Annotated in this window: 57 protein-coding genes (2 of these 57 cut by a window edge); 9 read left to right on the top strand and 48 right to left on the bottom strand. The window is 59.0% G+C overall.

Annotation, left to right across the window (positions count from 1 at the left end):
• The 11 genes from traD to M2497_RS21025 form a co-directional block, all read right to left on the bottom strand.
• Nucleotides 1-1,995 carry the 5' portion of a type IV conjugative transfer system coupling protein TraD gene (gene traD / locus M2497_RS21075; protein WP_248482915.1) on the bottom strand. 111 nt of this gene lie to the left of the window's left edge, so 1,995 of the gene's 2,106 nt are visible here — the first part of the coding sequence; the start codon lies at nucleotides 1,993-1,995; the stop codon falls past the left edge of the window.
• A 9-nt stretch (nucleotides 1,996-2,004) separates the two neighbouring features.
• A complete protein-coding gene (locus M2497_RS21070) occupies nucleotides 2,005-2,520 on the bottom strand; it encodes an integrating conjugative element protein (protein ID WP_248482913.1) in 516 nt (171 codons plus the stop codon).
• Nucleotides 2,517-3,065 carry a lytic transglycosylase gene (locus M2497_RS21065; RefSeq protein ID WP_248482911.1) on the bottom strand — a complete coding sequence of 183 codons (549 nt, stop codon included), beginning with the start codon at nucleotides 3,063-3,065 and terminating at the stop codon, nucleotides 2,517-2,519. Before M2497_RS21065 ends, M2497_RS21070 begins: the two co-directional genes overlap by 4 nt.
• A complete protein-coding gene (locus M2497_RS21060; RefSeq protein ID WP_248482910.1) occupies nucleotides 3,047-3,766 on the bottom strand; it encodes a TIGR03759 family integrating conjugative element protein in 720 nt (239 codons plus the stop codon). Before M2497_RS21060 ends, M2497_RS21065 begins: the two co-directional genes overlap by 19 nt.
• 9 nt (nucleotides 3,767-3,775) lie before the next feature.
• Complete coding sequence (locus M2497_RS21055; protein ID WP_248482908.1) at nucleotides 3,776-4,447, bottom strand: chemotaxis protein; 672 nt, start codon at nucleotides 4,445-4,447, stop codon at nucleotides 3,776-3,778.
• The gene (locus M2497_RS21050; protein WP_248482905.1) at nucleotides 4,444-4,986 is read right to left on the bottom strand and encodes a PilL N-terminal domain-containing protein; all 543 of its coding nucleotides are present in this window, start codon (nucleotides 4,984-4,986) and stop codon (nucleotides 4,444-4,446) included. The genes M2497_RS21055 and M2497_RS21050 overlap by 4 nt, the downstream gene beginning before the upstream one ends.
• A 106-nt stretch (nucleotides 4,987-5,092) precedes the next feature.
• Nucleotides 5,093-5,839 carry an ABC transporter substrate-binding protein gene (locus M2497_RS21045; RefSeq protein ID WP_248482903.1) on the bottom strand — a complete coding sequence of 249 codons (747 nt, stop codon included), beginning with the start codon at nucleotides 5,837-5,839 and terminating at the stop codon, nucleotides 5,093-5,095.
• 52 nt (nucleotides 5,840-5,891) lie between these two features.
• Entirely contained in the window at nucleotides 5,892-6,386 is a 495-nt protein-coding gene (gene radC / locus M2497_RS21040) for a DNA repair protein RadC (RefSeq protein WP_248482901.1), read from the bottom strand.
• Between the two features lie 100 nt (nucleotides 6,387-6,486).
• Nucleotides 6,487-6,744: a hypothetical protein gene (locus M2497_RS21035; protein ID WP_248482899.1), complete on the bottom strand. Its 258-nt coding sequence runs from the start codon at nucleotides 6,742-6,744 to the stop codon at nucleotides 6,487-6,489.
• Nucleotides 6,745-6,815: 71 nt separating this feature from the next.
• Nucleotides 6,816-7,397: an STY4534 family ICE replication protein gene (locus tag M2497_RS21030; RefSeq protein WP_248482897.1), complete on the bottom strand. Its 582-nt coding sequence runs from the start codon at nucleotides 7,395-7,397 to the stop codon at nucleotides 6,816-6,818.
• Nucleotides 7,398-8,300: 903 nt separating this feature from the next.
• The gene (locus tag M2497_RS21025; RefSeq protein WP_248482896.1) at nucleotides 8,301-8,642 is read right to left on the bottom strand and encodes a helix-turn-helix transcriptional regulator; all 342 of its coding nucleotides are present in this window, start codon (nucleotides 8,640-8,642) and stop codon (nucleotides 8,301-8,303) included.
• Between the two features lie 209 nt (nucleotides 8,643-8,851).
• Between M2497_RS21025 and M2497_RS21020 the strand changes: the two genes are divergently transcribed.
• On the top strand, nucleotides 8,852-9,109 hold the full coding sequence (locus M2497_RS21020; protein WP_248482894.1) for a hypothetical protein: 258 nt from the start codon (nucleotides 8,852-8,854) through the stop codon (nucleotides 9,107-9,109).
• Nucleotides 9,110-9,153: 44 nt separating this feature from the next.
• Here M2497_RS21020 and M2497_RS21015 read toward each other — a convergent pair whose 3' ends face one another.
• The 20 genes from M2497_RS21015 to M2497_RS20925 form a co-directional block, all read right to left on the bottom strand.
• Nucleotides 9,154-11,121, bottom strand: coding sequence for a DNA topoisomerase III (locus tag M2497_RS21015; RefSeq protein ID WP_248482892.1), 1,968 nt, complete (start codon nucleotides 11,119-11,121; stop codon nucleotides 9,154-9,156).
• Between the two features lie 224 nt (nucleotides 11,122-11,345).
• Entirely contained in the window at nucleotides 11,346-11,816 is a 471-nt protein-coding gene (locus tag M2497_RS21010) for a single-stranded DNA-binding protein (RefSeq protein WP_248482890.1), read from the bottom strand.
• The gene (locus M2497_RS21005) at nucleotides 11,813-12,340 is read right to left on the bottom strand and encodes a DUF3158 family protein (RefSeq protein ID WP_248482888.1); all 528 of its coding nucleotides are present in this window, start codon (nucleotides 12,338-12,340) and stop codon (nucleotides 11,813-11,815) included. The genes M2497_RS21010 and M2497_RS21005 overlap by 4 nt, the downstream gene beginning before the upstream one ends.
• Nucleotides 12,337-13,092: a PFL_4669 family integrating conjugative element protein gene (locus M2497_RS21000; protein WP_248482886.1), complete on the bottom strand. Its 756-nt coding sequence runs from the start codon at nucleotides 13,090-13,092 to the stop codon at nucleotides 12,337-12,339. The genes M2497_RS21005 and M2497_RS21000 overlap by 4 nt, the downstream gene beginning before the upstream one ends.
• 218 nt (nucleotides 13,093-13,310) lie before the next feature.
• The gene (locus M2497_RS20995; protein WP_248482884.1) at nucleotides 13,311-14,501 is read right to left on the bottom strand and encodes an STY4528 family pathogenicity island replication protein; all 1,191 of its coding nucleotides are present in this window, start codon (nucleotides 14,499-14,501) and stop codon (nucleotides 13,311-13,313) included.
• Entirely contained in the window at nucleotides 14,498-15,046 is a 549-nt protein-coding gene (locus M2497_RS20990; protein ID WP_248482882.1) for a DUF2857 domain-containing protein, read from the bottom strand. Before M2497_RS20990 ends, M2497_RS20995 begins: the two co-directional genes overlap by 4 nt.
• A complete protein-coding gene (locus M2497_RS20985) occupies nucleotides 15,043-16,629 on the bottom strand; it encodes a ParB family protein (RefSeq protein WP_248482880.1) in 1,587 nt (528 codons plus the stop codon). The genes M2497_RS20990 and M2497_RS20985 overlap by 4 nt, the downstream gene beginning before the upstream one ends.
• A 14-nt stretch (nucleotides 16,630-16,643) precedes the next feature.
• Nucleotides 16,644-16,853 carry a hypothetical protein gene (locus M2497_RS30730; RefSeq protein ID WP_348984764.1) on the bottom strand — a complete coding sequence of 70 codons (210 nt, stop codon included), beginning with the start codon at nucleotides 16,851-16,853 and terminating at the stop codon, nucleotides 16,644-16,646.
• 85 nt (nucleotides 16,854-16,938) lie between these two features.
• On the bottom strand, nucleotides 16,939-17,769 hold the full coding sequence (locus M2497_RS20980) for a ParA family protein (RefSeq protein ID WP_248482878.1): 831 nt from the start codon (nucleotides 17,767-17,769) through the stop codon (nucleotides 16,939-16,941).
• A 5-nt stretch (nucleotides 17,770-17,774) separates the two neighbouring features.
• On the bottom strand, nucleotides 17,775-18,005 hold the full coding sequence (locus M2497_RS20975; RefSeq protein ID WP_248482876.1) for an AlpA family phage regulatory protein: 231 nt from the start codon (nucleotides 18,003-18,005) through the stop codon (nucleotides 17,775-17,777).
• A 112-nt stretch (nucleotides 18,006-18,117) separates the two neighbouring features.
• Complete coding sequence (locus tag M2497_RS20970) at nucleotides 18,118-18,873, bottom strand: hypothetical protein (RefSeq protein WP_248482874.1); 756 nt, start codon at nucleotides 18,871-18,873, stop codon at nucleotides 18,118-18,120.
• Nucleotides 18,874-19,794: 921 nt separating this feature from the next.
• Complete coding sequence (locus M2497_RS20965) at nucleotides 19,795-20,034, bottom strand: hypothetical protein (RefSeq protein ID WP_248488238.1); 240 nt, start codon at nucleotides 20,032-20,034, stop codon at nucleotides 19,795-19,797.
• A 332-nt stretch (nucleotides 20,035-20,366) separates the two neighbouring features.
• Nucleotides 20,367-21,908 (bottom strand): bifunctional 3-(3-hydroxy-phenyl)propionate/3-hydroxycinnamic acid hydroxylase, encoded by a 1,542-nt coding sequence (locus tag M2497_RS20960; protein ID WP_248482872.1) that lies wholly within the window; start codon nucleotides 21,906-21,908, stop codon nucleotides 20,367-20,369.
• Nucleotides 21,905-22,729: an alpha/beta fold hydrolase gene (locus tag M2497_RS20955; RefSeq protein WP_248482870.1), complete on the bottom strand. Its 825-nt coding sequence runs from the start codon at nucleotides 22,727-22,729 to the stop codon at nucleotides 21,905-21,907. Before M2497_RS20955 ends, M2497_RS20960 begins: the two co-directional genes overlap by 4 nt.
• Entirely contained in the window at nucleotides 22,722-23,612 is an 891-nt protein-coding gene (locus M2497_RS20950) for a VOC family protein (protein ID WP_248482868.1), read from the bottom strand. Before M2497_RS20950 ends, M2497_RS20955 begins: the two co-directional genes overlap by 8 nt.
• A 50-nt stretch (nucleotides 23,613-23,662) precedes the next feature.
• Entirely contained in the window at nucleotides 23,663-24,598 is a 936-nt protein-coding gene (locus tag M2497_RS20945; RefSeq protein ID WP_248482866.1) for a transporter, read from the bottom strand.
• Between the two features lie 23 nt (nucleotides 24,599-24,621).
• On the bottom strand, nucleotides 24,622-25,698 hold the full coding sequence (dmpG, locus tag M2497_RS20940; protein WP_248482864.1) for a 4-hydroxy-2-oxovalerate aldolase: 1,077 nt from the start codon (nucleotides 25,696-25,698) through the stop codon (nucleotides 24,622-24,624).
• Nucleotides 25,699-25,718: 20 nt separating this feature from the next.
• Nucleotides 25,719-26,657: an acetaldehyde dehydrogenase (acetylating) gene (locus tag M2497_RS20935; protein ID WP_248482862.1), complete on the bottom strand. Its 939-nt coding sequence runs from the start codon at nucleotides 26,655-26,657 to the stop codon at nucleotides 25,719-25,721.
• Nucleotides 26,658-26,673: 16 nt separating this feature from the next.
• Nucleotides 26,674-27,471 carry a fumarylacetoacetate hydrolase family protein gene (locus M2497_RS20930; RefSeq protein WP_248482860.1) on the bottom strand — a complete coding sequence of 266 codons (798 nt, stop codon included), beginning with the start codon at nucleotides 27,469-27,471 and terminating at the stop codon, nucleotides 26,674-26,676.
• Between the two features lie 10 nt (nucleotides 27,472-27,481).
• A complete protein-coding gene (locus M2497_RS20925) occupies nucleotides 27,482-29,293 on the bottom strand; it encodes an FAD-dependent monooxygenase (RefSeq protein ID WP_248482858.1) in 1,812 nt (603 codons plus the stop codon).
• A gap of 411 nt (nucleotides 29,294-29,704) precedes the next feature.
• Here M2497_RS20925 and M2497_RS20920 point away from each other — a divergent pair, with 411 nt between their 5' ends.
• On the top strand, nucleotides 29,705-30,718 hold the full coding sequence (locus tag M2497_RS20920; protein ID WP_248482856.1) for an AraC family transcriptional regulator: 1,014 nt from the start codon (nucleotides 29,705-29,707) through the stop codon (nucleotides 30,716-30,718).
• Nucleotides 30,719-31,334: 616 nt separating this feature from the next.
• Here the strand turns inward: M2497_RS20920 and M2497_RS20915 are convergent.
• The 5 genes from M2497_RS20915 to M2497_RS20895 form a co-directional block, all read right to left on the bottom strand.
• Nucleotides 31,335-32,192: a fumarylacetoacetate hydrolase family protein gene (locus M2497_RS20915; protein WP_248482854.1), complete on the bottom strand. Its 858-nt coding sequence runs from the start codon at nucleotides 32,190-32,192 to the stop codon at nucleotides 31,335-31,337.
• Nucleotides 32,193-32,254: 62 nt separating this feature from the next.
• On the bottom strand, nucleotides 32,255-33,856 hold the full coding sequence (locus M2497_RS20910; protein ID WP_248482852.1) for a bifunctional 3-(3-hydroxy-phenyl)propionate/3-hydroxycinnamic acid hydroxylase: 1,602 nt from the start codon (nucleotides 33,854-33,856) through the stop codon (nucleotides 32,255-32,257).
• A 46-nt stretch (nucleotides 33,857-33,902) separates the two neighbouring features.
• Nucleotides 33,903-34,301 carry a cupin domain-containing protein gene (locus tag M2497_RS20905; protein ID WP_248482850.1) on the bottom strand — a complete coding sequence of 133 codons (399 nt, stop codon included), beginning with the start codon at nucleotides 34,299-34,301 and terminating at the stop codon, nucleotides 33,903-33,905.
• An 18-nt stretch (nucleotides 34,302-34,319) separates the two neighbouring features.
• Nucleotides 34,320-34,757, bottom strand: a complete 438-nt coding sequence (locus M2497_RS20900; RefSeq protein ID WP_248482848.1) for a nuclear transport factor 2 family protein — start codon at nucleotides 34,755-34,757, stop codon at nucleotides 34,320-34,322.
• A 1-nt stretch (nucleotide 34,758) separates the two neighbouring features.
• Nucleotides 34,759-35,700: a 3-carboxyethylcatechol 2,3-dioxygenase gene (locus M2497_RS20895; protein WP_248482846.1), complete on the bottom strand. Its 942-nt coding sequence runs from the start codon at nucleotides 35,698-35,700 to the stop codon at nucleotides 34,759-34,761.
• A 149-nt stretch (nucleotides 35,701-35,849) separates the two neighbouring features.
• Here M2497_RS20895 and M2497_RS20890 point away from each other — a divergent pair, with 149 nt between their 5' ends.
• A complete protein-coding gene (locus M2497_RS20890; RefSeq protein ID WP_248482844.1) occupies nucleotides 35,850-36,512 on the top strand; it encodes a GntR family transcriptional regulator in 663 nt (220 codons plus the stop codon).
• 151 nt (nucleotides 36,513-36,663) lie between these two features.
• Here M2497_RS20890 and M2497_RS20885 read toward each other — a convergent pair whose 3' ends face one another.
• The 4 genes from M2497_RS20885 to M2497_RS20870 are packed head-to-tail and all read right to left on the bottom strand — an operon-like array spanning nucleotide 36,664 to nucleotide 39,858.
• Nucleotides 36,664-37,725, bottom strand: a complete 1,062-nt coding sequence (locus M2497_RS20885) for a dihydroorotate dehydrogenase (protein WP_248482842.1) — start codon at nucleotides 37,723-37,725, stop codon at nucleotides 36,664-36,666.
• Between the two features lie 11 nt (nucleotides 37,726-37,736).
• A complete protein-coding gene (locus M2497_RS20880; protein WP_248482840.1) occupies nucleotides 37,737-38,669 on the bottom strand; it encodes a DUF6282 family protein in 933 nt (310 codons plus the stop codon).
• A gap of 29 nt (nucleotides 38,670-38,698) precedes the next feature.
• Nucleotides 38,699-39,466, bottom strand: a complete 768-nt coding sequence (locus M2497_RS20875; RefSeq protein WP_248482838.1) for an aldolase/citrate lyase family protein — start codon at nucleotides 39,464-39,466, stop codon at nucleotides 38,699-38,701.
• Nucleotides 39,463-39,858: a cupin domain-containing protein gene (locus tag M2497_RS20870; RefSeq protein ID WP_248482836.1), complete on the bottom strand. Its 396-nt coding sequence runs from the start codon at nucleotides 39,856-39,858 to the stop codon at nucleotides 39,463-39,465. Before M2497_RS20870 ends, M2497_RS20875 begins: the two co-directional genes overlap by 4 nt.
• Nucleotides 39,859-40,050: 192 nt before the next feature.
• Between M2497_RS20870 and M2497_RS20865 the strand changes: the two genes are divergently transcribed.
• The 4 genes from M2497_RS20865 (at nucleotide 40,051) to M2497_RS20850 (ending at nucleotide 45,369) form a co-directional block, all read left to right on the top strand.
• On the top strand, nucleotides 40,051-41,481 hold the full coding sequence (locus M2497_RS20865) for an NAD-dependent succinate-semialdehyde dehydrogenase (RefSeq protein WP_248482834.1): 1,431 nt from the start codon (nucleotides 40,051-40,053) through the stop codon (nucleotides 41,479-41,481).
• A 30-nt stretch (nucleotides 41,482-41,511) separates the two neighbouring features.
• Nucleotides 41,512-43,101, top strand: a complete 1,590-nt coding sequence (locus M2497_RS20860) for an FAD-dependent oxidoreductase (RefSeq protein WP_248482832.1) — start codon at nucleotides 41,512-41,514, stop codon at nucleotides 43,099-43,101.
• Nucleotides 43,102-43,154: 53 nt separating this feature from the next.
• Nucleotides 43,155-44,495, top strand: a complete 1,341-nt coding sequence (locus M2497_RS20855; RefSeq protein WP_248482830.1) for an MFS transporter — start codon at nucleotides 43,155-43,157, stop codon at nucleotides 44,493-44,495.
• Nucleotides 44,496-44,568: 73 nt separating this feature from the next.
• Nucleotides 44,569-45,369, top strand: a complete 801-nt coding sequence (locus M2497_RS20850; protein ID WP_248482829.1) for an IclR family transcriptional regulator — start codon at nucleotides 44,569-44,571, stop codon at nucleotides 45,367-45,369.
• A 167-nt stretch (nucleotides 45,370-45,536) separates the two neighbouring features.
• Here M2497_RS20850 and M2497_RS20845 read toward each other — a convergent pair whose 3' ends face one another.
• The 5 genes from M2497_RS20845 to M2497_RS20825 form a co-directional block, all read right to left on the bottom strand.
• Nucleotides 45,537-46,340 carry an ABC transporter permease gene (locus M2497_RS20845; RefSeq protein WP_248482827.1) on the bottom strand — a complete coding sequence of 268 codons (804 nt, stop codon included), beginning with the start codon at nucleotides 46,338-46,340 and terminating at the stop codon, nucleotides 45,537-45,539.
• Nucleotides 46,340-47,551, bottom strand: coding sequence for an ABC transporter permease (locus M2497_RS20840; protein ID WP_248482825.1), 1,212 nt, complete (start codon nucleotides 47,549-47,551; stop codon nucleotides 46,340-46,342). Before M2497_RS20840 ends, M2497_RS20845 begins: the two co-directional genes overlap by 1 nt.
• A gap of 19 nt (nucleotides 47,552-47,570) precedes the next feature.
• Nucleotides 47,571-48,620, bottom strand: coding sequence for an ABC transporter substrate-binding protein (locus M2497_RS20835; RefSeq protein WP_248482823.1), 1,050 nt, complete (start codon nucleotides 48,618-48,620; stop codon nucleotides 47,571-47,573).
• Nucleotides 48,621-48,704: 84 nt separating this feature from the next.
• The gene (locus M2497_RS20830) at nucleotides 48,705-49,817 is read right to left on the bottom strand and encodes an ABC transporter ATP-binding protein (protein ID WP_248482821.1); all 1,113 of its coding nucleotides are present in this window, start codon (nucleotides 49,815-49,817) and stop codon (nucleotides 48,705-48,707) included.
• Between the two features lie 35 nt (nucleotides 49,818-49,852).
• A complete protein-coding gene (locus M2497_RS20825) occupies nucleotides 49,853-51,223 on the bottom strand; it encodes an aminotransferase (protein WP_248482819.1) in 1,371 nt (456 codons plus the stop codon).
• A 369-nt stretch (nucleotides 51,224-51,592) separates the two neighbouring features.
• On the opposite strand from M2497_RS20825, the gene M2497_RS20820 reads away from it, so the two are divergent.
• The gene (locus tag M2497_RS20820) at nucleotides 51,593-52,369 is read left to right on the top strand and encodes an IclR family transcriptional regulator (RefSeq protein ID WP_248482817.1); all 777 of its coding nucleotides are present in this window, start codon (nucleotides 51,593-51,595) and stop codon (nucleotides 52,367-52,369) included.
• A 615-nt stretch (nucleotides 52,370-52,984) separates the two neighbouring features.
• Here the strand turns inward: M2497_RS20820 and M2497_RS20815 are convergent.
• The 3 genes from M2497_RS20815 to M2497_RS20805 all read right to left on the bottom strand — a co-directional run bounded on the left by M2497_RS20815 (nucleotide 52,985) and on the right by M2497_RS20805 (nucleotide 54,923).
• Nucleotides 52,985-53,407 carry a DUF4952 domain-containing protein gene (locus M2497_RS20815; protein WP_248482815.1) on the bottom strand — a complete coding sequence of 141 codons (423 nt, stop codon included), beginning with the start codon at nucleotides 53,405-53,407 and terminating at the stop codon, nucleotides 52,985-52,987.
• 132 nt (nucleotides 53,408-53,539) lie between these two features.
• Nucleotides 53,540-53,953 carry a hypothetical protein gene (locus M2497_RS20810; protein ID WP_248482813.1) on the bottom strand — a complete coding sequence of 138 codons (414 nt, stop codon included), beginning with the start codon at nucleotides 53,951-53,953 and terminating at the stop codon, nucleotides 53,540-53,542.
• A 64-nt stretch (nucleotides 53,954-54,017) separates the two neighbouring features.
• Nucleotides 54,018-54,923 carry a LysR substrate-binding domain-containing protein gene (locus tag M2497_RS20805; RefSeq protein ID WP_248482811.1) on the bottom strand — a complete coding sequence of 302 codons (906 nt, stop codon included), beginning with the start codon at nucleotides 54,921-54,923 and terminating at the stop codon, nucleotides 54,018-54,020.
• A 138-nt stretch (nucleotides 54,924-55,061) separates the two neighbouring features.
• On the opposite strand from M2497_RS20805, the gene M2497_RS20800 reads away from it, so the two are divergent.
• Nucleotides 55,062-55,758 carry the 5' portion of a mandelate racemase/muconate lactonizing enzyme family protein gene (locus tag M2497_RS20800; RefSeq protein ID WP_248482809.1) on the top strand. 506 nt of this gene lie beyond the right edge of the window, so 697 of the gene's 1,203 nt are visible here — the first part of the coding sequence; the start codon lies at nucleotides 55,062-55,064; its stop codon lies off the right edge, out of view.

The following is a 55,758-nucleotide window of genomic DNA, read 5'->3' as shown; positions in this document are numbered from 1 at the left end:
CAGGTCCTTAGGCATGGCATCATCGTTGGAAGGTTTTGGCAATGGCATGCGGACTTTCCACAGTTGGCCACCAGCCTGGAAGGAGAACATTTGCCCCTTGGGCAAACTGACGATGTGAGCCGGCTCGATCAGCGGCACACTGGTGCTGCTGACACGGTCCTGTGAGGACGAGGTGAAGTCCGTGTTGGCCTCAGGATCGGAGGTGTCGGTGGCGCCCGACACCAGGGTTTTGGTCAGCACGTTGACCTTAGGCAACTGCTGGGTGAGCAGCTCCGCAGTGGCGGTCTCGCGCACGCGGAGCATCTGCAGGGTGTTGAAGTTACCGATGACCTGGCCGGCCTTGGCCCGGTTGCCGATTCGCGCTTCGATATCGCTAAGGGTCTGGGTGTAGGCCGTCACCTGGATGCCGGCCCCGCCGCCCTTGTTGATCAGCGGGATGAATTCATCACCCATCAACTCGTTGAACTCATCGGCGTGGAGGTTGATCGGCAACTTGTCACTGTTGTTACCCGATTGGGGCAGGCCATGGTCGATGCCGTGTTTGTAGATGTGTCCGGCGACCGAGACCAAGTCGGCGAACATGGAGTTGCCCACCGCGGCGGCCACCTCGGCGTCGGTCAGCGCATCCAGACCGACGTAGACGATGCCGCGTTTTCGGATGACCTGCATCCAGTCGAAGATCGGCCGCGGGTCATCCAGGTCGGTGTAGTTGGGGGCCAGTAACTGGGCGGTCTTGCCGGTGGTGAGTTTCTCCAGCAGCGGCAGTAGCGAGGCAACGATCTTGTCGAAGTAAGTACGGTCGTAGCGCACTGCCGAACGCAGTCCGTCCATTACCGGATCAAATACCCGTTTGGCCGCCAGATACTGCTCGATGGCCACCACACGCTTTTCGCGCCCGATCATATGCCGGGGAATGTTCTTCTCGGTGAGCTTGCCTTCAAGTTGGACGATCACTTCCCAGGCTTTCGGATCGGTCTTGGCGAAAAATTGCTGGGCGTATTCGATGAACAGTGCGTCGATGTTGACCACATGTCGCTGGATCTGCAGGTAGTCCGGACGTCGGCCCAGTTCGATCAGTACGCGGGCGATGATGTTGACGAAACGCCAGGCGAACTCACGGAAGGCCGCAGAGTTGCCTTCACCACTGAGTTGCCCAGCAATGCGAGACGCCACCTCAGAAATGCGTCCGAAACGTCCCACGGCGTTGTAGCGGGCCGAGATCTCCGGCCAGCCTAGATGGAAAACATAAAACTCCTTTTCCCGACCAGCGCGTTTGGCTTCGACGTACATCCGTTTGAGCAAGTCGGCATCGCCCTTCGGATCGAAGACGATGACCACCTCATGTTCGATGCGATGAATGTCCTGGGTGATGTACACCTCGGCGAGCCGGGTCTTGCCGACACGGGTAGTGCCTAGCACCAGGGTGTGTCCGACCCGTTCGCCCAGCGGCAGACTGACTTCCGTTTCGTCGGGCTCGACCCCATGCAACAGCGGCGAGCCACCTACCGGGGGCAAAGGCCGCAATGGATTGAAGGCACTGTCCCAGGCCGTGACACGGGCCAGTGTCGAGAACGGAAACGGTGCATGTTCCAGGCGACGTTCGAGTCCACGTGCCAGGCGGTAACGGGTCGGTTGGTCGACATAGTTGGCGACCGCCGGATCCTGGGCCTCGACCAAGCGCTGGGTGTGCAGGCGGGTCCAGCGAAAGCCTCGGCCCATGAACAGACGCTTGCGGCTGACCGGAATCTGCCGACTGGTCAGCTCGTAGCGGGGCAGCCGACGGATATTGCGCCGATAACGCAGCACCTCCCAAGCTTGTCGCAGGCGGATCAGGCCGAACAGGGCATAGGCCAGCGCTGCAACCAGACCGATCTCGGGTGACAGGGCCACAGCCCAGGGCGAGTACACGCACAACACTGCGGCAGCGATACAGATTGCTACGGTATACAGCTCCACCGCTGGCCGGAGCTTGGACTCCATCGCATGCTCGGCCATGACCTGGACTCACTGTTCCAGTGAGGTGGCAGTGATCAAGACGGGATAGTGCTCAATCTGCAGGCGGGTGGCGATGTCGTTGCCGTTGACCGGCAGGATGGTGATGCCCGGAGCGGCTGCTCGAATCCGAGCCAGGGCTTCATTATCGGCCACTTCGACGGCGAGGCCAGCCGCGCCCATTTCCTGCAGTTCAGCAGCGCGTTGTCGCAGCCAAGTCAGCGACTGGGAATCGTCACCGACCAGAAAAAATGGCCGCAAGCCCGGCATGTTCAGGGCGCGAGACGTGATCTGGCCGGGGCTCAAGTGAGAACTGCGGATGGGTAGTATCCAGGCTTCATCGGCAAACGTGGACAGGTCCGCATGCATGGCCCGATCAGGCTGGGTCTTGTTGTTTATTGGCGGCCTGGAAACTTGAAAATGGGGTCGGATGAAGTCGCTAGGCTGATCCTCGGCAACGGTCAGTTCCGGCTGGGCGAAAGGTGCCAAGAGCAGGGTGAAATAGTAGGTAAGGGGGATTCGCTTCATTGTGGTGTGCCCTGTTCAAAGGAAATCAGCAGCTGTTCGAGTCTCTGGGAAAAGCCAGCACGGTAGCGTGCTGCCGGCGCGCCTCCTGCCGGACGGTGATAGCGCCCGGCAGCCAACACCCAATCACCGGTGGCAGCGTGATGCTCCTGCAGCAGTGCGGCGGTCACGGCGAGATTTCGGTAGGGATCAAGGGCTTCGCAAGGGCTGGAAAAACGTTGTCCGTGGTAACCCAGGTTGGTTTGCCCGAGACCGGCATCGACCCGCTTGGCGTCATGTCGGGTGAGCGCCTGAAGCAAGGCGTGACAGGCGGCCTGGCGAGTGGCGAAGCGGTAGGGTGTTCCGGCGATGTTCAGGGTCCAAGGCCAGGGCAGCAGTCGACCACGGACGCGGATACCACTCTCCTGCAGGGCAATCGCGAACAGCACCGTAGAAGGGATGTCGGCGTCATGCGCCGCCAGTTGGTAGGCAGGAGGCGGAAGTTCGTCAGCCTGGACGGCGAGCATCGTCAGCATGAGTGCTATACCACTCAGTCGAGGCGTTGCCATTGTCCATTCACCTGTTGAAATGTGGCAGGCAATGCCCCCGGGGCACCCAGGCTGAACCAGCGACCACGGTCATGGTTCAGGGTGATCTGCCGACGTTGGACCTTGGCCGGATCGATGTCCGCTTGCCGAGCCCAGCTACGGACGCGTTCATCCTCGCCTTGGCTGCCCACCAGGTAGATGTCGAACGCTGTGCCACTGTTTTGCAAACGTTGCGCTTCGGCGGTGCACTCCGGGCAGTGGTCCTCCACAAATAGATACTTGCGCGGCACGACCGACGAGCTGGCAGGGGACGGAGATGCCATGCCCTGGATCGGCAGCAACCCGGGAAACAGCTTGGCCCAGGCGGCGTTGTAAGCGTTTTGGTAGGCCAACTCGCGCTCGGCGCGTTTGGCTTCCAGCGCTACCTGTAATTCGGCATAGCGCTGGCGCTCTTGGTCGGTCAGGGCCTCGACCCCGAGTGCGGTCAACGGATCGAGGCTCGGGCTCCAGAAACCGCGCGGGCCGGCTTGGATCTGTTCGAAGCGCGTCCACTCCTGCTCCGTCAGACCCCAGCTCGCCGCCTGTTCAGAGTCAGAGCGCCCCAGCGGAGCAGACTGCGTGTCCTGGATCCGTGACTGTGTAGCGACGGGGTTGCCCACCGCAGCGCCCATGGCCAGTAGCGAAGCGAGACAGACAACGGTGGGCAGTAGCGTTCTGTTCATGATCACTTCTCAAGGGAGGTGCACGGTCTGATCTGGCTGAGCGGCCACCGCGAAGATGGCTGAGTTCGGCTCCAGTATTTTCAGGCGCCAAGCCCCTTGCTGCTCACCGCTATGTAGCAGCCGGACATCCGTGAGCGAGCGACTGTCATGAGGTGCGACCGCCAGAAAGCGCTCACCACCGCGGGACTCGACACTCAATACTGAAAACGGTGGCGAGAGCGGGGTGGGTTTGGGGCGAGCGGTCTTTTTCGGTTTGGTCGCAGAAGGCGTCGACGATGGGGGTGATGGCTGGGTCTTGTGCTCCAGGAGCTGCTGCTCGACCTGTTCAAGGCGTGCGCGCAGCGCTGTCAGGTCTGCCGCGGTGGCGCGGGCTGCGAGACCATCACGCAGTTCCTGTATCTCTTGCGCCCACTGATCCAACATCGGATCGAGGGTATTGGCCTGTTGCTCACCGGAATCGACCATCTGCTTCAGGTCTTTCAGCGCGTACTGCAGTTTTTCCTGTGCATCCTTGAGGGCGCTTGCATCACGTTGCAGGGTGTCCAGGGTTTGTTGGTATTGCGTGTTCGTGCTCTGCAGTTCGGCCACGCGTTGATACTGGTTATACAAACCACCGCTCAGGCCGGCGACCGCCAGGCAAAGCAGCCCAATGATGAGGGTTTGAAACGTCGAGGCTTTCATGGGCGTGCCTCCGGCTGATGGGGCGAGATGGGTGTGATCAGCGCGACGCCGGCCTCCGTTTTCTGCTGTTCGAAGCAGACCGAACGGCTGACTTCGTCGGTCGTGAGTTGCCAGGCGGGGCCAGCTAGCACTTGTAGCGCTCTGCGCAAAGGGATTGGACCAAGCCGGTAATGGGCCGCGGGCAGGGGCCGAGTAAAGAGCACCCTCACGGACGCGGTAACGGGGCAGAGCGAATAGCCCGAGCGCTGCAATACGTACTGCAATGCATCCTGTACCGAAGGGCTCAGTCCGGAGGGGATGTTCACTTCAATGATTTGGGCAAGAAGATCGCGTTGTTCTGTGGTGGGCTCGGTGCTGACCAGCGTGTAGCGGCCATAGCGCAGCTCTCCGGGGTGGATTCCTTCGGCTGTGCCCTCCGAGAGCTGGGCCCGATTGGAGCCACTGCTGATTTCCGGATGGGTCGGCAATGGGTTGGGGATTTGCGCGGTGCAGGCGCTCAACGAAGCCAGCAGGCAGACAGGCGTAAAAAAACGCGCCATGGAAAAAACCTCATGTCAGATTCAGTGCAGAACCTGACATGAGGTGAAGGAGCGATTCAGTGAGAAAGTTGATTCAAGGCGGGTCGTGTTAACGCTGAACGCGTTGCTATTCATCAAAAATGGCGAGCCCATCCAAGACGGCGGCGTCGGGGTCGAAGATCAACAATCGCACATCCGCCAATGCCGCGAGGTACAGCACCTCGATCAACGCTACTGGCGTACCGGCATCGAGTTGCTCTTGCCTCAGCGATGAGTAATGACGGCCCTCAATCTTCACCAGGTTCTCGTCCGTCCATGGCGTGCCGATCAGTTTGCAACCGATACCGCAGCAATCTGGCAGCGTAAAAAGCTCGAACAAGAGGCCGGTTTGCCGCAGAGCGAAGTTACTGACCCACTCCTCCAGATAAAGCATCGCTTCTTCGGGAAGGTGCGCGGTACTGATTTCCCAGGCTCGACTGTAGTGTCCCGTTTCGAAGCTCAAGCGATGGACCATGGCTTGGGCCTCTTCCAGGGAGTACAGATCACTGAGGTGATGCCGCTCGTTGAGCATTTCGCCCATCACAGCGTAGATCACTTGGCGCACTAGCCCGCTGGACTGACAGCGTTCATCCAAATTATCCGGAATGGAGTGGCCTTCGCTGATCACGGCGAAATCGTCATTGAACAGGCAGGGGAACAGTTGCAGCTCATTGTCGGGCAGATGGGCTTGTGAGTCGTGCACGGGTCGAAAGCAGGGAGGGCAGTCGTTTTCGTAGGTGATCAGTAGCAGCCGTTCGATATGAAGGTTGTCGTAACCGCGAGCAAATGGAGTTGAGGTCGTCAACAGGGCTGGGGCTTGGTGTGTGGGGTTCATGAGGGTTCTCCAGAATGAAAATGAACAAGGCGCCCGAAGGCGCCTGTGAGGGTTAAAGCCAGCCGTATTCGGCAAGGGAGAGCGGACGACCTTCACCCACGATGAAGTGATCCAATACGCGCACTTCGATCAAGGCCAAGGCCTCCTTCAACCGTGCGGTCAAGACGCGATCTGCCTGGCTGGGTTCCGTACACCCCGAAGGGTGGTTGTGCACAAAAATGGCGGCCGCAGCGTTATGCGCTAGGGAACGCTTAACGACTTGGCGGGGGTAAACGCTGGCGCCATCAATGCTGCCGTGAAAGAGGACTTCGAACGCCAACACCCGATGCTTGGCATCGAGAAATATCACACCGAAGACCTCATGCTCTTGTTGCACAAGATGCAGTTTTAGGTATGAGGCCACGGCGCCAGGTGAGGCCAGGTTCGGGCCGCGGGCGAACAGCCGACGATCCAGAATATGCAGCGCTTCGTCGATCACCTGGTTTTCTTGGACGATACGATCAGCCTCGAAATCCGAGGTTTCAATCAGTGTGAGTTGGGTGCTCATGGTGGTACCTCCGAAGGGAACACTCAGGGGTACACGCCCGAGGGGAGTGGTGTCCCCGAGGTGGGTGTGGAGTCGCGGGCGTTAGCAGATGGCGCGCTGTTTATAGCCGCGTGAATCGCTGGCGTTGACCGTGTAGGGGCGAACTACAACCGTCGCAGGGCAATGGGGAAAAAGCTTTTATTCCCCAGCCAGTTTCGGGATCGAAGTCGGCACTGATGGGCATTAACCGAACCAATTCTCGATGGATGCCGGCGATGCGTTTCTCAATTTCATCCGTCGTGTAATAGAGCGATAACGTGCTGTAGTCCTCGTAAGCAGTAGCAAACAGGCAGTCGTCGCAAAGCCAGAAGGATTCCATGTTGGTTCTCCTGTGCGGATTGAAGAAAAGGCGCTCGACGGAGCGCCTTGATGAGGAACATCGTGGACTGTTCAGGCGGACTGAACGGTACGGGTGGCATCACGGCGGGCCGTGCGGGGAGTGGGTGGAGATTCAGGTTCGACCCGAGCCTCTGTTGGGTTTGCGGTCTCCTCAGCTTCGGTATCAGCCGATGAAGGGGATGGCTCACTGTTTGGCGCTTGCTCAGCAGGTGCTGTTACTTCCTGCCTGGCGGGCGCTTTGTATTCGAACGTGCCGTTGACCTTGATCCAGTCAATGAACAGCAAACGACCTTTCAGGCTGGCGCCCGGTTGACCTTGTTTATCGCCTTTCTCGTAGAGAAACGGATCGATCCACAGGTCGCCGATACGGAAAGACAGCAAGACCTTTTTCTCGGCTTTGACGGCGTCCATATAGAGACGAATCAAGCGTTCAGCTTCACCCCCAGCGACCTTGCAGTCGAAACGGGTGTACTCCACCGCATCGCTGGCACCGTGCAGGGCTGCGATATCGCAAGCCATGAATGGCTGGCCGCGGCGGACTTGTACTTCACGAACACGGTTGAGATAACCGATACCGACGGTGTGCAGATTGAAGTAAGTGGTCGCTTCTTGGGAGTGGTTGGCGTGGGTCATGGTGGTTCTCCTGTTTCAAGGGAAAACGGCGACGCACAGCCCCTGACAGGGAAGTGAGCCTCCGTCAGGGTGGGTAAGGTGAAGGCGAGCGATGAACGACTCGCCACCGGCAAACCGATGACGATCAGAACGATGCGTCTGGGGGAATAGCGGAGCAGCAGAGAAACGTCTGCGGTGGTGATTCGCAGGCATGGGGTAGTGGGCATTCATTACCGCTGAAGCGGTAACCGCGCGAGCTTCCGAACGCTGATCGCACTTGGGTAAACCACCACGAACGTGGCGTAGCCTTAAAGGTTCAAGCTACCTGGGCTGGGCTGTCAACGACAGCGAACCACGCCCTTTGTATAAGCCTGTCACAGGGGAGCGTCAAGACGCTGCCACCCGATTTTTTATGGCCGGAATAGAGTGGTAGTCACCGGACTGAAGAAAGTGAAGAGTGGGCCTGGCGAGGTGCCAGGCGAAGAAGAGAAAAGCCACCTTTGACGGTCGTACGCAGTCGACAAACTCCTCGCAAAACTTGGGTTGACTGCGCCATGATTCGCCAACCGACCCTTGTCGTGGCCTGGGTCGGAACATGCGGGCACGCATCCGCGCACAAAAGGTGCCCAGTGTTTCCCCGGCGGGCTCCGGGACTGAATACGATCGCCGAAGTGGATGACCACTGTTGCCCTAGAGGCAACACTGGTCATCCGCCACCACGATCAGGTCGAGCACAAAACGGGAGTGAAATCCCACAGAAGAAAAGGCCCCGAACTCTAGGAGTCCGACCGAGCTACCCGGAGCGCATCGGTCTTGGGTCGCCATTGGCGATGATCCTGAAGCACTACAGCAGAGAGGGCGGGATGACGTCAAGGCAGAGAGCCTCCCCTCAAAGGCCCCTATACCGAATGCGAGCGTATAAGCTCACTTGTTGGCGAGATGAGCAGCCAACTGTTCGACGGTCGCCAGGATAAAGGCACGGTCACTTTCTTTCAGACCACTCAGCAGACCCGCGATCATCTGGCCCTGGTCCTTGGGACGATTGCTCGACTCCGTCAGCAGTTCATCCATCCTGCAGTCGAAAATGTCCGCCAGTTGCATCAGCTTGACCACGGAAAGCTCCACCACACCCCGCTCCAGGCGCGAAATGGCTTCACTGCCGATCCCCATGCGTTCAGCCACCTCTTCCTGGGTGAGATTACGCTCGGTCCGGTGTTTCGCGATCATGCGCCCGATTTGGGCTTGGGTTGGATGTTTATGTGCCAAGTGATGAGTTCTCCAGTTCAACCCGAATGGTTGAGCAAAGACCCATTGACATGAACATCCTTAGCGGTTGAGTATCGACTTATTGGGTTGTTATATTGGCTGAAATCGCTGTGTAATGCGACGTGGCTTCTATTCCTCCAGGAATCAGAGTCCGAGGTGGTCAGTGAGAATGAACGGTCTGATACGGCCAAGCTGAGGAACGGTTGAGCATGGAAGAAGAGAGCGAGAACGTCATGGATCTGATTTGGGATCGAACACTGGAGCTGTTCATCAAGATTCATGATTGCCCGGAGAACCCCGAGCACTTCGACAGCCTTGTTCATTGGCTCAACGAAAATCCTGCTCACCTGAAAGCATTCAACGAACTGGGGCAGATATGGATTTCGACAGGCATCGCCTTGGCCCGTGAGATCGGGCAACCCCTAAGCGATTTAGAGAGGGATCAGTCGCCGTTGATGATGCACTGACCCGTATATCGCCCCCAATACTCATGTTGATCTCCAATGGCGTGTCATGGGCGATGCGTATCTTTTCTGATTGGCACAGTGCCCTTGCAGTCCGGATAGTGGGAGCATGACCAGAACGGCCCTGATTTCCCCTTTCGCCTGAGCATTGAGGCGTTGCAAATGGGGCAGGTCGGACCGGCTTCGATAGGCATGGCTAAAGTAAGTGAACCGCAGCGTGCGACCAACTGCGCAATCCAGTTCGCCTGCTTGGTGACGAATGCATCCAGTGACAGGCGCCCTGCTTCGATTTCGTCCAGGGCCTGTTCCCAGATCGCGGTCATGCCTGGATCTGCGATTGCAGCGGGTACCGCCTCGATCAGGGTATGGGCCGCTGCGGAGGCCATCAAGGCGCGTTTTTTCTTCAGCAAATAACCGCGATCAATCAACCCCTTGATGATACCGGCTCGCGTGGCTTCGGTGCCGATACCGGCGGTGTCCCGAAGCTTCTGTTTCAGGCGTGGGTCGTTGACCAGCTTGGCCACATTTTTCATGGCCTTGATCAGATCGCCCTCAGTGAGTGGTTTGGGAGCGGCAGTGCGCATGGACTTGAGTTCGACGTCGTCCACTACGCACTGAGTACCCTGTTGCAAGACGGGCAATACTTGGGACTTGTGACTGGGTTCATCCTCTTCGGTATTTTCGCAGAGCAAGCCTTTCCAGCCCTGGACCAGGATCTGTTTGCCAATAGCGGTCAATCGTTCTTCACCACACTCCAGTTCGACCTGGGTCCGATCAAACTCATGATGCGGAAGAAATTGTGCGAGGTAGTGGCTACGGATCAGTTCGTAGACTTGGCGTTCTTGTTCGGACATCCGCGCAAGGTTCGCCGGCTCGGTGGTTGGTATGATGCCATGGTGCGCGGTGACCTTGGCATCGTTCCACACGCGGGAGTGCAGTAATCGATCGAGTCTTCCCAATGCGGGCTGCAGCGCGGGATCCGTTTTGAGCAGGGCATCGAATACTGCGGGTACCTCGTTGAACATACTCTCTGGCAAATAGCGGCAATCGCTGCGCGGGTAGGTGGTGGCTTTGTGGGTTTCGTACAGAGCCTGGGCGATGTTCAGGACTTCCTGGACTCCGAGACCCAACTTGCGCGAGCAGACTTCTTGCAGTGTGCTCAGGTCGAAGGGCAGGGGTGGCGCTTCGCGGGAGTGTTCAGTCTGCAGCGAGAGTACTGTAGCGGTCTTACCGCTAGAGATCGCTTGGACCGTCTGGCGGGCAAGCGCCTGCTGCAGGCAACGACCGGCTTCATCTCGTCCTGAGCTTGGTGGTAACCACGACGCGATGAATGGTTGCCCCATTGAGGACAGGTGCACATCCACATCCCAGTAGGGCACCGAGATGAAGCTGGCAATCGCACGATCCCGATCGACTACCAGACGTAAAGTAGGGGTCTGGACGCGTCCAACCGACAGTACGCCGTCGTATCCCACCCGCCGTCCGAGGAGAGTAAACAAGCGACTGAGGTTCATGCCGACCAACCAATCGGCGCGGCTGCGGGCGAGGGCTGAATGATAGAGCGGGAAGGTCTCCTGACCAGACTTCAGCGAGCACAATGCTTTGCGAATCGACGCCTCGTTGAGTGCAGACAACCAGAGACGTTGCACGGGACCTCGATACTTGCAAAGCTCCAGTAACTCGCGGGCAATCATTTCACCTTCGCGGTCGGCGTCGGTCGCTATGACGACGGTGGTAGCTTCACGGAGCAGGCGCTTGATGACTTTAAACTGCACTGCGGTCTTGGGTTTGACCTCGACCTGCCACTGCGCGGGAATGATCGGCAGATGATCCAACGACCAGTGCTTGTACTGAGTGCCATAGGCTTCGGGTGGGGCCGTCTCCAGCAGATGGCCGATACACCAGGTGACGGTTGAATCGGTGCCGATTAGGCAACCCTCACCGCGCCGGGTGGCTCCGAGGACCTTGGCAATGTCTCTACCTTGGGAAGGTTTCTCGCAGAGGAAGAGGCGCATAAAACTGCTCCGGATTGAGTTCGGAGCAGCGTTGTTGGAAACAGCAGTTGCGAGATATGAGAAACCTGACTTGCAGGTCCCTCATGTTAGTCGGTGAAGGCAGTCTTGAGTTCCGAGGCTGCTACCCCGTTTTAGCGTGGGCAACAGGGTGGGTCTTCACGCGCAGCGAGTAACGACAGGCCAGTTAATTCGCGCAGAGGCGCAATTTTTATGCCTGAAGCCTGTCAGTCCAACGGTGGTTGACCTCTGCGCTTTTTGGACCTCGACGCAGATGAGCTGGCCTGTTCTTTATTTTGCCCGGCAGGTGTCGCAGATGACGCCGGTTCACTGGATCGTTCCCGCATGACCACACTGTGTACCCGATGAGGCAGGATGCCGACTCGACGGGCCTCGATCTTGAAGGTGACCCGCGCATTGTCTGCGCTGTCCTCCCACTCATCGCGCACGGTGCGGCCTTCGACCAACACACGCATGCCTTTCTGGTACAGCGTGCTCCAGTGTTCAGCCTCGCGGTGCCAGAGCTCAACCGGCGCCCAATAGCCGCCTCGATCTTCAAAGCTGCCCTCGCGTGGCACGGGGTTGTCGAAGTACACATTCAGCCTTAGCAAACGCCGTGGCTCGTCATTGCCTGATGGAAATTCTTGGAACTCTGGCGCACTGCCGATATTGCCTTCGCCGACGAAAAAAGTACTCATCGTGATACCTCCACTGCAGTTGTGAGTTGGCGCAGCAACCGTTCGGCACTGGCCATTTTGATCGCGCAGGTCGAGGCCTGGCGGTAGAGCGAATGCACCACGCTCATCTGCAAGTTCAGTGCAATGCGATCGCATTCGAAACGGTGCAATCCCTCGCGTACGGCCTGCGGCAGGGCGTTGTTGCAGACCTGGCGTTCCCAGACCGCAACCCCCATACGGGCAAAATCACGGGTGCGCCAACGCAAAAAAGTGCTGCCCGCGCTGGTGTTCTGCAGCACCAATCGGATATCCAGAAGTGAGTAAGGAGGCTGTCCGGCCTGCTGCACCACAGCCTCCATCAGGCGACATAACTGCGCCTCGATTTCCCTCGCCTCCTGCGCCAGGTGTTCCAACTCCCCCTTACCCTTAAAGGGCTTTAAAAGGCCTTTTAGGGAGGCTGCGTGTTCGAGCTGCCGGTAGGCATCCGGTGTCAACGCGTCCAACGCGTCGAAGGGCATTAGGTGAGCCGGATTCATGGGATTCATGCTTCGTCCTCCGGCTCATTCACTGTCGCAGACGACGCTCCCACGTCTTCTGCCGACGCGTCGGCGTCATCCACTGGCACAGCACCACGGCGAATGATTGGCGGCGCGAACTGGGAGCGGCGATGACCTTCCAGGATGTCCATTGGGGGCAAACCCAGTTTCTCGATAGCCACAATGGCACGGGCGTTGTTCGCCGCCATGTCATCGCGTGTGACGCCGGCATGCCGATAGCGCTGGGCCTGGCCGAATAGGCTGCGCAGCAGATGGGCGCCATCATCGATCCAGGCTTCCATGTCGACGCGGCCGATCAAGGCGGTGTGATGGGCCAATAGGGTACGACGCACCAAGGTGTCGTAGTCGGTCAGCAGGTAGACCGCCAGAAAACCCAGCTGGCTGCCGATATACAACGGCAAGGTGACAGGGTGGATGTTGAGGTTGTCGCCCATGTCGATCTGTGTCGGCAGGTCCTGTCTGATTCGGTCCAGCTGTTGGGTCAGTTCCCGCATCCCAGCCTTGGCCTGCATCAGTTTTTCTTCGAGCTGTATGATCGCCCAATCGGCATAGGGATCGTCCTGCGCTGCGGTTTGTTTGATCAGGTTGGTCACGCTGATGTACCCCGCCATGCCCATGATCGAGTGGACACCTTCACGTGCGGGCCGACCTTGCCAGATACGGGCGGCGTGGTGAGTGTGCAAGGTCAGGGTGATGCTGCTGCGCAATGAACCCAGGTTGAGTTGGTAGTGATCGGCCACAGTGTTGTCCTCGCATCGGCTTGGACGGAAACGTTGCGACAGATGAGGGGCAAGGGCAGCCAAAAAGCTGAACGCGGTCTGTTCGGTTTGGTTTAAGAGGGCTAACTATGGAGACGTCAGTGGGAAGGGTGTCCCGGCTTTTCCCTAAGAGTTTCATAGTTTGGTCCGACGTGTTCGTAGAGTGGAACTCCATGGATTTGATGCCAGTGGCATCAAATCTACTGACGTCCACCGCGTTTGCCGCGCAGTTGGCGTAGCTCATTCAGGCACGCTTGGGCAAGGGCAGAAGCGGGTTCGCCCTGTTGTCGAGATGGCCGCGAGGGGGCGGGTGGGGGCGGTTCTGCAATGGGTGATGGTTCGGCCTGACCTGCCCAAGGCCGGAAGTCGCCTTTCAGTGCACGCTGGATCAGGCCCATCAGATACGCCGCTGGCTTGCGGATTCCACCGGCCGCACAACGTGCCCCCGCTTCGTTGAGCACCGCCTGCCGATCCACTGGTTTGAGCTTATTCAGCGCCACGGCGACGGCCTGACGCTCGTTTGGACTCAGGTGCAGCGCAGCGGGCCAACGCAGGTTATTCACCGCTGGGGTCGCGCGCGGTACTGTACAAATACTTTCTTTTAATACAGTACAGGCGGCGTTCGGATTCCGAACGGTGCGGGAAACACTGGCGTTCAGACTCGGTTCGGAATCCGAACGAGGGCCTGCATGATTCCGAACGAGGGCATCTTCCTCCCGTTCGGAATCGTGCAGAGTGGCATCGGTTGCCTGATCCAATCCTTGCTGCACCCAATGTTCGCCCCAACTGTCGAGCCGCGTCGGTAACCGATCCCGATCGATATTCGTGTCTTGGCGAACTTCCTCCACAACGTGCTGGGCGACAATACGCACCGCCTTCGTTGCATGACCGAGGGCATGTCCGACTAGCGCCAGGTAATCCTGATCCAATTCCATGGCTTCGGCGGGGGTTAACGGCTCATCGTGCAGAATGTACAGCGAACCTTGAAGACGTCCGCTGAGCTGATCGCGTCCGCGACTCACCAAACTGAGCCAGCGCGTCAACCTGAGCATCGTCAACACCCGAGCAATGGTTTCACGTGAGGCTGACGCGCCGTAAGGCACGCTCGACAGGTAAGGCTGCAAATCCTCATAGCTCGGTGTTACCACGCCCTGGCCTTGGAGCATGAGTCGAAACACCTGCCAGGCATTGCGTTCCAATGGTGTCAGCCGATGATCCAACAGCAGGTGACGCGGCACGACTTCGTGTGATTGGCCACTGAACAGAAAGCCAGCCTGCAGAGCTTGGTTGGAGGGTTGTTCAGTGGTAGGGCGTGCGGGCCAGCGTTCACTTAGCTGCCGGGTGCATTGCTGTAGTACACGCTGCCAGCGACTGGAGGGGGGAGTGTTCATATTTTGTTGCTGTAATGGTCGATCTGCTGCCAAACAATGGTCAAGCTGATCTGTTGCTCCTCCGCCAGCATCATCATGGCGTCGAGCTGATCCTCGGTACCGTCCTGAGCGCGTAGCTGGCACCATCGCTGCCAGAGCGCATGTTCCTGCGCTTCGCTCAAATGCTGAGGGCGGCCCTTACGGGTTTCTATCTTGAGCAGACGCCGACGCAAGGCGGTTTCGGAATGCGCCAGGCCGAAGCACTGATACATGATGGTGCTGCTGGCGCCGAGCTTGAGCGCTCGATTGATCAAGCGCTCGTTCTGCTCGTCGCGTTCGGCTTGCTCGATCAACCGATGCAGTACCGGCGAGTCAATCTTGACCTCAACCCAGGGGACGGTGGCATGGGCCAGACGTGACAGCGTGGCGGGTGGTAAGGATCGCAACAGGTAGATGTCGTCCTCACCCAGTCCGAGTGCTTTGCAGCGCTGCAGGTTGCCCTGGCGCAACTCGTGTAGCACCTGGGTCAGCATGGCTTGGTTGAGCACATTGAAGGACAGACTCATGGCAATTTCTCCGGCGAGTCGTCTTCAGGGAGAAGCGTTATGTCGATGAGACGACGGGCCAAACGGATCAGGCGATACAGTTTGATTAACAGACTGTCGGGCAGCCGCTCCAGTCCCACATCCATGGCGGGACGATCTGTCAGCGGGAGTTGATATACCCCCAACAACAACTGCCCGAACAGGGCTGAAGGCAGTTGCTTGCGATCCTCCCAGTTGACGTCGTCTTGAGCGCGCAACAGTGCCATGAGCAGTAGGTGAACGCCGATTGCGCGAGGCGCTGCAAGATCAACTCGCTCGATGTTCAGGGCGAAGCCCAAGCCAAGCGGCTGATCGACGATGCTCTCGGGATGACCCGCATAATTTGCCATTTCCCGCGCCAGTCCGGCGATGGCTAAACGCAGTTGTTCGGGGCTATCCAGTGCTGGTGCAATGGTCCAGATGTCGTCGGTCGCATAGGTGTCGACCGAAGATGCAGCTTCGGTGGCGGTCTCGCGATCGATCTGTTCGCGAATCTGTTGAACGCGAGACGGAGGGCTGACTGCTAATACGGCATTCGTTTCGGGCGGTGTGAGCAGTTCCTCTTGCGCTGTTTCGATCTGGGATTTGGTCTCAGTTGATTTGGGATGAGGATCGGAGGAGAGAGGTTCTGCCGCGGCTTCGTTAACGTTCGGCAGATGGTTGTTCACTGAGGGCGTGATTACGACGATGCCCGGCGTCGAGATGACCCGCCGGGTATCGCTCAGTTCCAAGGCCAACATACGGTAGGACTGTCCGAGCAAGCGGCTCATGCGTTCGAGCAGTTCATCTTGAAGCTGCTCAAGATCGAATGACTCGGGTTCGGCATCAAAGTAACCCAGTGTATCGAGCCAAAAATCGGCGAACGCAACGGTGGCGGTTGGATATCGGTTCCAGGTTCGTTCAGCCTGGCTACGTAGACCGATCAGTCGTTCGATCTGGGGCTTACCCAATCCGGCATACAAGGTTTGTGGAATGGCAGGCAGTAAGTGTTCGAGGGTGTCGAGCATCCGGCTGATGTGCGACTGTGAAATAGGGTAACCCCCAGCGGCAAGGCGTCGTGCCAGCTCACGTTGCGACAGCGCAGCGTCATCTGCTTCGAGCATGGTTTTGAGTTTAAGTACGGCCAGAGCACGTTCAATGAAGGTGAGTTGACCGTGTAGATCACTTTCGACCAGATGGCCGAGGAGGGCGGTAATCTCACTGGTCCAAGGCCGGAACAGGCAATGGATTCGGAAAAAACGCTCGTCGCGGGTTTCTTGCCACAGCTCGCCGAGAATCGCCAAGCGCGTATTGCCGCCGTTGCGGATGGTGAAATAGGGTTCACCAGGGCGACGAGTAATCGGTGGTGGTTGATCCAGCCCGCGTTCACGGATCGAAGCCTTGATATCATCGTACAGCGGATTACGAATGAAACGCGGGTTGTGTTCGTAGGGCCGCAACTGCTCCAGAGTCATCACCATAGGCGTGTCAGTAACTGGATCGGACAGTTGCTCCAGTTCTTGACCCCGGAGGAAATGGTCCCGGTGCAGCTTTTCGGTGATTTCCTCCTGACTGAGCTTCTTCATCGGAACAACCTCAGTTAACGCCGGTTACGCAAATGGTCACCGACCTCGAATTTTACGATCTCGGCAGTCCCTGAACCTTCGAAATGTTGGGAAAGTTCTGCGAGGAACCACCCCATGGCCGAGCGCCCGCCCTGCAGACGAAAGACCACGGTGCAGTACTCCTCGCAAGTTGGGTGGTGTGGTCGAATCGAGGGTGGAACGATGATGGGCAATTGGTCCAACATCAGAAGACTCCTAGCCAAACACGGTTGGCCTCAAGGTTGATCAAACCCAATGACTGGGTGAGAAATGCGGGCTTATAGATTCGCCTCATAGAACCTCCGCGCATCGGCTCACCGTAGAGATCGTTTCGCGCCATTCCGGAAACAGTTCGATGGCCAGCGCTTGCATGGTTTCCAACGCAGATGGCGATGGCTGGCGAGTCTCGATTCGGTGGACCGGTAGGCCAAGGGAAGCGGCATTGAGATAAGCCACCCGGTCTGGAACTACGGTTTCTAGAACCGAGGTGTTAGTAGCCCCTGTGAGGGTCTCGCGCAGGCCACGGATGATCATTCGCGTGTCTACCCGGATGCTATTTACCTGGTTCAGCAGCAGTCGCAACGGTGGCGGTGTAATGCCCAGGTGACGGAACGGTTCTAGCTCACTCAGCAGCTTCAAGGTGCCGCGGCGCAGTTCGCGGGCGGCGAGCATTTCCGGCGTGATGGGGGAGAGGGCGAGATCGGATGCCAGGATGGCCATTTCCAGCAGAACGCTACGTGCGCCTTGGGTGTCGACCAACAGCAGGTCATAACCGGGGCGAAAATTGTCGAGCAGATTGCGCAACCGTAATCGCCCGTCAGGGGCATGCAGCAGCAATGTACCCAGTTGGCCTTTATCGTCGTTGGAGATGATCAGGTCGAGCCCTGCGATCACAGTTTCGGAAATAATTTGCTCAGGTGCTGTTAAGTTGAGTGCAATGAGCTCGTACGCACCAGCAACAGCTTTCCGGCTCAAAGCGTAATAGCTGGAGAGGGTGGGTTGGCTATCCAGATCGAGCAGCAGGACGCGCAGGCCAGTACCCGCCAGCAGGCCGCCGAGATTGGCGGCTACAGTGGTTTTGCATACCCCACCTTTGGTGGAGACCACCGATACCACACGCATGGCCATTAGACCTGCTGATCCAATCGTTCAACGACCCACCGTTCGATCTCCATCGAATCCCAGCCCACCGCACGCAGTCCAATGCGCTTAGCTTGAGGAAATTTTCCTTCCCTCATCAGGTTGTAGATGTGCGCACGCTTGAAGCCGGTTTTTCGCTCCACCTCGTCACGGCGCATGATGTGACGTTCGACCTGTGGTCGAGGAGCTTCAGTGATGGCGGAGGGTTGGCTAGACATGCTGGTCACTCCTGGCGTCGATTGGCGCGTGATGGGAAGTGATCTGAATTGAATAGCAGAAAAGTGGGGGAGTCATTGCACTGCAAAAGCCGTCGTTGCGTCGCAATTCGCTTCATCTCCGAGAAAGACGGCGCCGAGCAGCAGCAAATTTTGCATCGAGAGAGCGCTTGCTCAAACCTGGGATATTCGGGTAGTGAGCTGTTATTGAGTCGACTATAGCAGCTTGGCTAGAAAACACTGAGTTAGGCTTCCCAGCAGGTGAGCTCCCTAACAGTGTTTGAATTAATGCAGCGATTATATGTTGATAGCTAATTTCACTCCGCTCGCTCAGACTACTCGTTGCGATAGCGAAATTTCTTAGACTTTCTCGCTGCAGTCCGGTTGTTTTGAGGTCGTCCAATATCTCACGCAGAGACGTATTTTTCGCTTTCAGCTCTGTCTCCAGTGCATCTCTGTCTGCTCGCAGAGTTAAATAAGTACCAACGCTAATTTTTTGTTCAGTTATGAGTGGCCGATTTCCAAAAAGGAAAATTGGGTGTTGGTCCGGATAATTTTGGCTCATCCACCACTTAAGGTCGGCGTGTCGAATTGTCAGTAACCTGTAATCGATAGCTGTTTCATGAGGGACTGTAACGCCAAAGAAACCATAGGGGAGCTCTTTGTTGCGTATCGCGTCGATGATCCGCTCCATATTTGTATGTAGGCACGGCCACTGGGGAAAGATCTTTGATAATGAAGAATTGGAATTCCAAGCTGACTCGAGTATGTTATTTTCATAATGCATTAAGTTGCACCATCTAATTGCTGCATCGATGGGGCGATAAAAGATTTTTGTAAGTGCGGGTAAGCTATCTAGTTTCGGCATCATGGCGATTTCCCTTTTCAGGGCGGATCCGCCATTATTTAGCTAGCAACCAGCTAGACTAAAAGTCCAAAGCCTCCATGCGGTTTCCGTCCAATAGTTTCGATTGAGAGATCTCGCAGATGCATCAAACTCGCGCTGAGTCGAGTTTTTGGCGACGAAGAATCTCTTCGGTCAATATTTGATTTAAAAAATAATAATTTCCTATGGTTGCTTAATTTAGAAGAAAAAATTTTCTGTGCTTTTTGTATATTTAATTCGATTTTTTGCTGTGGGGCTTGTGTAGCTTATAGAGTTATCCTTACTCAATATTTAGTTTAGGTGTAGTCATTTTATGCGTCTGTGGAGTGATTGGAGCGTCTCGAGGTAATATGCTTTGATGGGATTTTTAACCTGCGTGCATCGACTCGTCACTATCCAGGGATTCACATTTATTGATCAGGAGTTTTTATTTGATAATGTGATAAAAATATCCGGTTTCAAAAATAAAGGCCGGTGTCGAAATCATCTCGTGTTGGGAAGTGGCAATGATTTACATCGAAAAGGGAATCTAGTTCAGCTTAGATTGTGAGGGGTGATGTCTTTGTCAAGTTCTATCGAAATATCTGTTATTATTTATTTAATGAGGTAATGCGTGTATGGAGTTGGATTGGGTCAGAATTTGTCTTGGTCTATGACCTGTCTATCTTTTAAATTCCCTGCGGAAGTTATGAGAATGCTGAAATTGACCTCATAAGCAATTTCTTAAATTGTAAGGCGTGAATTTCTCAGTAAGTTAAGTTCTCGCTGGTGACGAATTGTGTCAAGTATGTTTTTATAAGATCTTCCTAGGTCCGCCAGTCGTCGTCTTAGAGTTCGATCACTCATACAAAGTTGCATTGCAACTGCACCTAAGGTGAGGGGGGCAGGTTGCGCCCTACGATGCGCTCAATAGACTCGATGAATTAGTTTTCTGTAAATGGTCATCTGGAGAAAATCCAATGCCTGACGATGACTAAGAGGGTCATATGTAGCGATCGGTTTATCAGCCCAAAGCGTGTCACAGGTAAATAAGTTGTCCTTCTGCTCGTAGCGCACAGGGCATTTTAAGACCTGATCGTACTGGGCCGTATAGGAAGGTTTCGAATAATTTACATCGCTAGAGGTGGGGTTGCAGGTATCCCCCACCAGGGTCCGTACTAGATTAAGAAAGGTTCCAAAGGTTTCCTCAATAAGGAATATCAACGTTTCCCTCTACATGGTTTGCTTTGGATACTCACTGGAATAGTCGTTGTAGTCGCTCACGTTAACTAGCGGTTTTTCGTAATTCGGGTGATAACCGAAGCCGGTTTTGTAAATGCAAAGATGTCGCATAACGCTTTCCTGCTTCTTGCCGAGGAGCTTGGGCGCTTGTGGGTTCTTCCGGAGTTTTGCGTGTGCACCTAACGTTCCCTACCGAGCGATTCTTGTCCCTAGGTAGGGAGGGTACGGCTACATGATACCCGGGCGCACACACCCTCTCAGGCTAAAGTAGGCAAGTTCAGGTTGCCGCTGGCGGCCATGATAATTTTGTCTTGGCGCACTGCTACGACATCTACTCCGTGCTTTTCGAGCCAAGTAATGAGTTGACCATCAATATCTATCAGGTCTGTGTCGGATTGGACATGCTGATCGACGGAACGCAGTGTGACGAAGCGGGCTTCCAGCGATTCCCATGCTGCTTTTTGATCTGCGCTGAGTCGGTTGACCGGGTCGATGTTGGCGCCCAGCAGCGTAATGCCGCTGCCAAGCGCATCGTCGAGCAAGCCATATTGGCCTTTGCAGTTAGCCATTCGAGGTTGCGGTAGCAGCTTGCCAACCGCTTCTTTACAGCCGTTGCCTTTCTGAAGCCAACCGCGAAGGTAGTGGGGCGGACGCAATACCGCCGGCAGATCGCCGGACGCGCGCTCGGCTTCTATCATGGCATTGATCTGCTCATCGCCGAGTTCGCGTTTGATGATCATGCCTAGGCTGACCGAGATCTGCGTATAGCGCTCCACGTCGGGGGCTCGTTCAACCTCGTAGGTGTCTAGAATCGACTGCGGAACGCGTCCGGCGAGCACGTCTGCCAGCTTGAGGCTGATGTTCTGTGTGTCGCGGATACTGGACTGCATGCCGGAGCCGGCCCATGGCGGCATCAGATGGGCGGCGTCGCCACAGAGGAAGATGCGACCCTCGCGCCAACGCTCGGCATGGCGTACGTGATGATTGTAGAAGGCATGCTTGTGTATTTTCACCTCATGTTCGGTCACGCCCAGTGAGTTGAGAAGCTTCCACAGCTGCTCGTGCGTCTGGAAGTCGGCATCGGATTCACCCGGGTTGAGCGGAAACTCCCAACGGTGGTTGCCCATCGACAGGGCAATATCAACAACAGGGCGCTTTTTGTCTGACCAGAACGTGAGTTTGTGTCGGTTAGGCCACCAGCGCTTCACGCGGCAGTCGATCACCACCCAGCGTACTGGCAAGGTGTCGCCGATCAATTTGATGCCAAGTTTTTCGCGGGTCAAGCTGGAACCACCGTCGCAACCCAGAACGTAACGTACTCGGATGCTGTCGATCGTGCCGGTTTCGAGATTCTTGGCCTGGATTGTCACGCCATCCGGATCTTGGTCGAGACCTGTCATCTCATGACCGAACTTCACCCTTACGCTGTCGTAGCGCTTGACGCCTTCGCGTAGCACGCGCTCCATCTCCGGTTGGTAGATGGCATAGGACGTAGCGTGGCCGAACTCGCCCGGTGGAAATGATATTGAGGTCAGCTCTCGGCCTTCGTAATCCACCCATCGAAGCGAATGGGTGACGTCCATGATGTCCTTCATTTTTTCGGCCAAGCCCAAGTTCTGGAAGATGCGCATGGTCCAGTCATTCACTGTCACGGCGCGGGCGCGAGAGTAGATGTCTTGGAATCGCTCGATGGCGATGGTTTTTACCCCAAGCCTACCTAGGATATTGGCCGCGACCACGCCGCCAGGGCCATATCCAATGATTGCTACGTCGGCGTCGAACTCCGTACGGTTGCTCATGGTGCAAGAAACCCCTGGACTGTGCGATTGAATTCGTCAGCATGCTCCCACTGCACCCAGTGACCGCACTGAGGCATTATCAGAAATCGGGCACGAGGGATCTGTTTCATCAAAACGAATCCGGTATCCAGCGGCAGTATACGGTCTTCGCGGCCCCAAATAATCAGGGTTTCATGCGGAAGTTTGGCAAGACGCGCATCGCGCCATAGTTCTTCCGGCATGCCCGCAGGTCCCGGACGCATGGGGGGCTGCGCCACAATGCGTGGGTCCAATGCCGCATCGAGACGTTGCTGGATCAGTTCCTCGGTAATCTGCGAGGGGTCGAACACGAATTGACTGATAAAGCCTCTGAGTCGTTCGAGTGATGGACCGGGACCGTTGTAGAAGTTTGCCAGCGTCTTGATGCCTTCGGTTGGAAATACTGAGGTAACCGGGAAGCCGCCACCGGGGCCCATCAGAATCAGTCGGTCAACGCGTTGAGGCATCTCCAAGGCAATCTTCAGGGCGATCATCCCACCCATCGAGTTGCCAACGAAGTGCGGTTTCTCGATGCTGAGCTTGTCCAATAGGCCGACGATGATGTCGCCCCACCAGCCGGGGATAGGCGATGATGCTGGCTTCATGTCCGACTTACCGAAGCCCGGCAGGTCGGGGCAGATGACGCGGAACGTCTTGGCCAGAGTCGTAATGTTGCGCACGAAGTTGGACCAGCCACTGGCACCGGGGCCGGACCCGTGTAGCAGTACTAGCGCCGGGCCAACCCCTTCGTCGTAGTAGTGCACCTTGATGCCATTGACTTCAATGATTTTTCCGTTAGCCATGGATTCGGTCCTCGGGTTTGATCTTAAGTTCATGCCCCCAGATGCTCATCGAGTCGTGACGCTCGACAGTCCAAGTGTTGTCGTCGATTTCGCGCGCGCCCCAGCCGTATTCGATCTCCCATTGCGACGGCGTAAGCATGTAGAACGAGGTCATGTGGTCGTTTGTGTGGCGCCCCAAATCCCAGGCCACCGGTACGTTAGTTTTCTTAGCACGGTCCAGCGCCAATCCGACGTCGTCCAGGCGCTTGGCTTGCAGCATGAGGTGGATGATCCGCTTCGGGCTTGGAACGGTGGCAAACGCAAGTGAGTGGTGACGCGGATTGCAATGCATGAATGTCACCTTGGATTTTAGGCCTGGCATCGGCTCGAACTCGATGTAGTCACTGAGCCTGAAACCGAGCTTGTTCCAGAACGCCTGGTACTCGACGTCGTCCTGTACCGCGACGACGATGTGGCCGAGGCCCTGCTCGCCGGTGATAAAGCCTTGCACACCGACAGGTGAGACGAACGGTTTTTGAAAGATGGAGGTTCCACCGTAGAACACTTCAATAGGCACATCGGAGGGATCGGTGAAGCGTGCAAGCTCAACTACGCCCCGTGCCCTGGCCAGTTCGAGGTCGACGGTGTACTTGACGCCCTCGGCGTCCAATTTGGCCAGTACGTCAGCAAAACCGGCAGCGTTAAGTGTTTCGAAACCGATGGCTTTGAGATCGTTCAACGGACCTTGTTCGATTCTGATGCGCCAGGCTCGGTCGTCGAGTCGTAGTTCTATCGCACCGCCGACTCGATTGCTTTCTACTCCCAGGATGTCTCGGGCGTAGTTGTTCCATGCGTTGAGGTCGCTGGCTTCGACGACCACATAGCCTAATGAGGAAATGGGCATATTGTTCTCCATTCTTGAATGTCGATTGATACATGTCAGGTTGGGGATGGTTACAAAGGACTGCCAATCCTGATGACGAACACTGAACCCTCCGAACGGTTACGGACATCGAACTCCGGTGAATACTTTGCGGTGACAAACCAGCCTTTCCCGCTGTCGTATTTCAACGACGGTCCGATAGCGAAAGCGCGTCCTTTGGTGTCGGACAGCGTCTGTCCGTGCTGCTCATCATTGGTGGTCTGTTGGTAAATATGACCTCCCAGGCCGAGGGTCCAGCCGTTGTTAAGACCCCAGCCTGTGGAGTAATCAATGATGAGTTCTTGGCCCGATCGGTAGTTAGTTTCGGTATTCTTGAAATTGAGCCCGTACGAAACCTTTGTTGAGAAGTTGAAGCCGGCCCGGTCGACGTAGTCGAATGTGTACGTGGAGGCCACACCCCAATAATTTCGACTCGTGTTTGAAATATCGTCGACGTGGTAGCTGCCTGTCGGTGCGAACACATCCAGTCCCATAGCGCCGAAAGTTTTATCGCTGTATTGGTAGCCGACGCCCACACCGACGAGGAGGTCGCCCTGCGCAAACTTGCTATCTCTCAGGCGTACGCCCGGTGCGGTATCAAACGCAACGTACGAATTTACAAAAGTCGGAACTACTTGCGCCAAAAGCGTGCCCCCAAGCACCTGTTTATCGGTAACTAGCAACAGTCGTGGGGCGATCACGTCGACGTTGAGCTTGATGTTGTTCGGCACTTTGTTGCCGGCCTCGTCTCGTAGCTTGTTCGCCGAGTACGAATAGTAGTAGAGCGAACCGTACCACCCCGGTGGCGGTATTCCGGCGGCCGAGAAATTCTCGATGCCTAGCGGGTACAACGACCCGCCTCCCTCGCTGGCATGTGCTGTTGTGCCGATAAGGCACACCGCTAACGACAGTGGCATTGTCATCGTCGTAATGTTCAAAACAGGGCCGTTCTTCTTGTTCTTATTCATCGTTGCACCCATCAAAACATGATTTATGAATCCGTTCGTTCCCTTGCTGAGCGGGACAGCGTATTGCTCTCTGTGGACTTGCCTTTGAGCAAGTCCAGCGCGACGTCGACGATCATGTCCTCCTGACCACCCACCATGCGACGGTTGCCCAGTTCGACCAAGATGTCGACGGTCTTCAGTCCGTATTTCCTCGCCGCCGCCTCGCTGTGTCGCAGGAAGCTCGAGTACACGCCGGAATAGCCGAGCGCGAGCGTCTCGCGGTCGACCCGCACCGGCCGGTCCTGTAACGGACGAACGATGTCGTCGGCAGCGTCCATCAACCGGTACAGGTCAGTGCCGTGGTTCCAGCCCAAGCGCTCGGCCGCAGCGATGAACACCTCCAGCGGCGCATTGCCGGCTCCGGCCCCCATTCCCGCCAGGCTCGCATCGATTCGGTCGCAGCCTTCCTCGACCGCGACTATGCTGTTGGCCACGCCCAAGCTGAGATTGTGGTGGGCGTGCATGCCGGTCTGCGTCTCTGACTTCAATACATCCTTGAGTAAGCGGAAGCGGTCCCGGACGTCCTGCATGCTCAGTGCGCCACCCGAGTCCACCACATACACCGTGGTCGCCCCGAAGTCCTCCATTAGCTTTGCCTGCTCCGCTAGCTTCCGGGGTGTGGTCATGTGGCTCATCATCAGAAAGCCCACCGTGTCCATGCCTAAGGTGCGCGCGTACTCAATATGCTGGCGGGAAACGTCGGCCTCGGTGCAGTGAGTAGCGACGCGGACAATGCGAGCGCCGGCGTCGTAAGCAGCCTTGAGATCGTGCACGGTGCCGATGCCAGGCAGCAGCAGGGTGGCAACCTTAGCGTGCTTGACTACGGAGGCTACTGCTTCGATCCATTCCAGGTCGCTATGGGCGCCGAAGCCGTAGTTGAAGCTGGAACCATTCAGGCCGTCACCGTGGGCGACTTCGATGGAGTCGACCTTGGCTTCATCGAGAGCCTTGGCGATCTGTTTTGCCTGGTTGATTGAATACTGGTGGCGGATGGCGTGGCAGCCATCGCGCAGTGTCACGTCGGAGATGTACAGCTTTTGAGTCTTGGGATCGGTAATCATCGTAACTTTCCTCAGGCGGCCTAGCGGTTGGCAAGAAGGCGTCCGGCCATTTTTTCGGCGATGCGCAGGGCGGCGCTGGTCATGATGTCGAGGTTGCCGGCGTAGGCCGGAAGATAGTGCGCGGCACCCTCGACCTCGAGGAATACCGAGGTCTTAAGGCCGGTGATCGCATCGGACACACCGGGGATACGCACTGGCGTATGAATGCGCTCGAACTGCACGCGCTGCTTCAGTCGGTAGCCGGGTACGTAGTCCTGCACCCCCCTGACCATGTCCTCGATAGCGCGCGCGATCTTGTCCTCGTCGGCAAAGTCGGACAAGGTGTAGACCGTGTCGCGCATGATCATCGGTGGCTCGGCCGGGTTCAGGACGATGATCGCCTTGCCTTTGGTGGCGCGGCCGATCACCTCGATTGCCTTCGACGTGGTCTCGGTGAACTCATCGATGTTGGCGCGAGTACCCGGACCGGCAGACTTTGACGAGATCGAAGCAATGATCTCGCCGTAATGGACCTTGGCTACGCGCGAGACTGCCGCGACTATCGGGATGGTGGCTTGTCCGCCGCAGGTGACCATGTTGACGTTCGGTGCGTCGAGGTGCTCGTCGCCATTGGCGACTGGAATGCAGTACGGGCCAATTGCTGCCGGGGTAAGGTCGATCACGCGGATGCCCGGCTTGACGGCGCGCAGGAGTGCGTCGTTCTTCACGTGGGAGCCGGCGCTGGTCGCGTCGAATACCACGTCGATGTCCTTGAAAGCGTCAAGGCGGGTCAAGCCTTCGACACCCTCGTGGGTGGTCGCCACGCCTAGGCGTGCGGCACGGGCCAAGCCGTCGGAGTTGGGGTCAATGCCGACCATGACACTCATCTCGATACGCTGGCTATGGCGAAGTATCTTGATCATTAGGTCGGTGCCGATGTTTCCCGAACCGATGATTGCAACCTTTATCTTTGCGGCCATGGGAATGTCCTGTTGTTCATTGGTTGTCGAAGGTGGCGGTCACGGTGCCAAGGCCATCGATGTGGGCGGTGTAGGTTTTGCCGGCTTCCACGGTGATCATCGGACCAAGTGCCCCGGAAAGGACGAGATGGCCGGCCCTCAATGGTGCGCCGTGACGTGCCAGAGTCCGCGCCAGCCACACCACTGCGTTGAGCGGATGGCCAAGGCAAGCAGCGCCGGAACCGATGGAGACGTTTTGCTCATCTTCACGGGCAAGGGTCATCCGGCAATTGCGCAGATCAAGCTGGTCGAGCTTCTTCGGCGAGCCGCCGAGGACGAAGGCCGAGGACGAGGCGTTGTCGGCAACGGTATCGACCAGACGGATGTTCCATTGGGCGATGCGACTGCCGACGATCTCCAGGGCTGGCAAGGCGTAATCGATCGCGTTGACGACGTCGATCAGGCTCGGGTTGGGAAGGTCTAGGTCGCGGCCGAGCACGAAAGCGACTTCGGCCTCGATTTTCGGTTGATGCAGGCCCGCCATCGGGATCGGCAGGCCTTCTGCAAAAGCCATATCGTCGAACAAAAGGCCGTAGTCAGGAGAGTCCACGCCAAGCTGCTGCTGCACAGCCAGTGAGGTCAGACCGACTTTGGCCCCGATCAGACGTGCCCCGGACTGCAGTTTGAGCTCGGTGTTGAGTTTCTGGATCGCATAGGCGTCGTTCGCGCTCAAACCCTCGAAGGTTTCGCGCAACGGGGCAATGAAATTGCCCGTGGCTGCCGCGCTACGCAGCAGTTCGGCAGCCTTGGCGATGCTATTTTGGTTCAGGGACATGTGCGTGTGCTCACTGGGTTATCGCGGGCAAGGCATGTTTCGGTTTGGCTATGCCGTGCTGGGCGGCTACCAACAAGGGCTGCCTGTCCATCGTCCCAAGAAGACGGCCCAGGACTTCGCCCAGTTGCTGGGCTCCTGTCCCGTCCGCAGCACGCCAGGCGACGTGATGGTCTGGGCGAGCGAGTACCGCACCGCTATCTCCCACCTCGCGTATACGGCGCCAGTCGCCGTAGATGTCGCGAACACCATAAGAGCCACCGACCTGCACGACTTCGACAGCCGACGCCAGCGCGTGCGGCAACTTCGCGACGGCGTCTCGCCATGCCGACGATTCGATGCCGACGATGAGAGTGAAAGCTGCGGGGTTCACGATATCGAGGGTCGAGATGCGTCTGCGACCAGTTTCCAGCCAAGCGTGCGGAAGCCTTGCGCCTGGCCATGTGGTGGCTCTGTATGCATGATCGGGATCGCCGTCTGGAAGTGGCTCGCAGGTGCCATCGGCGAAGATCGCTCCGGTGCGGTACCGATAGCCAATCTCGGCACCAAGAGCGTTGAAACCGGTTGTACTCAACGGAGTCAGTGCCGCATCAAGATTCTCTCTCCTTTGCGCGGCAGTGGTGGTGTCGTCGAACAACGTCTCCGCGTTACGCAACATCTCCGATACGGGGATACCAGGGTGATTGCCAATAGAGGCGGGCACGTTAATCATCTGTGCAGTCGTCTCACCCACGCGCCGGATGACTTGGCGGCCGACGGGTACCCGTTCGGCGTCATAGCTATCCAATAGCAATGGCGCTGCCGTGCCTTCGAGCACGAGCTTAAGTTTCCATGCGAGGTTGAATGCATCTGCCACGGCCGTGTTCAACCCCAGTCCGTTCCACGGAGCGTGGCGATGGACTGCATCCCCCATGCAGAAGACCCTGCCTTGCGAATATTGAGGCGCCGAGCAACCGTTCACGGACCACGGAGACACATGCTTGATTCGTACCGGAATCGTTTCATCCCCTATGAACTTTCGGATCAGCGCAAGGACGGCATTGTGATCGGTATGGTCGAACGAATCGTCGACGGGCGCGCCTGCAATCCACTCATTCCAAGGGCGTACGAGGATGAGACCAACCCTGCCATCGGGAATTACCGAGTGGTAGAGAATGCCTGGCCGGTGCTGGACATACCTGCTCAGGTCCGCCTCAATCCAGACGAAAAGCACCCTGCCTGCGTTTTGCACGCCCTCGTGTTTGATTCCCAACTGATCCAGGATGCGGCTGCGTCCGCCATCGGCTCCGATGAGGTAGGACGAAGAGACTGAATATTCGTGACCAGACTCACACACCTTGATGCGGCTTACTACGCCATGCTCGTCTTGGCCGTGGTCGAGGTACTCATGACCAAATCTCACGTCGACTAGGCCGGTCTCGACTACCGCCTTCATGATGATGGGTTCGAGCAGATGCTGCGGGTAGTTGCACATATTGCTCGGACTGGCATCGGTGTACTTCTGCCGTTCGTGGCCAGTGCCCCATGAACTGATGCGTGCGACTTCAGTGCCCGCCATCGTGGTGACCCAGACATTGTTCTCCATGTAATCGGCGGTATCGGCGACAGCAACGACATCATCCTCGATGCCCAGTGTCCGGAAAATCTCCATCGTGCGCGGATTGATCACATGCGCCCGTGGAGTGTGTGCGGTATATGGGTACAGGGTGAGCAGCGTGCTGCGAATACCAACCCGGGCAAGTGCAAGTGCTTCGATCATTCCGGCTGGACCTGCACCGACGATCAAAACAGGTGTGGATTCGGTGGGATTGTTATTAGAACTCACTGAGTTTCCTCTCCGATCTTGAGAATTTTTTTTGTAGGAGATGCGGCTTGCGGCATGGGCCGAAACGACCAGTCGATGCGAGGGTTAGTGATACTCTCCTTCACCAATCAGCCTGCTCGGCGTAGGCGGATTTTGGTCTTCATGCGGCAACTCGTCACTGTCCACAAATTCACATCTATTGACTGAAAGTCTTCAATTCAAGGCGCAATGCCAAGTCGGTTGTTTCCTCCATTCAAAATGGGGCAATTCGGATATCTCGGCTTTTTCTACTGACGTGCAACGTGCTTGTTGTGAGCAGGAATGCAAGAATGCGGTTATGAATAACGTCGTATCTAAAGACTGCCTGCGTTTGCACTTGCGGGTTTGAAATAGAACGAGCGCATTGGCGCAAATCGCCCATCAGGAGGATCCATGCCACCTGTGTTCCGGAAAAAAGACGTTATGGAAAACCCCAACGATTACCGTCCATCTCTCCCGCTGGACGATCTTCTACGCACCATTCGTCTGACGGGCGTCTTACAGGGGTTGATTCAGTTGGCTTCCCCATGGGGATGCAAGCTGCCACGAGTGAACGACTGCATCAGGATTCATCTTGTGCTGGCAGGTAGCTGTGTCGTGTATCGAGAGGGGGCTTCGGATTCGATCTGTCTTGCGGCAGGCGACGCGCTTCTCGAGCCCATGTCGAGTTCACTCGCGATCGCTGACGCCATTGAAACGCCGCTGCAGCCCATGGAGAATTTTATTCCATCACGACTGAAGAGCGCGGATTCGGCGAACGATTTCCTCGCCGGTCTTTTCAGCACGGGGATTAGCTACGGCGGAGGTGGTCACATCACCCAGCTTGTCTCGATGAACTGCTATGTGGATAAAAGATTTCCGATCGTTATGCTCAAGAACATGCCGGGTTTGGTTCTCCTGCGTGGGTTTGGAATTCAGCATCGGGAGTTCCTCGCGCAAACCCTCCATCAGCTCAGTGAGAACGGAAGACAGGGGTTTATCGGGCAGGCGATTGCTACTCGGCTAGCCGAAGCGGTACTGACCTCTGCCATCAGATACTATTTGGATCACGTATCCAGACACGATTCGAAGTCACATCGTGGTTGGAATGATCCGGTTCTATCGAAAGTATTTAGTGCCATTTATCAGGCTCCGGAGAGCGACTGGAAAATCGCGAGGCTGGCCGATAAGGCCAGCCTGTCTCGCTCAGCATTTCTAAAGCGCTTTGCCAGCGTGACTGGTCAAACACCAAACGAGTTCATCACTTCGCTCAGGATGATGCGAGCAACGGAGCTGCTTGAGAACGGCTACGATTCCATTGCTCAGATCGCTACAAGCGTTGGTTACGCATCGGAAGCATCATTCTCGCGTGCATACCATCGTTGGTCAGGCACGACGCCGGGCATTGTCAAGAAGCGCAGAGACTAAGAGTGGCGGTGGAGCGAAGTCGAGCCTGTCCGGCGGACGGAAGGTCCGCCTCATCGTGGGGCATCTGGCTCGAGCACCAATTGATGGGCAACTTTGGTTTTGGTGCTGAGGTGAAGAAATTCGCTACCTGGTCGCGCCGACTATTTAGCCGAACAGAAATCGGTTGTGCATTGTGAATAGAATATCGGCCTCGCACACTACCTTTTGATGATGCTGTTCGAGTTCGAGGTGACGCTAGGCGAGCGAGAAACTGCTCTCGAAAACGGTTGCGAGCATCTCTAGCGGAGCATCCTGTGCGTGGGGAGGGGGCGTTTCGCGACGACGGCACGCAGGCCAGCCTGTTATCGTGGCGGCCGGTGTGACGATACCGGCAGCGTGAAGAATCACGCCTTCCAGCAAGGCGACTAGGAAGCACAGACCTATTGGGCGGCCTAACCACGGCTGGCTGCGAAGTGTTTCTTAGATTGAAGTGTTGCTTAGATTAATGTCATGACACTGTCCTCCCTTGTCAGGGAAGAGAAGGTATGTGGTGCAGCGAAAGGCGATTGCCTATGAGATTCACCGGTATTGTCCCTGTAATGGGTAAAGCCAGCCCCAACCGGGGCCGGCCTGGCTATCAGTTGGGCTGTTCGTCGACGATAGTGTTGCGCAGGGTGCCGACGCGCTCGATTTCCACCTCTACCACGTCGCCTGGCTTCATCCACAACGGCGGGGTGCGCTTGGCGCCGATGCCGCCTGGGGTGCCGGTTACTAAGATATCGCCAGGGCGAAGCGGTGCCACTGTCGAGGCGTAGGCGATCTGGCGCGGGATGCTGTGCAGCATCATATCTGTGGTGGCACGCTGCACCTCCTGGCCATTGAGTCGAGTTACGAGCGACAACGTGGTGCCTGGCTCAATCTCATCGGCTGTCACCATCCAAGGGCCGAAGCCACCGGTACGCCAAAAGTTCTTACCGGGCGCCCATTGTGCAGTGTGTAACTGCCAGTCGCGCACGGAGCCATCGTTGTAGCAGGCATAGCCGGCGATGTGATCCCAAGCGTCCTCCTCGCGGATGCGCCGGCCGCCTTTGCCGATGATGATCGCGATCTCACCTTCGTAGTCCAGTTTGATCGATTCCGGGGGACGCGTGATCGCTTCGCCGTGGCCGACTTGCGAGTCTGCCACGCGCAGGAAGAACATTGGGTTTTCGCTGATCTCGCGGCCAGTCTCGCGGACGTGCTCGCCATAGTTCAAGCCCACGCACCAGATCTTGTCGGGGTTGGGAATTACCGGCAGGAAGCGTACATCCGCCAGCTTCAGGTCCGGCGTGCGCCCCTCGATGGCCGCTGTCACCTGGGCGATGCCATCGCCATCCAGCAAGCTCTTAAGGTCGTGGAATCGCCTCTCCAGTAAACGCTGTAGATCGAATACACCGTCGCCGACGACGACACCGAAGCTTGCCTTTCCGGCGTGTTCAAAGCTCATGAGTTTCATAGGAATTCCAGGTTGGTTGAGTGAAGGTTGCTACATGGAGGCATGGGTTGCATCGCCGCAGTTCAAGACACAAGCGACCGGGTTTCCAAGGGCGTGCAGGGAGGCGCTGTCTCACACGTAGAGGCGTCGTCCAGGCGGGCGGGTAGCTCGGGAAGGAATGCTGCCAGTGCCTGGAGTGCCGCTCGTTCGCCTGGGCCGTTGGTGGCGGCAGCCACGTAGCGGTCAGGTCGCACAATTAGGGTGATGCCGCTGCCGAGCAGCCCGACGAAGGCGCTATTGAGTTCGACGACGCTCTCACACCATTCGGCTGTGCCTATCGAAGCGCGCTGAATCTCCAGCGCCGTGCCGCTACGAAAACGCAGGATCGCCCAGTCTCGGCCAAGTAACGAGTCGAGCGCGACGTGCTCGCCGTTCGAGCGCTGCACCCGGGGCTGTGGTAGTGGACGTCCTACCAGATCAGATGCGGCCGGAAGCAGGCTCCCGTCCGGCGGCACGATGCAGCCTGAGGTAAAGTACGGCTGCTTCAAAAATTTCATCTGAACCAGCCAGCGCTTGGCTGGCGGGTAGATCCCTAGGGCCTTGACAGCATTGTCGCGCAGGGCGACGAGCAGGGGGTGTGTGCTCATCACCACCTTGCCGATCCGGTGCGAGAGCCGCACCATCTGTTCGACATGAGGCCGGCGCTCGGTTTGGTAGCTTTCGATTAGTGCGTCGCAGGCCTGGCCGCGGACGTGTGCGGCGATCTTCCACGACAGGTTGGCCGCATCGCGGATCCCGGCGTTGAGGCCCTGCCCGGCGAAGGGTGGCATCAGGTGGGCCGCATCTCCTGCCAGCAGCACGCGACCGCAGCGGAATCTGGTGGCGATCCTCTGTTGTGCGAGATAGACGGCGGCACGGCGGATGTCCGTGGCGACAATACGTTGGTACGGCGCGACCAGGTCAATGATGAACTCAGGGGTGGTCACCGTGTCAGGATCATCGCCCGGCAACAGCATGAACTCATAGCGGCAACGCCCCTTAACGCCGGGCACCACCACGCAGGGGCGAGTGCCGTTGCAATGGAACTGCGAGAAGCGTTCTGGTTCGCCCGGGCTGTTGAGGACGTCCACCACGATCCACTTTTCAATCTGGGTCGAGCCCTCTAGTGTTATACCGAGCTGCGTGCGTATAGGGCTGCGGCCGCCATCGCAGGCCAGCACCCACTTCGCACGTAGGCGTTGCGAGCCGTTGGCCTCGAAAAGATGCGCTTCGACATGCTCCGGGTGGTTTTCTACGGCTTGGACCTCGGTGTCGAAGCGCAGGTCGATGCCGGGTTGCGCCTGTGCCGCCTCCAGTAATAACGCAACAAGGATCGGCTGGTCGAATTGTGACTTAACCGGCTGGCCCAAACACGAGTGGCGGGACGGCACCTCCGCCAGCAATTGCCCTTTGCGCCCGAAATAACGTGCGCCGGTGTCCGTGAGCATTTCCGGCAGGAGCTTTTGCAGCACGCCGATTTCGGCCATTACACGCAGCGACTCATCGGTGATGCTAATGGCGCGCGGTTCGTCAGTGATGCTGGGATTGCGCTCGACCAGCGTTACTCGAATACCTTGATTCGCGAGTAGGTTGGCTGCTATCAGGCCGACAGGTCCTGCCCCGATCACTAGTACGTCGGTTTCCATGGGGTTCTCCGGTAGAGTTGTGAAATGACGCCTAGTGGCACCTTTCTCAGACTAGGAAGTTCTGGTGCTCACAGAGGGGGAGGTAGTCCTCGCGCAGCGGTGCGAAGACATCGACATTTAGGGCTCGCGCATCACCGAGCGGCTCGGCGCAGTGGGGAACGCCCCTCGGGACGTAGAGCACGGAGGGGGCCTCCACGTCGAAGACTTCGTCGCCGACCCAGAAGCGCATTGTGCCGCACAGCACGTAGCTGAGTTGGTCGAATGGATGTGAATGCGGGCCTACCGAGCGGTAGCCCGGATCGAACCAGTTAATGGTGGTGACCGCGCCGTCTGAGCGTAGCCCGGTCCTAGCGAAGCCCGGGCGAACCTCGGTTAGAGGCAGTTGGTCTAGGTGAAACACACGGGCGATATTGTTCGGGTTAATCTTGTTATTGGTGTGAGTCATGGTCGAGTACCGTTAGATTTAGCGGGCGGCGCGAAAGGCTTTGCGGATGAGCCTGCGACGGATCTTCCATTGGCCATCCTCCTGCGCATATAGGTCCTCGTAGTCGCCCACCATTAGTGGCGTGGTGTCGACGGCATCAGCTGTCTCGCTGCGGAACACGCTGGCGTACAGGGTTGCGCACAACCCCTCGTCGCTCCACCACAGCCGGTGGTTGGTCTCGACATGGCGCGAGACGCGCGGGAGCTTGACGCGTTCGGTGCCCCAGGTGGCGATAGCTTCTCGGCCGATCAGGTCGCGCGGCGGCAGGCCCAGTAGTTGGCCATCCGCCGTGTACAGTTGGTGTAGGTCGTCCGCTGCACCGTGGTCCAGGCGATAGGCGTGCTCCGCAGTGAGCGCTTGGATCTCTAGGCGTAGTTCTAGGCTCGGATTCGGCCGGTCCTTTGCGGCACTCTTCATCTCAGATGTCCTCCTGGGCAATCATCATTCCGAAGCCCGTCATCCATTCGTCTACAGGCCAGTACCACTGGTTTGTCACTTGGTAACGACCACGCACCGAAAGGGCGGCGAACGCAGCGAGCCATGCGCGGATCTCGTGACCGGAATGGCCACCGCTACTCTCGATCCATTCGTTGCTCCAATGGTCGGCGTCGGTCAGGCAGCCTGAAGCTAAGGTGGCCATGATCTGGGCATCGAACGCTGGGTTGATCGGTTGGAACGCACTGTCACCCAGTGCATGAGCCTTGCCGGCCGCGATGACGCGCTGCTGCCGCTGTGTGCGGATTTCGGGCGAGGGATTGCGACCGTCGATCAGGCGCGCGGCGACTTCGGGCGTTGCGCCTTCCAAGCGCGGAATGGGCGGATCGTGCGACAGGCCACCGGATGCGATTACCAACACTCGGCGGTCCCAGGAAGTGATCTCGCGGCCGATGGCTTCTCCCAGTAGCCGTATCCGTTGTAATGGACCCAGCGGCAGCCCGACAGCATTGACAAAGACCGGGATTAGCGGTTGTGTCATCTGTTTGCCGAAAAGGAATTCAAGCGATTGGACGATGCCATGGTCGACCAGCATGCGTTCCGACTGGGCTACATCTATACCCGCGTCGAGTACGGCGCGTACCAGCCGACGAGCCGCCTCTCGATCGACCGGCAGGGGGCCCGGCTCGGTTCCCCAATCGCCGACGGAAATGGCGCCTGAGCCGATGCAGAACGCCGGCATCATGTCATAGAAGACACCATTGAAGTGGTCGGGGCCGAAGATCACGGTAAGTTCCGGATCGAAGTCGCGCACAAACGCGCGCATCGTGCCAAGCGCGCTTTCCACGCTGTCCAGTGTCTCCGGGCCAGGGTTGTTGATCCCGAAAAGTGGTGAATGTGACAATGCACAAAGGGCCAGTGTCATTGCGTCTCCTTATTCTTATTGTCTCTAGTCGTGCGCCTGCCGCGATGTTTTGGCGGTCGATCGCGGCTGCGTGATAGAATAAATACTAATCCTGAAAAACAATACTAGTCAATAAATAATATATTATTATGTCAATGGTAGAATGTTAAATGAGCATTTCATCCGATGTATCCGTCTTTGAACGAATTCGCCACGCGATCCTGGCAGGTGCCTGGCCACCTGGTCACAGGCTGGCACCGGTCGCGCTGTCGCAGCGTTTCGATACCAGCACGCCAGTGGTGAGGGAAGCGCTCACCCGCATGGTCGGAGAGAATCTGGTGGTGTCCAAGACAAATCGTGGCTTCTTTGTGCCCAAGCTTGAGCTGCGAGAGTTCCGGGATATAACCGAATTGCGTTGCATTACCGAAGCGCTGGCGCTGCGCCTGGCCATCGAGCGCGGTGACCTGCAGTGGGAGACTGAGCTGATTGCCGCCCACCACCGCTTAGCTCGTACTCCACGCCGCAACAGTAGTGATCCCGAGCGGATCAGCGATGACTGGTCGGTGGTTCACAGGGCTTTTCACCAAGCTCTTATCATTGGCTGCCAGTGCGAGCCAATGATACGGATCGCCAACAACCTTTCGCAGTCGACGGACCTATATCGGTGCTGGGCTGCGCCAGCCCCGGCTACCTTGCAGCGGGATGTGGAGCAGGAGCACCGCGACATCCTCGACGCCGTTCTTCAGCGGGACGCGGCCCGAGCTGGTGAACTGCTGCGCAATCACTATGAGGAAACTGCGCGGATTGTCTTGGTTGCAGGTTTGGTGAAGTGATGCTCGAGTTTCGCTCGTCATAGAAGATGAGCGAATGGCCAAGGAGCTCGACCGTTATTAGCTCGCTGTCGGATACAGAAAAGGGCCATCAGGCCCCATCTTTAGGGCAGCATCAGCCGCCAACTGTCAGTGATCTCCCGGCCCAGCTGTTTCAGGCGGGAGACCCTGGGCACTCCGGGGCGAAGCCTTTCCACCAGTCTGGCCGGTCAGGTTGTTGCTGGTAGGTCTGCACTCGGTCGGCCGCACTGCCCAGCAGTTGGTCAACAGACATGCCGCGTTTGGCCACATAGTCATCCAACTCGTGTATTGCCCTGGACAACACGTCGTAGCCGCCGGTGAACACGGCCGAGGTCATTTCCGTGGCGCAGGCTCCGGCCAACAGGAAGCGCGCCACATCCAAGCCGTTGCGCGCGCCGTTGGTGGCGATCAGCGGGTAATCGTCGCCCATGGCCCTGCGGGTCATCATCAACCAGCGGGCGGTCAAGGGCAGGGCCCAGGCGCCACCGATGGCGGCACTGGTGCCCAACAAGGGAAGGCCGGTTTCCAGGTCGGGCAGGAAGCCCATGAAGCGTCCCATTATCACCACGCTGTCGGCACCGCCACGGCGGGCGGCTTGTGCCAGGCCCACCACATCTTCGCTTTGCCCGGTGAGCTTGATCCACAGCGGCAGCCGGGTCGCCTGGCGCATGCGCGACACGATGGCTTCGATCCGCTGCGCGCCACGTTCAAGCACAATCGCACCCTTGGCGGCTTCCTCGCCGTGGGGTGCACCGATATTCAGCTCCAGCACTCGCAAGCCTGCCTGCTCGATCTGCCGCGCGTAGTCGGCGCACTGTTCCAGGTCGCTGAGGATCAGGCTGGGCACCACGTAGGCGTCTTGTGCCTGTGCCTCGAGATCCAGGCCGGCCAGTTCGTCCAGCCATTCGTCGAAGTCACGCTGTACCAGGCCCGAGCGGCCGAACAGGCTGGCGTCGGGCGGTGGCGAGAAGTCCCACGGCAAACGGTTCCAATTGGCGTCCAGCAGCACATAGTCGGTCTTGTCCAGCTGTTGCTTGGCGGCCTGGGATTCGTTGGTGGATTTGGCCACCACCGCCCCGGCTCCGGTGGCAAGGGCGGCGCGGATGGCCTCGCGGGTCATGGTTTGTTCGCCGGCCCCACAGATGACCGGGTTCTTCAGCACTACGGAACCTACCTGGGTGATCAGTCGCGTCATGTCGGCAGCACTCACAGGTTCATCAGGCGTGCAGCGTTACCGGAGGTCATCTTGCGGATGTCCTGGTCGCTGTATTGCAGGTCGAGCAACTGGCCGATCACATTGCGAAAGCCCTCGGCAATGCTGGGGTTGCCTTGTTGGCCGAGGTCGGAGCCCAAAATGGTCAGGTCCACCGTACCGGCTTCGATCACTTGGCGCAGGAACTGGTCATCGTAGAACTTGAACTTGGAGCCGGGCACCCACATGCACATTGAATGTTCCATGTACACGCCGTCGCGGGCCAGTTGGCGCATGTCGTCCAGGCTGGCGTCCACCACATAGGTGGGGTGGTTGACCAGCAGGCGCTTGACTCCGCGCGTGCGTGCCTCCTCAAACAGCGGCCAGATTTCGCGGATGTTCAAGTGCCCGGCCGACAGCACCACGTCTTCGGCGGCGATCAGGTCGAGGATGGCCTTGACCTCGTCCTTGAGCAGGCCGTTATCGTCCAGCACGGTCAAGGGAATCGGTTGCAGCATGCGTTGGGTGGTCTGGGGGAATTTCTCGGTGAACTTGGCGTCTTGGTGGTGATGGGCGATATGGTTGGCCGAAGAAAAGGTGGGCATCCACACTAGGTTGGCGCCCAGCTTCAAGCCATGCTCCACGGCGTGCACGTTGAGGCCGCCCACGGCGTTGTTCAGCGGCACGCCGGAGAGCATGTGCACGTCGAGTTCGCTGAAGTGCTTGTTGAGCAGCTTGGTGACCGGGGTGCAGCTGTAGTAGTGGTCCTTGAGCAGTACGGCCTTGAGCCCGGCTTCGCTGGCTTCGCGCATGGCCTCGACGTGGTCGCAATAGCGCGGCATCACCGACGGGCCGCTGTGGCAATGCAGGTCGATGGCACCGCGCATCAGGTCGTCGATGTGCGCCTTGCGCTCTTCGCTGATGGGGGAATTGACGATAGCGTTCATAAGGGTGACCTCTTGTTGTTGTGGCTGGCTCAGTGGGTCAAGCCATGGAAGTGACGGGCCTGTTGTTGCCAGCCGGCGCGCAGCACCGCCTGGTCCGAGCCCAGAATGAAAAAGCGCATGCCCTTGGCGCTAAACCGCGCCAGGTCTTCGCTGTTGGCCACGAAAATCCCGGCGGCCTTGCCGGCTTGTTGTGCGGCTTCCAGTACGCGGTTCACGGCGGACTCCACGCGCGGGTCGTCCAGTGAGCTGGCGCCCAGCGACACCGCCAGGTCGGCGCGCCCCACCAACAGGCAGTCGACCTGTTCGACGGCAGCGATGGCGGCCAGGTTGTCCAGGGCTTCGCGGTCTTCGATCTGGGCGATGATGGCGTGGCGGCCGTCTTCGCCAGCCATGTGTTCGGCCAGGTTGGCGCGACCGTATCCGCCGGCCCTGGGCGAATTGGAAAAGCCCCGGCTGCCGTTGCGATAACGCGTGGCCTGTAGCAACTGGCGCGCCTGGGCGGCATTGACGATGTGCGGCAATACCAGCCCGTCGGCACCGAGGTCCAGCGCCTGCAATAGGGTGGCGGGGCGGTCGTCGGCAACACGTACCAGGCCGGCGATATTGGCGGCGCGGCAGGCCAGCAGCCCGCGGTCCAGGCTACCCGCCTCGAAGGGCGCGTGCTCGGCGTCCAGCACCACGGCATCCAGCCCGCAGTCACCGGCAATCTCGACCATGGCGTGGCTGGGGGTCTTGATAAAGCTGCTGATCAGCGACTCCCCGGCGCGCAACCGCGCTGCGAACCCCAGGCGGCTCATGCCGGTGCTCGCTCGGCTTCGGCGAACTCGGCGGCCTGGTATTGGATCAGGTGGCGGTAGTCGTCACGGATTGGCGAAAACACGTCGAGGTTCATCACCACCTCGTCGCCCACAGGTTCGGCGTAGTGCACCACATGGGGCGGGATGCGGATCATGCTGCCCGGGCCGCCTTCGACTACTTCGTCGCCCAGGTGAAAGCGCACCCGGCCCTGAACAATGATCACCAGTTGTTCAAAGGTATGGCTGTGGGGAAACACGTCCATGCCCGGGGTCAGCCAGTTCATCACGCAGAGGGTGTCGTCGCCACGGAATGCCACGCGCTCGACGCCTTTGCGCACGGTTTCGCGGGGCAGGTCGTTCCAGTTATGAAGCAGTGCATTGACTAGGCTCATCGGTTGTTCCTTTTGTTTCTTTTGTAGGAATAGTGTTTCTCTGTGGGATAAAGCTAGCGCGCCATTAAAGCACTGGTCAAGTGCCTTTTTCGGCCTTGACAGTGCGCCCTGTGCAAACCTAGGATTGAGTCGTTCAGAGAAATACAGTTTCTCTAAGTGAAACTTTATATTCACACTTGGAAGGTCTGGTACATGCGAGTTATCGAATCCCTGCTGATTGACGGCCAATGGTCCACGGGCACCCACCCGCAACACGCCGATGTGTTCAATCCCGCCAGTGGCGAACTGATCGCCAAGCTCTGCCTGGCCTCTACCGCTGACCTGGACCGCGCCCTGGCCGCCGCGCAGCGTGGCTTCCAGGTGTGGCGCAAGACCAGCGCCTACGACCGCTCGAAAATCCTGCGCAAGGCTGCCGACCTGGTGCGCCAGCGCTCCGATGAAATTGCCGCTTTGATCACCCTGGAGCAGGGCAAGCCACTGGCCGAAGCCAAGATGGAGGCCTTCGGTGCCGGCGACCATATCGATTGGTACGCCGAAGAAGGCCGCCGCGCCTACGGCCGGGTGATCCCGCCACGCGCCCGTGGTGTTCGCCAGACCGTGCTGCGTGAGCCCGTTGGCCCGGTGGCGGCCTTCAGCCCGTGGAACTTCCCGGTCAGCCAATTGGTGCGCAAGATCGCCGGCGCCCTGGCGGCGGGGTGTTCGATCATTGCCAAGGGGCCGGAAGAAACCCCGTCGTCCTGCATCGAGCTGTGCCGTGCATTCCAGGATGCTGGCGTACCGGCCGGGGTGTTGAACCTGGTGTTCGGTGTGCCGGCCGACGTGTCGGACTACCTGATCCGCTCGCCGGTAATCCGCAAGGTTTCGTTTACCGGCTCGGTGCCCGTGGGGCGCGCACTGGGCGCGCTGGCCGGGCAGCACCTCAAGCGCTGCACCCTGGAGCTGGGCGGGCACGCTCCTTTCATCGTGTGCGATGACGTCGACGTCAAAGCCGTGGCGGCCCTGGGCGCGGGCCTCAAGTTCCGTAACGGCGGGCAGATTTGCGCATCGCCAACCCGTTTCTATGTGCAGGCCGCCGTATACGAGCAGTTTGTCGAAGCGTTCTGCCAGGCCGGTGCCGCCATCAAGCTGGGCGACGGTCACGATGCCTCGACGCAATTGGGCCCATTGGCCAACCCACGTCGCGTGAGCGCGGTGCAGGAATACGTCGATGATGCCCTGGCCCTGGGCGCCCAGTTGGCGTTGGGCGGCAAGGGCGTGTCTGGCCCGGGTTTCTTCTACCCCGCCACGGTGCTGACCGATGTGCCTGAAAGCGCCCGGGTCATGCATGAAGAACCCTTCGGCCCGATTGCGTCCATCGTGCGTTTCGACACGGTTGAAGAGGTGATCGAGAAGGCCAACAGCCTGCCGTTCGGGCTGGCGGCATTTGCCTTCACCCGCTCGATCCAGCGTGCCACGTTGCTGGCCGATGAGCTGGAGTCGGGGATGGTTTCCATCAACCACTTTGGCCTGGCCGCGCCCGAGACACCGTTCGGCGGCGTGAAGGACAGTGGCTACGGCAGTGAAGGCGGCAGTGAAGGGCTGGACGCTTACTTCACCACCAAATTCGTCAGCCAGGTCGGCTGACGAACACCCAAGCCATCGAGAACAATAACAATGAAAACCGTTGACTATATTGTCGTCGGTGCCGGTTCTGCCGGCTGTGCGCTAAGCGCACGGCTGGCGAGCGCGGGCAAGCAGGTGCTGTTGCTGGAAGCTGGGCCTGCCGACAATCATCCCTATATTCATATTCCCGGCACATTCATCCGCGTACATGGTTCGCGGCGTACCTGGATGTACCGCACCGAGCCCGAGCCCTTCGTCAACCAGCGGCAGGTCTACATTCCCCAGGGCCGTACCTTGGGCGGTGGCAGTTCGGTCAACGCGATGATCTACATTCGCGGCCAGGCCGAAGACTACGACCATTGGCAAGCCAGCGGTTGCCCTGGCTGGGGCTGGCAGGATGTGCTGCCGGTGTTTCGCCGCTGTGAGTCCAACACACGCCTGGGCGGGGATTTGCACGGCCAGCATGGCCCGCTCCACGTCAGCGACCCCAGCCACCGCCATGTGTTGAGTCGTGCCTTCGTGCAGGCCGCGGTAGAGGCGGGCGTACCGGCCACCGAGGATTTCAACGGCGTGCGCCAGGAGGGCGCGGGTTTCTATCAGACCACCACGTCACACGGGCGGCGTGCCAGTTCGGCGGTGGCCTACCTGCGGCCGTTGCGTAATGACCCGAACCTGGAAGTGCGCACCGAGACCCACGTGACCCAACTGCTGTTCGATGGCGTGCGCGTGATCGGTGTGCAGGCCGCCGGGCGTGATGGCGTAGCGCACACATTCCGTGCCCGAGCCGAGGTGATCGTCAGCGCTGGGGCGATTGCCTCGCCGAAGTTGCTGATGCTGTCGGGCATCGGTCCCCGCCAACACCTGGACGAGATGGGTATTGCCACCCGTGTCGATGCGCCGGGTGTGGGTGAAAACTTCCAGGACCATCTCAGTGCATCGGTCTACGCCCAGACCCGCAAACCGGTGAGCCTGCTCGGCCATGACCGCGGCCTGCACGCGCTGGGGCATGGCCTCAAGTACCTGGCCAATCGCAGCGGCTTGCTCAGTTCCAACGTGGTGGAAAGTGGTGCCTTCGTCGATGCCACCGGTTGCGGTCGGCCCGACGTGCAGTTCCATGTGGTGCCGGCGCTGGTGGGTGACGTGGACCGTCTGCCCCCCAGTGGCCATGGCATTTCCATCAACCCGTGCGCATTACGCCCGCGCTCCCGGGGCCAACTGCGGCTCAAGAGCGCCGAACCGATGCAGGAGGTGTCACTCAAGGCCAACTACCTCAGCGATGCGCACGACCTGCACACCCTGGTTGCCGGGGTGAAGCTGGCGCGGCGCATCCTGCGGGCACCGGCCCTGGCGGGCGTGGTGCAAAACATGCTGTTGCTGCCGGATCACGATGATGTGCCCGACAAGGTGCTGGAAGACTACGTACGCAGTGTGGCCAAGACGGTGTTCCACCCGGCGGGCACCTGTCGCATGGGCACGGACGCCGCCGCCGTGGTGGGGCCGGACTTACGCGTGTATGGGGTGCAGGGGCTGCGGGTGGCCGATGCGTCGATCATGCCCACCATCGTCAGTGGCAACACCAATGCGCCGAGCATCATGATCGGTGAGCGCTGTGCCGACTTCATCCTGGGGAGTGCCGCCTGAGCTGCTGACCCCCACACTTTCTTCGCCACTACAACAATTACAAGAGTACAGCGATGAACCTTATCTCCCGGAACACCTTCGACAGTGCGCAGGACTGCGCGCTCTATAACCGCATTGCCTGGCGCATTCTTCCATTCCTGTTTGTGTTGTACGTGGTCGCCTTTCTAGACCGGGTCAATGTCGGCTTTGCCAAGCTGCAAATGGCCGCCGACATCGGCCTGAGCGACATGGCCTTCGGCTTTGGCGCCGGTGTGTTCTTTATCGGTTACTGCCTGTGCGAGATCCCCAGCAACATGGTGCTGCAACGCGTGGGTGCGCGGTTCTGGATCACCCGCATCATGATCACGTGGGGCCTGCTGTCGATTGCCATGTTGTTCGTCAAGACCCCGAACGCCTTCTACGTGCTGCGCTTTTTGCTCGGTATGGCTGAAGCCGGTTTCTACCCGGGGGTGGTGCTGTACATGACCTATTGGTTCCCATCCTATGCGCGCTCCCAGGGCATGGCGTGGTTCAACCTGGGCATTGCCATGGCCGGGGTGCTGGGCAGCCCGTTGTCTGGGTGGATCATGCAGACCTTTGCCGGCTACGGCGGCATGGCCGGCTGGCAGTGGCTGTTCCTGCTTGAAGGCCTGCCTGCGGTGTTGCTGGGCATCGCCGTGTATTTCTACCTGGATGACCGCCCGGGCAAGGTGCACTGGCTGACCCCGGAACAGAATGCCCGGGTGGTGCAACAGTTGGCGGCGCAGCGCCAGCAGCATGAGGCGGCGGGTGCCAGCCACAACTTCCGGGCGGCCTTTGTGAACAAGGGGCTTTGGTGCCTGATCTACGTGAACTTTGCCTTGCTGTGCGGCACCTATGGCGTGTCGTTCTGGTTGCCGCAGATTGTGCAGGGGCTGGGGGTCAAGAGCCTGTTCCATACCGGGTTGGTCGCAGCGATTCCCTTTGCGGTGGCATCGGTGGTGATGGTGCTGGTCAGCCGGCATTCGGATAAAACCCGTGAACGGCGCTGGCACGGCACCTTGTGCAATCTGGCCTCGGCGTTGGGCTTGGCGTTCGCTGCGTATTTCCACGACCAGCCGGTGTTGTCGCTGGCCGGTTTGAGCGTGGCGATGTCCGGCGGACTGGCCGGCTTCTGTGTGCTGTGGGCGTTGCCGGGGGTGTTGCTGACCGGCACGGCGGCCGCAGCGGGGATCGCGCTGATCGCCACCGTGGGCAACCTGGGCGGCTATGCCAGCCCGTTTATGCTGGGCTGGGTCAAGCAGAGCAGCGGGCACTTGGAATATGGCCTGTATGTGTTGGCGGTGATGACCCTGCTGGGTGCCTTCGTGATGTTTTCGGTCAAGCCACCGGCCGTTCGGGCAGGGCTTGCCATGCGCGAAGCCCCGGTTATTTAATATCGCAGACCAACACAAGTGTTTCTTCAAGCGATACAATCGGGGCTTTCCCAGTGATCGCTTGAGGTGACCCTTGGTACAGGATGACGAAAAGCCCAGCACCGGCCCCGTGCTGCTGGAATCGGTGGAAATGGTCTTCCGCTTGCTCGACGAACTGACCGCCGCGCGCCGCCCCCTGGGCGTGACCGAGCTGGCCCATCAACTGCAAACCGCCAAGCCCAGGACCTATCGGCACCTGGCCTCGATGCGCCAGCTGGGCATTCTCGAACAAGATCCGGTCAGCGAAAAATACCTGCTGGGCGCACGCCTGGTAGCCTATGGCGAGGCTGCCGGCGAGCAGTTCGACCTGCGCGCCATTGCCGATCCCTACCTGACCCGCATCCGCGATGCCACCGGGCAGACGGCCTTGCTGGCGGTCGCTACCCATGACACCGCGCTGGTGGTGTCGTGCGTCGAATCCAAGGCCAATGTGTGCATCTCGGTAAAGCCGGGTAACCGCGTGTTGCCGTACTGCTCTGCACAGGGCCGCACAGTGCTGGCGTTTGCCGATGCTGCCAGCCAGCAACGGGTGTTGCGCCGCAAGATGCCACGCCTGACCGAGCGTACCTTGCACGAGCCGGATGCATTGGTGCAGCGCTTGGAGTTGATTCGCCAGCGCCTGTACGACGACGCCGATGGTGAGGTGACCCTGGGCATCAATGCACTGTGCTGCCCGATCTTTCGCGAGAATGACTTGATTGTGGGTACGATCGGTATTGTCGGGCCAAGTGCGGCGATCCCTTCGCCGCCACCGGCTGCAATGTTGCGCGAGTTGCAGTCGGCCGCTGCGGAGATTAGCGAGCGCCTGCATGCGGGTACATATCGGCGCCTCTAGTAGATGGCCCTGTGGCGACGATGCACGCGCCTGGGTTTGTCTGGATTGACAGGGTCCAAGCGTGGGAACGAGCAAGCCCGCTCGCACATTTTGATCTCCATGTATCAGGTAGAGGTGGGGTTAGCTCTTGTGTGTGATCTTAACCAGAGCGAAGTCGGATTGCGCTGTTACGTGCGGCGCGTCATCGAGCGTGACAACAGCAACAGCAGCGTGGCGAACAGCACCATGATGGTGGCGGCCGACAGCAGCACTGGGCTCAAGGCTTCGCGGGCGGTGGTGAACATTTCCCGGGGCAGGGTGCGTTGGTCGGGGCCGGCGAGGAACAGGGTCACCACCACTTCATCCAGCGAGGTGGCGAAGGCAAACAGCCCGCCAGAGACCAGCCCTGGGGATATCAACGGCAGGGTCACCTTGCGCAGGGTCATCCATGGCGTGGCCCCCATGCTCGCGGCGGCCCACAGCAGGCGTTGGTTGAGCCCGCCCAGGGCCGAGCCGACATTGACCACCACAAAAGGCACCGCCAGGGTGGTGTGCGCTAGGACCAGGCCGAGGTAGGTGCGGGTCAGCCCGGCATTGGAGAACACGAAGTACATGCCCACGCCTACGATCACCGCCGGCACGATCATCGGTGCGATCAGCAGCACCTCGATCACCCGCTTGCCCGGCATTGCCGGGTGGCGCAGCCCGAGTGCCGCCAACCCGCCGAGCACCACCGCCAGCACGGTGCTGGTGAGGGCAATGGCAAAACTGTTGAACAGCGCGCCCAGCCATTGGCTGGAGGCGAAGAACTGTTCATACCAGTGCAGGGTGAACTGCCCTAGTGGCAACGACATATAGCGGCTGTCGCTGAACGACAGAGGTAGCACGATCAAGATCGGCAGCAACAGGAATGCCAGGACCAGCCAGCCGCTCAGCGACAGGCTCAGGTTACCGACCCAGGCTATCGGCCCGCTGTTGGGGTTACGAACCATTATTTCGCTCCTGTGGTGCGCCGGGCCAGATGGGCCTGGATGAGGTAGAGCAGGGTAGTCGCCACCAGAAGGACCAGGCCCAGTGCCGAGGCCAGGCCCCAGTTGAGGGTGCCGGTGGTGAACTGGGCGATGTAGTAGCTGATCATCTGGTCTGCTGGCCCACCCAGCAATGCCGGGGTGATGTAGAAACCCAGGGTGACGATAAACACCATCAACGCGCCCGCGGCCACACCCGGCAGCACTTGCGGCAGGTACACCTGAAAGAATACCCGTAGTGGTCGCGCGCCCATGGAATAGGCGGCCTGTACCAGCAAGCGATTGCAGCTGGACATCGCCGCCAGCAGTGGGAACACCATGAACGGCAGCATCACATGCACCAACGCGAGGATCACGCCGAAGCGGTTGTACAGCAGGTGCAAAGGACTGTTGATCAGCCCCAGTTGCATCAGCGTGGCGTTGATGATGCCGCTGTCCTGCAGCAGCACCATCCAGGCGGTGGTGCGCACCAGGATCGAGGTCCAGAACGGCAGCAGGATCAGCAGCAGCAACGCGTTGCGTGTACGCGGTGTGCGGCGGTCAAGGTAGGCGCACAGCGGAAACGCCAATAGCACGCACACCAGTGTGGTGATCGCAGCGATGCTGAACGTGCGCCCGAGGATGGAGCGGTACAGGCCGGCTTCATCCTTGTTGACCAGGCCTTGCTGGTAGTCGTGCTTCATGTCCACGGCAGACAGCAGGTGATAAGTGCCGGCCGGGCCCGAGGCGCGCTTGAAGGTTTGCCAGGTGGCGTTGTCCAGCCAGCGCGGGTCCAGCAGTTGCATCTGCTCGCGAGTGCCTTCGAGGCTGGCGGCTTCACGCTTGGCGCCGGTCAACAGGGCGCGCAGGGCTGGTGCTTCATAGGCCAGGCGCCGTGCGGCAGATGCCAGGTCACGGAGGGCGACGGTCTTAAGGTCTTCGATCAGCGGCTTGAACAGCCGCTCATCAGGCGCCGAAGTGCCGTCCCATTGGGCGACGGCCTGGGCGGTGGCAGGCAAGGCCTGGGACAGTTCGGTGTCGGCCACTGCACGCCACAGCAAGGAGCCGATCGGCCCCACGAAGGTCAGCAGCAAAAACACCACCAGCGGTAGTAGCAGGCCGTAGGCGCGCCATAGCGCGCCTCGGTCCTTGCGGGCGACCACGGGCACCGGGGCATTCAGAACAAGTGTGCTCATGTCGTTTACTCGGGCTGCGTCACTGGGCCGACCAGGCGGTCCATTTGGCGTTCAACTCGTCGATACGGTCGACCCAGAACTTGTCATTGAGCACCAGCACATTGGCACTGTTCTGCGGTGCGCTGGGGGAGTCGGCCAGCGCCGCCGGGTCGGTCTGGGCGATGCCCTGGACCGAGGTGATGCCAGTGGGTTGCAGGCTTGGCCATTGCTTCTGGTTTTCGGCCTTGCCCATCACGTCCAGCAGGCCGTAGGCCTTGTCCACGTTGGGCGAGTTGGCCAGGATCACCCAGCTGTCCATGGTTTGCAGAGACTGGTTCCACACCAGCCCGAAGGGTTTGTGGTCCTGGTGGATGGCGTTGGTTACCCGGCCGTTATAAGAGGTGGTCATGCTGACTTCGCCCGAGGCGAGCAATTGCATCGGTTGGCCGCCGGCCTTCCAGAACAGCAATTGGCCCTTGAGGCTGTCGAGTTTCTTGAAGGCGCGCTCCACGCCGCCTGGGGTGTTGAGGGTCTTGTAGACATCGGCGGGCGCGACGCCGTCGGCCATCAGGGCGATTTCCAGGTTGCCCTTGGGGCCCTGGCGCAGGGCGCGCTTGCCGGGGAAGGTCTTGGTGTCGAAGAAGTCGGCCCAGTCCTTGGGCGCGCGGCTGACTTTGCTGGTGTCGTAGCCCAGCACGAAGTTGTACACCGCACTGCCTACCCCGCATTCGCTGACAGCACTGGGAATGTAGTTGTCCTTGCCACCGATGCGCTGGAAGTCCATCGACACGAACAGGCCTTCGCCGCAGCCCAACTGCAAATCCTCGGCTTCCACTTGCACCACGTCCCAACCGCTATCGGCGCCTTCTGCGTGGGTGCGCAGCAAACCGATGCCGCCGTCCCAACTGTCGTCGATCACCTTGTTGCCGCTGGCCTGGCTGTAGGGGGTGAAGAAGATCTTGCGCTGCACATCCTGGTAGGCGCCGCCCCAGGACGCCACCGTCAGGTCTCGGGCCTGGGCGGTGCCGTGGAGCAGGGCGAGCCCGCACAATGCAAAGGTAAAACCGCGAATGGAGCATGGATTGAACATGATGTGACTCCCAGCCTTTTAATGTGGTTATTGTCGGCAGCAGTACGGCAACAGATCGGTACGGTCATTGTTCTTTTGGGTGGATCAACGCAGGATCATGGCCTGCGTGCCGGGCAAGGCCAGCGCCAACTGCTCGCCCGGTGTGGGTGGCAGGCGCCCGAGGTTGCCTGGGTTGTAGGTCATCGATAGTTCGCTGCCTTTGGCCATGCGCAGGCGCAATTTGCAGTGGGCGCCGTGGAAGATGCTATCGACCACCGTGGCCTGCACCGCCGCTTCGCTGAGGGTGGCCAGGCGCAGGTTTTCCGGGCGGATCGCCAGGGCGGCGTTGCTGCCGGCACTGAGTTCCGGGTCGGCGCAGCAGGCCTGGTGGATCGAGCCGTCCTCACTGAGGCGGATCTGCGCCTGGCCTGCGGTTGCCGAAATCACCACGCCTTCGAGCACGTTGGTTTCACCCAGGAAATTGGCGACAAAGCGCGTGGCTGGGCGGTTGTAAATGGTGTGTGGTGAGTCGATCTGCGCGATCTTGCCCTCGTTGAACACTGCGACCCGGTCGGACATGGTCATGGCTTCGTCCTGGTCATGGGTGACGTAGACAAAAGTGATGCCCAGCTGTTTATGGATGGCCTTCAATTCCAGTTGCATGTGTTCGCGAAGCGCTTTGTCGAGGGCGCCCAGGGGCTCATCCATCAACAGCATGCGCGGGCGATACACCAGCGCACGGGCCAGGGCCACACGTTGTTGCTGGCCGCCGGACAGTTGCGCCGGGTTACGGTCTTCGAAACCCTCCAGGCGCGCCAGGGCCAGGGCTTCCTTGACCCGCTGCCGCGACTCGGCCGCGGGAATCTTGCGCAAGTTGAGCGGGAAGGCGACGTTCTGCGCCACGCTCATGTGCGGGAACAGCGCGTAGCTTTGGAACACCACGCCCATGTCGCGCTTGTAGGCTGGCAGCTTGCTGATGTCGGTGCCGTCCATGAGGATGCGCCCACGGTCCGGCGCGTCGAAACCGGCCAGCATCATCAAGGTGGTGGTCTTGCCCGAACCGCTGGGGCCGAGCAGGGACAGGAACTCGCCCTGGCGGATGTTCAGGTCGAGGTTGTCGACCACCCAACTGCGTTCGTCATAGGTCTTGTGTACCCCTTCAAAGCGAACCAGCACCGGGCGTTCAGGAGCGGTCGCGGGTGTGTCAGGTAATGGCATGGGCCCCCTGGCCGCTGTGCGGATGGATTGTGCGGTCATGGCCGGATACTCGTGAGGACTTCATCCAGCGCCTCGGCCACGGCCTTGAGAATAGTCTGGATCTGGTCGGCATCGACAATCAGTGGCGGCGCCATGACCAGGGTGTCGCCCAGGGCGCGCAGCAGGATCGAGCGGCGTTGCAGGGCGTTGCTCACCAGGGTTGCGACTTTCAGTTCGGCGGGGAAGGGCGCGCGGGTTTGTTTGTCGGCGACGAATTCCAGGGCAGCCATCAGGCCGATGCCGCGTGCTTCGCCCACCAGTGGGTGGTCGGCGAAGGCTTGTACGCCTTCCTGGAAGGCCTTGGACACTTCGACCACGTGCTCGACGATATTCAGTTCGTCGTACATGCGCAGGGTTTCCAGCGCTACCGCCGCCGCCACCGGATGGCCGCCGTAGGTATAGCCGTGGCCGAGGCCGCCGAGTGCATTGCTCTGGTCAGCGATGACCTGGTAGATGCGGTCGCTGAGCAGCAGCGCCGAGATCGGCTGGAATGCTGCCGACAGGCCTTTGGCGCAAGTCAGCATGTCTGGCTGGATGCCCACGGCTTGGCAACCCCAGTAAAAGCCGGTGCGCCCGAAACCGCAAATCACCTCATCGGCCACCATCAGGATGTCGTACTTGCGCAGCACCGCCTGCACCTTGGCGAAGTAGCCGGCAGGCGGCAGGATCACGCCGCCGGTACCCATCACCGGCTCGGCGAAGAAGGCGCCGATGGTCTCGGGTCCGGCGTCGAGGATGGTCTGTTCCAGCTCGTGGGCCAGGCGTGTCGAGAACTGCTCTTCGGTTTCCCCTGGCAGGCCCTGGCGATACAGGTGCGGGCAGCGTACGTGGATGACGTCGGCCAGGGTTTCGCCCCAACCTTTATGCATGTTGGGCAGGCCGGTCAGGCTGGCGGCGGCCAGCGTGGTGCCGTGGTAGCTGCGCTGGCGTGCGATCAGGCGGTGCTTGCCGGGCTTGCCGATAGCATTGTGGTAGTAACGCACCAGTTTGATTGCGGTGTCGATGGCCTCGGAGCCCGAGCTCTGGAACACCACCTTGTCCAGCCCCGCCGGGGCGTGGGCGATCAGCTCGGCGGCCAGGTCTGCCGCCGGGCCGTGGCTGCGGTGGGCGAAGGTTTGCTGGTAAGGCAGCTTGAGCATCTGTGCATAGGCGGCTTCTGCCAGGCGCGGTTGGCTAAAACCAAGGGTGGCGCACCAGAGTCCCGACATGCCTTCGATGTAGCGTTGGCCCTGGTCATCAAAAACGTAGATGCCGTCCCCGCGTTCGATCAGCAGCGGCCCCACCTGTTCATGCAGGCGCAGGTTGGTCTGCGGATGGAGATGGTGGGCGATATCTCGCTTGGCCAGTGCCGAATCACGAGCGGTCATGACGTCATCCTCTTCAATAGATCGTATGCGTATGCGGTACGTGGTTTCATTTTTACGATGAATAGGCGTGCTCGTCAAATATTTTGTGTTTCGCTCAATGCAACAGTATTTCTATCAGAGAACAGGATATTTCATCTGTACGAAGCTCGATAAGAGACTTATAGCTAAATAATGGGCTTATGCCGATATTGGGCGGGTGCTACATACGGATGCATCGAGGTGAGGGTTATGGTTGAGCAGGACCTTGTGATTGTCTGGGATTAAGCGGTATCGTTTCGCCTGTGCGAACGACGTGTTGCACTGGTTGCAGCATAAAGCTTGCCAGTCCCACCCGGTGCCGGACTAATGGCTGCAAAAAAAGGACCGATGATGAGCGATGAAGCAGGCAAGGGCGGGGTCAGGTCCGTTCAACTGGCGTTTGATGTGTTGGAGCGTGTGGCCGGGGCCAGCGAAGAGGTGGGCGTCAGCGAGCTAGCGACGCAATTGGGCACCACCAAGGGCTCGGTATTCCGCCACCTTAAAACCCTGGTGGAACGCGGCTACCTGAGCCAGAACCCACAGACCTCCAAGTATCGGCTGGGCATCCAGGCGTATGTGCTGGGGCAGATCGCCGCCGGTGGCATCGACCTGCTCAGTGCCTCGGCTGACGCTATCCGCGACCTGCGTGATGAGTTGGGGTTGTCGGTGGTGCTGTCAGTGTTGCAAGGGCGCCGCCTGATGGTGGTCGAGACTCAGTTGGGCAAATCCACCCTGGAGATCGGCGTGCGCACCGGCACCGAACTGCAACTGCATTGCAATGCGCAGGGCAAGGTCGCGCTGGCCTTCGCCAAGCAGTTGGGGGTGGATCAATTGCCCGCCGACCTGCCGGCCATCACGCCATACACCGTGGTTGACCACGCGCAGTTGGCACGCCAGGTCAGTGAGGCACGCGCCCAGGGGTGGGCGGCGGCGATCGAGGAAGAAACCTTGGGCATTTCTGCAATCGCTGCACCGATACTGGGCATCAATGCGGAGTTCATCGGCACCGTGGCATTGGTGGCCACTTTGCAGAATGTTTCCCGCGAAACAGACCTGGAACAGGTGCGCGCCTTGAAAAAGGCCGCGTTGCGCGCCTCGTGGAACCTGGGCTTCAAGGGTGAGCTTTAACCGGGTCTGTCGCAGGCCACGATACCGATCACCAAGCGCGTCAGGGTGTTCATCCATCGGGGCCCATTGGCACTGGTCGTACAGCCAGGCTGTGTTCCAAACGATGCCCACCAAGGCGACCCGTACGCCTGTCCCTTGGAGCAGGACACGGCGACAGGGTTGGCGTCGGCCTTTAGCGCGGTAGCGCAATGGGACCCACTATTCGATCATGTGCGGGCCTATGCCCGGTTTTTGCAGGAGCACGGCGTGCCCGCCGAGTTGCACATTGGCTTGGGTCTGGTAGATGCCAGTCTGCGGGCAAGTGGGTGCGGTGCGGTTGAGCGTGTGTACGACGCGATGGCGCGGGCGCTGACGGCAATATTGGATCAGTCGCCTGCCCGCTTGCGCCCTTGTTCGCCCTTGGCCAGAATCGCCGTGTAAAGCTGTGCTTTTCAGACAGATATTCAGCAATGAACATCACTTTGAGGTCCATAGGTTTCAGCTCTTTCCAGGGCATGGTCAGATCCTCGCGAAATCGACCATGCCAGTTAAAAACTGTTACCTATGTGCGTGAACTGATTTGTAACCCATGTGGGTGAGTCATACCCAGCCTATAAAAAAAGCCCCCTTTGCCCTTCAGAAATCCTCAGTCGTGATAGATGCCGTGATGTAGAAATAGGTTATTTTCGACCACGAATCCCGTTGGTTTACGGGCGTTTCCTCGGACCCCATACCGAGCGTGTACCAACGCTGTGTTGCTTCATCGCGATAGGAATAAATCGTTGAATCCCAGCCGCAGCAGATGTACTGGAGCTTCGGCTGCCTGAAACTCCGGCTCATGTACCGCTCAGCCTCAAGGGCCTCCGAGCCTTTCACGCGGTAGCGGGCAACGATCGGTTTTCCCTGTTCTTCTTTGTTTTTTGTGCACTCCAGAAACTCTACAACCTCAGGCTTTTCGCTGAGTTTCGCGAGGAGGTCGCCGCATTGCGGCTCAGCCATCGCGCGGCTGGCAACCAGGGACAAACCTACCAAGACAAGTCCGCAAATCAGTCTGTTCATTGGTGTTCCCAAGATAGGCGTGCCAATGTTTTACCCTCTCCCCTCTGACGCCCGATGCTCCATCGCGTGCTCACGGCAGAGATAGGAACCTCTGGCTGCGCGTGCACCCGTTAATGCCAGGCCCTGAACAACCTATTGGCGGGGAAGCTCGAGAATCTCCACTGTGCCGCCGGCCTCAAAAACCGGGTTGCCGACAAAGAGGGCTTTCGCATCTTCAAGATTTTTTGCCCGAACTCGAACAAATCCACTGATATCCGCCACAGCTGCCACGCTCGTGTGCCCTTTGCGCAGGCATTCGCCCTCACAGATGGCACTCCCCCCGTCAAATAACCCCGTGCCGCGCAGCCTGGTGATGTACCGCGCCCACCGCTTGCAGCCAGGTCGTTGGTATCTCGGTGCATGAATAATATGTATTCGTTCATGCGCGTTCTCCTTGTTCACACGGTTAGACGGGCGCTGCCCGGGCAGCGGCTGGATATACTCGGTAGCCAAGGTTGCTGGCCGGTTTCGAAGGTCTTCAATCGACCCATAGCTGCCGGTACCCATGGGCTGTGGTGTACCCGGTTCTGCCGGAGGGGGCAGGTAGGGTTCAAATACGAGCTGCTCACGGTCAGCCTACCACCGCGACCTGCAACCACTCTCTCAGTGCACGAATTTTCGGTAGCTGCGCCCGTTGTGACGGATAAATCAGAAAGTAAGAAATGCCCTGATGGAGTTCGATATCGAAAGGCGCGACCAGTACGCCATCGTTCAGGCTTTCGCGTACCAGATTCAGGTCACCCAATGCGACGCCGTGCCCGCGCGTCGCCGCCGATAGAGCCAGGTCCAGGGTATCGAACGACTGGCCTCGATGAGCCGCAATGCCCTCTACTCCAGCCGCTTCCAGCCAACGACTCCAGCCCTGAACCGGAAAGCAATGCAGCAATGGCAGATGCATCAGGTCGGCAGGTTCGTTGAGCTGCTTTGCCAACTCTGCCGAACAGACCGGTGTCAGTCGTTCCGGCATCAAGGGAATGGTCTCGACGTCCTTCCAGTCCCCTCGACCTTGAATGATCGCGGCGTCCACGTCGCTGTCTTCGAATCGCGGCTCCCACGCATCGTAGGTCGTCACCCGCACGTCCATGTCCGGCATCACCGTGCGCAGACCCGGCAACAGCGGCAGAAACCAGCGCGTCGCCAGGGTGGGCGGCATCCGCAGGGTTAGCACCTGCCCGGCGTTTCGCAGGCTATTGCACATGGTGGTCAGGCGCGCAAAGGCGTCGTCGACCACGGGTAGCAGCGCTTCTGCTTCGGGTGTCAGACGCAGGCCGGTCTTATGGCGGATAAACAGCATAACCCCCAGGTGTTCCTCAAGTTGTTGTACCTGACGACTGATCGCGCTCTGGGTGACGAACAGTTCCTTGGCGGCGCGGCTGAACGTGCCACAACGAGCCGCGGCCGCAAACACTTCCAGCGCATGCAATGGCGGCAAACGACGGTTGAATTGAGGGGTGTCTAATACATGAGTTGGAAGCATGGATTGCATGAGAATTTACCGCGTTTACTCCAATGTCCACAGAGATTAGCTTAGTCGTGCCAGCTCACATAGCGTTGTTTCTCGCATGGATATGTCAGTGAGTCGGCACCTCTTGCCATTCACTGGAGCCGCTACGCGATGAAGATCAAAAGCATCAAGGCCACACCTATCAACCTGCCGCTGGACGCCCCCTATGTCTGGGCTTTCGGTGAACTGCCCGGTTTTTCCACGACCATTATTGAAGTCGAAACCGAGGACGGTCTGGTCGGCTTGGGAGAGGCACCATCGTGGCACGCAGCGGCGATCATTCGTGATCACGTCGCACCAAAACTGGTTGGCCATGACGCCTTTGACATTGCCGGCGCCGAGTTCCTCTGCCTGCCTTACTTCGCGGGTGTCCAGAGCATCAACGACAACGCGCGCATCACCGCATTTGGCGCGGTGGAAATGGCGCTCTGGGACCTGCGCGGCAAGGCCTGGAAGCTACCGCTGTATCAAGTGCTAGGCGGTGCGGTACGTAAGGACATTCCGTTTACCGACTACTTTTCCCTGCGCAACGACGGCCCGCTGCAGAGGGACGGCACCCGGGTGCGGGGCGAGCAGACCCCGGAAGCGGTGGCCGATTACTGCGTGATGCTCAACGAGACCTACGGTACAACTTTCTTCGAGGGCAAGTTTTCCACCCACGACCCGAAAGTGTCCCTGCGCATGCTTGAGCTGATCCGCCAGCGTCTGGGGGATGACGTGATGCTGCGCATCGATTCGAACCAGGCCTATTCATTGGCCACGGCGCGCCGATTGATTCGTCCGCTGGAAGAACTGGGCGTGCGCAACT

This window comes from Pseudomonas sp. CYM-20-01 (assembly GCF_023169845.1).
Classification (GTDB): Bacteria; Pseudomonadota; Gammaproteobacteria; order Pseudomonadales; family Pseudomonadaceae; genus Aquipseudomonas; species Aquipseudomonas azotoformans.
The sequence above is the reverse complement of the archived record's forward strand: the minus strand, read 5'-3'. Positions and strand labels throughout refer to the sequence as shown.

Bases quoted from the DNA above. Each gene is read 5' to 3' on its own strand.
- M2497_RS21070 (WP_248482913.1), bottom strand. From the start codon at position 2,520: ATGAAGCGAATCCCCCTTACCTACTATTTCACCCTGCTCTTGGCACCT.
- M2497_RS21065 (WP_248482911.1), bottom strand. From the start codon at position 3,065: ATGGCAACGCCTCGACTGAGTGGTATAGCACTCATGCTGACGATGCTC.
- M2497_RS21060 (WP_248482910.1), bottom strand. From the start codon at position 3,766: ATGAACAGAACGCTACTGCCCACCGTTGTCTGTCTCGCTTCGCTACTG.
- M2497_RS21055 (WP_248482908.1), bottom strand. From the start codon at position 4,447: ATGAAAGCCTCGACGTTTCAAACCCTCATCATTGGGCTGCTTTGCCTG.
- M2497_RS21050 (WP_248482905.1), bottom strand. From the start codon at position 4,986: ATGGCGCGTTTTTTTACGCCTGTCTGCCTGCTGGCTTCGTTGAGCGCC.
- M2497_RS21045 (WP_248482903.1), bottom strand. From the start codon at position 5,839: ATGAACCCCACACACCAAGCCCCAGCCCTGTTGACGACCTCAACTCCA.
- radC (WP_248482901.1), bottom strand. From the start codon at position 6,386: ATGAGCACCCAACTCACACTGATTGAAACCTCGGATTTCGAGGCTGAT.
- M2497_RS21035 (WP_248482899.1), bottom strand. From the start codon at position 6,744: ATGGAATCCTTCTGGCTTTGCGACGACTGCCTGTTTGCTACTGCTTAC.
- M2497_RS21030 (WP_248482897.1), bottom strand. From the start codon at position 7,397: ATGACCCACGCCAACCACTCCCAAGAAGCGACCACTTACTTCAATCTG.
- M2497_RS21020 (WP_248482894.1), top strand. From the start codon at position 8,852: ATGGAAGAAGAGAGCGAGAACGTCATGGATCTGATTTGGGATCGAACA.
- M2497_RS21015 (WP_248482892.1), bottom strand. From the start codon at position 11,121: ATGCGCCTCTTCCTCTGCGAGAAACCTTCCCAAGGTAGAGACATTGCC.
- M2497_RS21010 (WP_248482890.1), bottom strand. From the start codon at position 11,816: ATGAGTACTTTTTTCGTCGGCGAAGGCAATATCGGCAGTGCGCCAGAG.
- M2497_RS21005 (WP_248482888.1), bottom strand. From the start codon at position 12,340: ATGAATCCCATGAATCCGGCTCACCTAATGCCCTTCGACGCGTTGGAC.
- M2497_RS20995 (WP_248482884.1), bottom strand. From the start codon at position 14,501: ATGAACACTCCCCCCTCCAGTCGCTGGCAGCGTGTACTACAGCAATGC.
- M2497_RS20990 (WP_248482882.1), bottom strand. From the start codon at position 15,046: ATGAGTCTGTCCTTCAATGTGCTCAACCAAGCCATGCTGACCCAGGTG.
- M2497_RS20985 (WP_248482880.1), bottom strand. From the start codon at position 16,629: ATGAAGAAGCTCAGTCAGGAGGAAATCACCGAAAAGCTGCACCGGGAC.
- M2497_RS30730 (WP_348984764.1), bottom strand. From the start codon at position 16,853: ATGTTGGACCAATTGCCCATCATCGTTCCACCCTCGATTCGACCACAC.
- M2497_RS20980 (WP_248482878.1), bottom strand. From the start codon at position 17,769: ATGCGTGTGGTATCGGTGGTCTCCACCAAAGGTGGGGTATGCAAAACC.
- M2497_RS20975 (WP_248482876.1), bottom strand. From the start codon at position 18,005: ATGTCTAGCCAACCCTCCGCCATCACTGAAGCTCCTCGACCACAGGTC.
- M2497_RS20970 (WP_248482874.1), bottom strand. From the start codon at position 18,873: ATGATGCCGAAACTAGATAGCTTACCCGCACTTACAAAAATCTTTTAT.
- M2497_RS20960 (WP_248482872.1), bottom strand. From the start codon at position 21,908: ATGAGCAACCGTACGGAGTTCGACGCCGACGTAGCAATCATTGGATAT.
- M2497_RS20955 (WP_248482870.1), bottom strand. From the start codon at position 22,729: ATGGCTAACGGAAAAATCATTGAAGTCAATGGCATCAAGGTGCACTAC.
- M2497_RS20950 (WP_248482868.1), bottom strand. From the start codon at position 23,612: ATGCCCATTTCCTCATTAGGCTATGTGGTCGTCGAAGCCAGCGACCTC.
- M2497_RS20945 (WP_248482866.1), bottom strand. From the start codon at position 24,598: ATGAATAAGAACAAGAAGAACGGCCCTGTTTTGAACATTACGACGATG.
- dmpG (WP_248482864.1), bottom strand. From the start codon at position 25,698: ATGATTACCGATCCCAAGACTCAAAAGCTGTACATCTCCGACGTGACA.
- M2497_RS20935 (WP_248482862.1), bottom strand. From the start codon at position 26,657: ATGGCCGCAAAGATAAAGGTTGCAATCATCGGTTCGGGAAACATCGGC.
- M2497_RS20930 (WP_248482860.1), bottom strand. From the start codon at position 27,471: ATGTCCCTGAACCAAAATAGCATCGCCAAGGCTGCCGAACTGCTGCGT.
- M2497_RS20920 (WP_248482856.1), top strand. From the start codon at position 29,705: ATGCCACCTGTGTTCCGGAAAAAAGACGTTATGGAAAACCCCAACGAT.
- M2497_RS20915 (WP_248482854.1), bottom strand. From the start codon at position 32,192: ATGAAACTCATGAGCTTTGAACACGCCGGAAAGGCAAGCTTCGGTGTC.
- M2497_RS20910 (WP_248482852.1), bottom strand. From the start codon at position 33,856: ATGGAAACCGACGTACTAGTGATCGGGGCAGGACCTGTCGGCCTGATA.
- M2497_RS20905 (WP_248482850.1), bottom strand. From the start codon at position 34,301: ATGACTCACACCAATAACAAGATTAACCCGAACAATATCGCCCGTGTG.
- M2497_RS20900 (WP_248482848.1), bottom strand. From the start codon at position 34,757: ATGAAGAGTGCCGCAAAGGACCGGCCGAATCCGAGCCTAGAACTACGC.
- M2497_RS20895 (WP_248482846.1), bottom strand. From the start codon at position 35,700: ATGACACTGGCCCTTTGTGCATTGTCACATTCACCACTTTTCGGGATC.
- M2497_RS20890 (WP_248482844.1), top strand. From the start codon at position 35,850: ATGAGCATTTCATCCGATGTATCCGTCTTTGAACGAATTCGCCACGCG.
- M2497_RS20885 (WP_248482842.1), bottom strand. From the start codon at position 37,725: ATGACGCGACTGATCACCCAGGTAGGTTCCGTAGTGCTGAAGAACCCG.
- M2497_RS20880 (WP_248482840.1), bottom strand. From the start codon at position 38,669: ATGAACGCTATCGTCAATTCCCCCATCAGCGAAGAGCGCAAGGCGCAC.
- M2497_RS20875 (WP_248482838.1), bottom strand. From the start codon at position 39,466: ATGAGCCGCCTGGGGTTCGCAGCGCGGTTGCGCGCCGGGGAGTCGCTG.
- M2497_RS20870 (WP_248482836.1), bottom strand. From the start codon at position 39,858: ATGAGCCTAGTCAATGCACTGCTTCATAACTGGAACGACCTGCCCCGC.
- M2497_RS20865 (WP_248482834.1), top strand. From the start codon at position 40,051: ATGCGAGTTATCGAATCCCTGCTGATTGACGGCCAATGGTCCACGGGC.
- M2497_RS20860 (WP_248482832.1), top strand. From the start codon at position 41,512: ATGAAAACCGTTGACTATATTGTCGTCGGTGCCGGTTCTGCCGGCTGT.
- M2497_RS20855 (WP_248482830.1), top strand. From the start codon at position 43,155: ATGAACCTTATCTCCCGGAACACCTTCGACAGTGCGCAGGACTGCGCG.
- M2497_RS20845 (WP_248482827.1), bottom strand. From the start codon at position 46,340: ATGGTTCGTAACCCCAACAGCGGGCCGATAGCCTGGGTCGGTAACCTG.
- M2497_RS20840 (WP_248482825.1), bottom strand. From the start codon at position 47,551: ATGAGCACACTTGTTCTGAATGCCCCGGTGCCCGTGGTCGCCCGCAAG.
- M2497_RS20835 (WP_248482823.1), bottom strand. From the start codon at position 48,620: ATGTTCAATCCATGCTCCATTCGCGGTTTTACCTTTGCATTGTGCGGG.
- M2497_RS20830 (WP_248482821.1), bottom strand. From the start codon at position 49,817: ATGCCATTACCTGACACACCCGCGACCGCTCCTGAACGCCCGGTGCTG.
- M2497_RS20825 (WP_248482819.1), bottom strand. From the start codon at position 51,223: ATGACCGCTCGTGATTCGGCACTGGCCAAGCGAGATATCGCCCACCAT.
- M2497_RS20820 (WP_248482817.1), top strand. From the start codon at position 51,593: ATGAGCGATGAAGCAGGCAAGGGCGGGGTCAGGTCCGTTCAACTGGCG.
- M2497_RS20815 (WP_248482815.1), bottom strand. From the start codon at position 53,407: ATGAACAGACTGATTTGCGGACTTGTCTTGGTAGGTTTGTCCCTGGTT.
- M2497_RS20810 (WP_248482813.1), bottom strand. From the start codon at position 53,953: ATGGGTACCGGCAGCTATGGGTCGATTGAAGACCTTCGAAACCGGCCA.
- M2497_RS20805 (WP_248482811.1), bottom strand. From the start codon at position 54,923: ATGCTTCCAACTCATGTATTAGACACCCCTCAATTCAACCGTCGTTTG.